Source organism: Pirellulales bacterium (assembly GCA_036267355.1).
In the GTDB taxonomy this organism is placed as follows: Bacteria; Planctomycetota; Planctomycetia; order Pirellulales; family DATAWG01; genus DATAWG01.
Genome location: DATAWG010000003.1, coordinates 1 through 57,671 on the forward strand (window position 1 = coordinate 1; position 57,671 = coordinate 57,671).

44 protein-coding genes (1 of these 44 running past the window's edge) are annotated in these 57,671 nt (G+C 61.6%); 24 read left to right on the top strand and 20 right to left on the bottom strand.

What is annotated here, in order from left to right; translation table 11 throughout:
- Positions 1-447: riboflavin synthase (locus VHX65_00255; GenBank protein HEX3996963.1), on the top strand; the 447-nt coding region annotated here is incomplete at its 5' end.
- Between the two features lie 143 nt (positions 448-590).
- On the opposite strand, the gene VHX65_00260 is transcribed toward VHX65_00255, so the two are convergent.
- Entirely contained in the window at positions 591-1,853 is a 1,263-nt protein-coding gene (locus tag VHX65_00260) for a hypothetical protein (protein ID HEX3996964.1), read from the bottom strand.
- Positions 1,854-2,314: 461 nt separating this feature from the next.
- On the opposite strand from VHX65_00260, the gene VHX65_00265 reads away from it, so the two are divergent.
- A complete protein-coding gene (locus VHX65_00265; protein HEX3996965.1) occupies positions 2,315-2,944 on the top strand; it encodes an RNase H family protein in 630 nt (209 codons plus the stop codon).
- A 411-nt stretch (positions 2,945-3,355) separates the two neighbouring features.
- Positions 3,356-5,380 carry a 1,4-alpha-glucan branching protein GlgB gene (glgB, locus tag VHX65_00270; GenBank protein HEX3996966.1) on the top strand — a complete coding sequence of 675 codons (2,025 nt, stop codon included), beginning with the start codon at positions 3,356-3,358 and terminating at the stop codon, positions 5,378-5,380.
- A gap of 138 nt (positions 5,381-5,518) precedes the next feature.
- On the opposite strand, the gene VHX65_00275 is transcribed toward glgB, so the two are convergent.
- Positions 5,519-8,251, bottom strand: coding sequence for a hypothetical protein (locus VHX65_00275; protein HEX3996967.1), 2,733 nt, complete (start codon positions 8,249-8,251; stop codon positions 5,519-5,521).
- 631 nt (positions 8,252-8,882) lie between these two features.
- Here VHX65_00275 and topA point away from each other — a divergent pair.
- The 6 genes from topA (at position 8,883) to VHX65_00305 (ending at position 16,314) form a co-directional block, all read left to right on the top strand.
- Positions 8,883-11,642, top strand: coding sequence for a type I DNA topoisomerase (gene topA / locus VHX65_00280; GenBank protein HEX3996968.1), 2,760 nt, complete (start codon positions 8,883-8,885; stop codon positions 11,640-11,642).
- A 489-nt stretch (positions 11,643-12,131) separates the two neighbouring features.
- On the top strand, positions 12,132-12,446 hold the full coding sequence (locus VHX65_00285; protein ID HEX3996969.1) for a hypothetical protein: 315 nt from the start codon (positions 12,132-12,134) through the stop codon (positions 12,444-12,446).
- Positions 12,447-12,776: 330 nt separating this feature from the next.
- Entirely contained in the window at positions 12,777-13,112 is a 336-nt protein-coding gene (locus VHX65_00290; GenBank protein HEX3996970.1) for a hypothetical protein, read from the top strand.
- Entirely contained in the window at positions 13,113-13,733 is a 621-nt protein-coding gene (locus tag VHX65_00295; GenBank protein HEX3996971.1) for a hypothetical protein, read from the top strand.
- A 3-nt stretch (positions 13,734-13,736) separates the two neighbouring features.
- Positions 13,737-15,299 (top strand): radical SAM protein, encoded by a 1,563-nt coding sequence (locus VHX65_00300; protein ID HEX3996972.1) that lies wholly within the window; start codon positions 13,737-13,739, stop codon positions 15,297-15,299.
- Positions 15,300-15,669: 370 nt separating this feature from the next.
- Complete coding sequence (locus VHX65_00305; protein HEX3996973.1) at positions 15,670-16,314, top strand: FHA domain-containing protein; 645 nt, start codon at positions 15,670-15,672, stop codon at positions 16,312-16,314.
- 132 nt (positions 16,315-16,446) lie between these two features.
- Here VHX65_00305 and VHX65_00310 read toward each other — a convergent pair whose 3' ends face one another.
- Positions 16,447-18,426, bottom strand: coding sequence for a chloride channel protein (locus VHX65_00310; GenBank protein HEX3996974.1), 1,980 nt, complete (start codon positions 18,424-18,426; stop codon positions 16,447-16,449).
- Between the two features lie 181 nt (positions 18,427-18,607).
- On the opposite strand from VHX65_00310, the gene VHX65_00315 reads away from it, so the two are divergent.
- The 3 genes from VHX65_00315 (at position 18,608) to VHX65_00325 (ending at position 20,678) form a co-directional block, all read left to right on the top strand.
- Positions 18,608-18,844: a hypothetical protein gene (locus tag VHX65_00315; protein ID HEX3996975.1), complete on the top strand. Its 237-nt coding sequence runs from the start codon at positions 18,608-18,610 to the stop codon at positions 18,842-18,844.
- Between the two features lie 168 nt (positions 18,845-19,012).
- Positions 19,013-19,504, top strand: coding sequence for a hypothetical protein (locus VHX65_00320; GenBank protein ID HEX3996976.1), 492 nt, complete (start codon positions 19,013-19,015; stop codon positions 19,502-19,504).
- Positions 19,505-19,664: 160 nt separating this feature from the next.
- Positions 19,665-20,678 (top strand): hypothetical protein, encoded by a 1,014-nt coding sequence (locus tag VHX65_00325; GenBank protein HEX3996977.1) that lies wholly within the window; start codon positions 19,665-19,667, stop codon positions 20,676-20,678.
- Positions 20,679-20,708: 30 nt separating this feature from the next.
- On the opposite strand, the gene VHX65_00330 is transcribed toward VHX65_00325, so the two are convergent.
- Complete coding sequence (locus VHX65_00330; GenBank protein ID HEX3996978.1) at positions 20,709-21,287, bottom strand: sigma-70 family RNA polymerase sigma factor; 579 nt, start codon at positions 21,285-21,287, stop codon at positions 20,709-20,711.
- Positions 21,288-21,551: 264 nt separating this feature from the next.
- Between VHX65_00330 and bcp the strand changes: the two genes are divergently transcribed.
- The 3 genes from bcp (at position 21,552) to VHX65_00345 (ending at position 24,286) form a co-directional block, all read left to right on the top strand.
- A complete protein-coding gene (bcp, locus tag VHX65_00335) occupies positions 21,552-22,028 on the top strand; it encodes a thioredoxin-dependent thiol peroxidase (GenBank protein HEX3996979.1) in 477 nt (158 codons plus the stop codon).
- Between the two features lie 185 nt (positions 22,029-22,213).
- A complete protein-coding gene (locus VHX65_00340) occupies positions 22,214-22,567 on the top strand; it encodes a hypothetical protein (protein ID HEX3996980.1) in 354 nt (117 codons plus the stop codon).
- A gap of 27 nt (positions 22,568-22,594) precedes the next feature.
- On the top strand, positions 22,595-24,286 hold the full coding sequence (locus tag VHX65_00345) for a thiamine pyrophosphate-dependent enzyme (GenBank protein HEX3996981.1): 1,692 nt from the start codon (positions 22,595-22,597) through the stop codon (positions 24,284-24,286).
- Between the two features lie 166 nt (positions 24,287-24,452).
- On the opposite strand, the gene VHX65_00350 is transcribed toward VHX65_00345, so the two are convergent.
- From VHX65_00350 to VHX65_00375, 6 genes are all read right to left on the bottom strand, one after another.
- The gene (locus VHX65_00350; GenBank protein ID HEX3996982.1) at positions 24,453-26,738 is read right to left on the bottom strand and encodes a fused MFS/spermidine synthase; all 2,286 of its coding nucleotides are present in this window, start codon (positions 26,736-26,738) and stop codon (positions 24,453-24,455) included.
- Between the two features lie 143 nt (positions 26,739-26,881).
- The gene (gene carA, locus VHX65_00355; GenBank protein ID HEX3996983.1) at positions 26,882-28,084 is read right to left on the bottom strand and encodes a glutamine-hydrolyzing carbamoyl-phosphate synthase small subunit; all 1,203 of its coding nucleotides are present in this window, start codon (positions 28,082-28,084) and stop codon (positions 26,882-26,884) included.
- 724 nt (positions 28,085-28,808) lie between these two features.
- Entirely contained in the window at positions 28,809-29,657 is an 849-nt protein-coding gene (locus tag VHX65_00360; GenBank protein ID HEX3996984.1) for a serine/threonine-protein kinase, read from the bottom strand.
- A gap of 165 nt (positions 29,658-29,822) precedes the next feature.
- The gene (locus tag VHX65_00365; GenBank protein HEX3996985.1) at positions 29,823-30,689 is read right to left on the bottom strand and encodes a class I SAM-dependent methyltransferase; all 867 of its coding nucleotides are present in this window, start codon (positions 30,687-30,689) and stop codon (positions 29,823-29,825) included.
- A 71-nt stretch (positions 30,690-30,760) separates the two neighbouring features.
- Positions 30,761-32,071 (bottom strand): aminotransferase class I/II-fold pyridoxal phosphate-dependent enzyme, encoded by a 1,311-nt coding sequence (locus VHX65_00370; GenBank protein ID HEX3996986.1) that lies wholly within the window; start codon positions 32,069-32,071, stop codon positions 30,761-30,763.
- Positions 32,072-32,322: 251 nt separating this feature from the next.
- On the bottom strand, positions 32,323-34,296 hold the full coding sequence (locus tag VHX65_00375; protein ID HEX3996987.1) for a peptidylprolyl isomerase: 1,974 nt from the start codon (positions 34,294-34,296) through the stop codon (positions 32,323-32,325).
- A 515-nt stretch (positions 34,297-34,811) separates the two neighbouring features.
- On the opposite strand from VHX65_00375, the gene VHX65_00380 reads away from it, so the two are divergent.
- The 7 genes from VHX65_00380 (at position 34,812) to VHX65_00410 (ending at position 45,131) form a co-directional block, all read left to right on the top strand.
- On the top strand, positions 34,812-39,557 hold the full coding sequence (locus tag VHX65_00380; protein HEX3996988.1) for a DUF4082 domain-containing protein: 4,746 nt from the start codon (positions 34,812-34,814) through the stop codon (positions 39,555-39,557).
- 178 nt (positions 39,558-39,735) lie between these two features.
- Positions 39,736-40,065: a hypothetical protein gene (locus VHX65_00385; protein HEX3996989.1), complete on the top strand. Its 330-nt coding sequence runs from the start codon at positions 39,736-39,738 to the stop codon at positions 40,063-40,065.
- Between the two features lie 122 nt (positions 40,066-40,187).
- The gene (locus tag VHX65_00390) at positions 40,188-41,120 is read left to right on the top strand and encodes a radical SAM protein (GenBank protein HEX3996990.1); all 933 of its coding nucleotides are present in this window, start codon (positions 40,188-40,190) and stop codon (positions 41,118-41,120) included.
- A gap of 147 nt (positions 41,121-41,267) precedes the next feature.
- Positions 41,268-42,503, top strand: coding sequence for an LL-diaminopimelate aminotransferase (locus tag VHX65_00395; protein HEX3996991.1), 1,236 nt, complete (start codon positions 41,268-41,270; stop codon positions 42,501-42,503).
- 147 nt (positions 42,504-42,650) lie between these two features.
- The gene (locus VHX65_00400; GenBank protein HEX3996992.1) at positions 42,651-43,166 is read left to right on the top strand and encodes a VanZ family protein; all 516 of its coding nucleotides are present in this window, start codon (positions 42,651-42,653) and stop codon (positions 43,164-43,166) included.
- A gap of 158 nt (positions 43,167-43,324) precedes the next feature.
- Positions 43,325-43,930: a dTMP kinase gene (gene tmk / locus VHX65_00405; GenBank protein HEX3996993.1), complete on the top strand. Its 606-nt coding sequence runs from the start codon at positions 43,325-43,327 to the stop codon at positions 43,928-43,930.
- A gap of 142 nt (positions 43,931-44,072) precedes the next feature.
- A complete protein-coding gene (locus VHX65_00410; GenBank protein HEX3996994.1) occupies positions 44,073-45,131 on the top strand; it encodes a DNA polymerase III subunit in 1,059 nt (352 codons plus the stop codon).
- A gap of 26 nt (positions 45,132-45,157) precedes the next feature.
- Here the strand turns inward: VHX65_00410 and VHX65_00415 are convergent, their stop codons facing one another.
- Positions 45,158-46,111 carry a hypothetical protein gene (locus VHX65_00415; GenBank protein ID HEX3996995.1) on the bottom strand — a complete coding sequence of 318 codons (954 nt, stop codon included), beginning with the start codon at positions 46,109-46,111 and terminating at the stop codon, positions 45,158-45,160.
- Positions 46,112-46,640: 529 nt separating this feature from the next.
- Here VHX65_00415 and VHX65_00420 point away from each other — a divergent pair.
- Together VHX65_00420 and VHX65_00425 are read left to right on the top strand one after the other, a co-directional pair.
- Positions 46,641-47,957, top strand: coding sequence for a DoxX family protein (locus tag VHX65_00420; GenBank protein ID HEX3996996.1), 1,317 nt, complete (start codon positions 46,641-46,643; stop codon positions 47,955-47,957).
- A gap of 185 nt (positions 47,958-48,142) precedes the next feature.
- Entirely contained in the window at positions 48,143-49,894 is a 1,752-nt protein-coding gene (locus tag VHX65_00425; protein ID HEX3996997.1) for a Gfo/Idh/MocA family oxidoreductase, read from the top strand.
- 130 nt (positions 49,895-50,024) lie between these two features.
- On the opposite strand, the gene VHX65_00430 is transcribed toward VHX65_00425, so the two are convergent.
- The 9 genes from VHX65_00430 to atpB form a co-directional block, all read right to left on the bottom strand.
- Positions 50,025-50,594, bottom strand: coding sequence for an FHA domain-containing protein (locus VHX65_00430; protein ID HEX3996998.1), 570 nt, complete (start codon positions 50,592-50,594; stop codon positions 50,025-50,027).
- A gap of 414 nt (positions 50,595-51,008) precedes the next feature.
- The gene (atpC, locus tag VHX65_00435) at positions 51,009-51,446 is read right to left on the bottom strand and encodes an ATP synthase F1 subunit epsilon (protein HEX3996999.1); all 438 of its coding nucleotides are present in this window, start codon (positions 51,444-51,446) and stop codon (positions 51,009-51,011) included.
- 64 nt (positions 51,447-51,510) lie between these two features.
- Complete coding sequence (gene atpD, locus VHX65_00440) at positions 51,511-52,995, bottom strand: F0F1 ATP synthase subunit beta (GenBank protein ID HEX3997000.1); 1,485 nt, start codon at positions 52,993-52,995, stop codon at positions 51,511-51,513.
- 55 nt (positions 52,996-53,050) lie between these two features.
- On the bottom strand, positions 53,051-54,004 hold the full coding sequence (gene atpG, locus VHX65_00445; protein HEX3997001.1) for an ATP synthase F1 subunit gamma: 954 nt from the start codon (positions 54,002-54,004) through the stop codon (positions 53,051-53,053).
- A gap of 116 nt (positions 54,005-54,120) precedes the next feature.
- Positions 54,121-55,659 carry a F0F1 ATP synthase subunit alpha gene (atpA, locus tag VHX65_00450; GenBank protein ID HEX3997002.1) on the bottom strand — a complete coding sequence of 513 codons (1,539 nt, stop codon included), beginning with the start codon at positions 55,657-55,659 and terminating at the stop codon, positions 54,121-54,123.
- A complete protein-coding gene (gene atpH / locus VHX65_00455; protein HEX3997003.1) occupies positions 55,610-56,275 on the bottom strand; it encodes an ATP synthase F1 subunit delta in 666 nt (221 codons plus the stop codon). The genes atpA and atpH overlap by 50 nt, the downstream gene beginning before the upstream one ends.
- 29 nt (positions 56,276-56,304) lie before the next feature.
- Positions 56,305-56,991 carry a F0F1 ATP synthase subunit B gene (gene atpF, locus VHX65_00460; GenBank protein ID HEX3997004.1) on the bottom strand — a complete coding sequence of 229 codons (687 nt, stop codon included), beginning with the start codon at positions 56,989-56,991 and terminating at the stop codon, positions 56,305-56,307.
- Positions 56,992-57,025: 34 nt separating this feature from the next.
- Positions 57,026-57,334, bottom strand: coding sequence for an ATP synthase F0 subunit C (gene atpE, locus VHX65_00465; GenBank protein ID HEX3997005.1), 309 nt, complete (start codon positions 57,332-57,334; stop codon positions 57,026-57,028).
- Between the two features lie 153 nt (positions 57,335-57,487).
- A protein-coding gene (gene atpB, locus VHX65_00470; GenBank protein ID HEX3997006.1) for a F0F1 ATP synthase subunit A crosses the window boundary here: on the bottom strand, positions 57,488-57,671 show its 3' portion. 752 nt of this gene lie beyond the right edge of the window; only the last 184 of its 936 coding nucleotides appear in the window; its start codon lies off the right edge, out of view — the gene reads right to left on this strand; it ends in the stop codon at positions 57,488-57,490.

Here is a 57,671-nt window from a genome sequence, read left to right on the forward strand (position 1 = left end):
GCCATCCATGTTCAGACACTTTCGTTCCAGGCGGGCGAGGAAACGCTAAGGCGCACCAATCTCGGCCGCCTGCGAGCAGGCAGTCCGGTAAATCTCGAACGGTCGCTTGTGCTTGGCGACCGGCTCGGCGGCCATTTGGTCACCGGCCACATCGACGGCCTCGGCACGCTCACCGAACGCCGCGACGACGGCGATTGGTCGACCTGTTGGTTTCAATCGCCGGCGGATCTAATGCAGCAAATCGCGCCGAAGGGATCGATTGCCATCGACGGTGTGAGCCTGACGGTGGTCGGGGCTCTCGACGATCGCTTCAGCGTAGCGCTGATTCCGCACACGCTCGCCGCCACGACGCTCGGCCAATTGGCAACCGGCGACACCGTGAACCTCGAGACCGATGTGCTGGCAAAATACGTCGAACGTCAGATTGGGGACAGGCTCCCGACTTAGGCCCGGCCGAATAACATCCGCTTTTGAACCCCTCACCCTACCCTCTCCCGCAAGGGGAGAGGGGTCTGTGGAGAAGTTATTGTTCGGCCAAGCCTCAGGCGACAAGACGCGGCAGTTCGCTTGCGGTTTCGCGCGTCGGCCAATCATTGTTCGTCGGAATGGCGATCGGTCGATTCGCCGCGTTGGGTGAGCCACAGCAGAAGCTGAAACATCAAGAACACGCCGAATACGCCGCACATCACCCACGGCCAAGGCCGCAGGATCGCCGCCAGCGCTTGCCAATGATTGGCATTCGCGACGGCGTCCAATAGGGCCAACACGACGATTGCCCCCAAGCCGATCAGCAGCAGTCCGCAGCCGAGCGACGTCATCAGGCCCTTGAAAGTCCCTTGTTCGGTCGGTTGTTCGTGTTGCACTTCGATCGTTCGGCCGCGGACGAGGCTTCGCGGAATCGCGTCGCTCAGCTCGATGTCGCGAATGGCTTCGATCCATTCGGCGGGTTGCTCGCGGTCGTGGATCGCGCGCGTCAATCGCCGAAGGGCGGCTGCTGCTGGGGCAAACACCTCGTCGTTTTCGATCGTCGACGAATCATCCTCGCTGGCCGGCTCGGCCGCGGTAAGCGGCGAATCACCCTCGCCCGGCGGCGACAATTCGAGCCGATCTTTCGTGCCGACGATCCTGAGCCAGCCCCCCTGGAAGTCTTCGGGGGGGAGAATCGACCAACGAATTACGCCCGTTCCTTCGCCCGCCATTTGCACCGTCAGCGTGGCATAAGCGGAATCTGGGCTGGGCGTGGGGGGCCACGCCGGCGAACCGAGCACGCCGACCCGCGTCACGTCGCCCACCAATGCACGAATCAAATCGATATCGCGGGCAAAATGGGCCAACACCGCCCGGCGGCTGCGATCCTTTGCCGTGCGCTCGAAAACGAGCTGCTCGATCTGGCCGATCGGCGATCGCTCCGGATCGCGAAGCAATTGGCGGAGCTGCGCGATCGCCGGCGAAAATCGGGCCGGCAGATACGGCAGCACCATCCCGCCCGATTCGCGGCGAATCATGTCGATTTCATAACAAGCCAACACGGAATTCAGCACCGGATGGGCAACCAGCAGCGGCACCTCTTCCTGAACTAATTTGCGAAGCTGCTCGGTGCGCAATTCTTCGGCATCGCCGTCAGCGGTAGTGCCTTGCCCCGGCGAAGCGACCACGACCGCATCGCACTGCCCACCGGCCAAGAGCGATTCCCATGGCACTTCCTTGATCTTGCGGATTCCAACCGCTTCAAGCCTTGTCCAAGCGCCCTGTGGCAGATCGCAAACGACGGCAATTCGGTGTTGCGGATCGCGGGCAGCCGCCGCAGCGATCGCAAGCGTTTCGTCGTCGAGGCCGAGAAGTGCGAGGATCAAGGGGAGGCGAGAGGTGAGGGGCGAAGTGAGGGGCGAGGCGCGAGGGGCGAGGGGTTAGGGGTTAGGGGTTAGGGGCGAGAACGTCGGCGCGGCTGGTTCGGAGGTTTGATCTACTGCCGCCATTCTAACGGCGAACGAGCCGGCCGCACATTCTCTCCCCTCTCCACTTCGCGGGAGAGGGGCCGGGGGTGAGGGGGCAGTGACTCGAAGGCAAACCATTCCATTTGTTCCGGCGTCAAGCTTGGAATCGGCAGCATTGGCTGCAACCACGAGTGCTTAATTTGACGCATCGAAGCAACTAGGCGGCAGCGTTTGGCATGCTAGTTTAATTTGGTAAAACTGGTGAAGCTGCGTTGGGCGTGCCGATAAGTAAAAGCGGTTGGGCGTCTTGGCCTACATCCTGAGGGCCGCGGCGTCCAGACTTTGGTTTCCTCCCCACCAAACGTCCAAAGGCCTTTGCTATGAGCGCCACTGCGCCTCATTTTCTGTTGTTTTCTGAATCGCGTCGTCGCTCGGCCAGTTCCCCGCCGAGCGACTGGCGGTTCGTCTTGCAATCGCTGGACGGTTCGAGCCGGCTCGAAGCAGCCGACGCCGAACCGGCCCTCGGCGGCGAGCGGCTAGAGCTGCTGGCCGTCGTTCGCGGCCTGGAAGCGCTCGAGCAGCCGTCTCGCGTCACGCTTGTGACTCCCAGCAAGTATGTCGCCCGCGGGTTGAGCTACGGCTTGTCCGATTGGCGCGAAAATGATTGGAACTGGGAACATCATGGCCAAATGGTGCCGATTAAGAACCGCGATCTCTGGCAGCGGTTGGATCGGGCATTGGCATACCACCGGGTGCAATGCCGAGCGACGGTGCCGAACGAACCACCAGCCGCGGCCAATGCCGACGGCCATGCGGTTCGATCGCCGGACCCTCAATCGACCGCGCCGGTCGGCGGAATCGACCAGTCGGCCAGTCGTCCCGACAATTGGGTCGGCGGATGGCTCGATAGGATCGCGGCAGTCTGGGGTCGGACGATTGCATTCTTCCGCCGTTTGAAAGAGTGGTGGACGGAAATGGAAGCGCCCCCCAGTTGGTGGCGAGTTTCCTGATCGCCACGATCGGCCGATCTGCGATTGTGCCATTGCTTTGGCCTGCGGCCGGACGAGAATCGGGCCAGACGGCGACGCGGCGGCGAATGACCGACGCCGCGGAAAAAATCAAAGTTGGAGTTCACGCTTTGGCGTGTCGCCGAAGACACGCTAAAGGCGTGAACACTGACAAGGCCGGCGCGCGAATTGCACCGGCCGGCGAACGAATTTGATAGGAGCACTAACGTGCCAAACCCCATAGAATCCGATAAGCTGGGCGCGCTGGCGGAAGGCCGCTACGAAAATCCGTTCGAAATCCTCGGTCCGCACGAAGTGATCGAAGGGGGGCGGAAAGCCCTTTCGGTTCGCGCGTTCTTGCCGGCGTCGACCAAAGCGTGGGTCGTCGATCAGGCCCATGCTTGGAGCCGGCCGATGCAGAAAATCCATCCTGCCGGTTTCTTCGAAGCGATTTGTCCCTTGATTGACTCCTCACGCCGAGATCTCTACATGTTGCGAATTACCGATGCAAACGGCGAGCAAACCACCACGCACGATCCGTATGCCTTCGAGCCGCTGTTGACCGGCTACGATCTGCACCTGTTGGGCGAAGGACGCCATTGGCGAAGCTACGACCGGATGGGGGCCCAACTGCGAACGGTCGACGGCGTGGCCGGGGTGAATTTCGCCGTCTGGGCGCCGAATGCAAATTCGGTCAGCGTCATCGGCGATTTCAATTCGTGGGATGCCCGGCGGCATCCGATGCGAAAGCATGTCCCGGCCGGCATCTGGGAACTGTTCATTCCGGAGCTGAAAGAAGGAACGATCTACAAATATCGCGTCAAACACGGAGCGTCGGAGGTTGAAAAGTCCGACCCGTATGGTTTTGCCGCCGAGCTTCCGCCTCGCACCGCCTCGAAAGTCGTCGATCTCGACCGCTACCGTTGGGGCGATCAGGGCTGGGTCGCCAACCGGCCGCAATACAATTCGCTCGAAGCGCCGATGTCGATCTACGAGGTGCACCTGGGAAGCTGGCGCCGACCGGGCGACGACCCGAAGCGCTGGTTGCCCTATCGCGAGCTGGCGCATCAACTGGTCGATTACTGCAAGGAAATGGGCTATACGCACCTCGAGCTTTTGCCGGTGAGCGAGCATCCCTTCTCCGGCAGTTGGGGCTATCAAACCGTCGGTTATTATGCCGCCACCAGCCGCTACGGCTCGCCTGAAGATTTCATGTATTTCGTCGACCTATGCCATCAAAACGGCATCGGCGTGCTGATCGATTGGGTGCCGGCGCATTTTCCGCGCGACGGCCACGGGCTGTTTCGCTTCGATGGCACCTGTCTCTACGAGCATTCCGACCCGCGGCAAGGCGAGCATCCCGATTGGGGCACGCTGATCTTCAACTACGGCCGGACCGAGGTGCGCAATTATCTGCTCTCGAACGCCTTGTTCTGGCTCGACAAATATCATATCGACGGCCTGCGGGTCGATGCCGTGGCATCGATGCTCTATCTCGATTACAGCCGCCAAGAGGGGCAATGGATTCCGAACGAATTCGGCGGCCGTGAAAATCTCGAAGCCATTTCGTTCATCAAGGAATTCAACGTTCTGGCGCACGAGCATTTTCCCGGTGTGCTCACCGTCGCCGAGGAATCGACCGCCTGGCCGAGCGTCTCGCGGCCGACGTATGTCGGCGGGCTGGGCTTCAGCCTGAAGTGGAACATGGGCTGGATGAACGACACGCTTCGCTACATGCGCCACGAGTCGATCCACCGCAAATACCATCAAGACGAGCTCACGTTCAGCCTGATCTACGCCTTCCACGAAAATTTCGTGCTGCCGCTCTCGCACGATGAAGTGGTGCATGGCAAGGGCGCGCTGCTGAGCCAGCAACCCGGCGACCTATGGCAGAAGTTCGCCAATCTGCGGCTGCTCTATTCCTACATGTGGACCCATCCGGGCAAGAAGCTGCTCTTCATGGGCGACGACTTCGGCCAATGGAACGAATGGAACTACGAAGAAAGCCTGCAATGGCATCTCTTGCAATGGCCGGCGCACCAGGGCCTGCAGAAATGCGTCGCGGATTTGAACCGCATCTATCGCCGCGAGGCGGCCCTGCACCAAGTGGATTTCGATCCGGCCGGCTTCGAATGGATCGATTGCCACAATTTCAACGACAGCGTGTTGATCTATATTCGCCGGGCGAAGAATGCGAACGACTTTTTGATCGTGGCTTGCAATTTCACGCCAGTGCCGCGCATGGCCTACCGATTCGGAGTGCCGCAAGGGGGCTGGTACGAAGAAATCTTCAACAGCGATTCGACCTTCTACGGCGGCAGCAACCTGGGCAACGGCTCCGGCCTCCGAGCCAGCGAAACAGAGAGCCACTGCCGGCCCTATTCGCTCGAAATCGTGCTCCCGCCGCTTAGCGTCAGCGTGTTGAAACCGCGCGGCTAATAACGCCCTCGCCGATAATGCAGGAATTCGGTAGCCCGCAGCGCAAGCGAGGAATCATCTCACGTTGCCGGAGGGTAGATCGGCGCCCAGGCCAAAAGACAAAACTTCTTTGCTAGCGCTACCGGCTTGAGAACCGGATCATTCATCGCCTTCGTCTTCGGGCGGGGCGGCGGGGCCGCTGCTCGAGCCGGCAAGTTGGGCGGGAGTCGCTACTAGCTTGAGGCCGAGATCCCGTTCGATTGCCCGCAGCTTGGCCTGCCTGGCTTCGTCGGCAAGGGCGCGGGCCGCCGCGCCGGCTTGCCCGGCGTCTCGCTGTTCGAACGCCTCTTGCTGGGCTTTCAGGAACTGTTGACGGAACACGTCTTCCGGCGGGTCGATCGACTGCACCTGCACCACATAGGCAATCGTTTGCGGTTGATTGAAGGCTTCGGTGGTCTTGCCGACGTCGGTCGTAAACACCGCACGCATGAAATCCTCCCCGGCAAGATCCAGGCCGGAAATCTGCGTGATTCCGATCGTCGGCCGCATCGAACTGCCCATGGGCGTGTTGCCGATCGTGAGCCAATGGAAAGGGCCGATCGTCGGCACGGTGACATTCGCCCGATTCAAGAAGATGTCCTTCAGCGATGCGCGGCGGTTATTCGCGTCGTCGGCGTCCTTCTTGGCCTCGGCCAGCGCCAACTTGCGGGCCTCGATCACCTTCCAGGCACGCACCACCTCGGGCTTGGCGTCGGCGAATGTCGGAACATAGGCCGCGGCGTAGTCGGTCCGCCACCAGAGATACGAAGTCTTGCCGTCGGGCGACATTGACTGAGTGGGCACGTACGAAGCCAGGTTCGGATCGAAGGCCGTCTGAGTGAAGTAGGTCACCCGCCTGACAATTTCATTGAATTCCATCGACTTGCCCAATTCGGTTTGCTCCTCGGCTTCTTCGGCCGAGAGCGAGCCGGTCGATTCGAACGTCATACCCGAGCCTTTCGCAGTGGCGGCGAAATCGGGGGCCTCGGGCTCCTCGGCCGGCGGCTTGCCGTCGCCGATCCAGGCCGAGACGGCCCGGCCGTAGTTTTGCACCTGGGTGCGGATTTTTTTCAAATTGTCGTTGATTTCGCGTGCGGCTATTTCATTGGCAAGGGTCGAACGAATTTCCGCACGCAGTTTCGGATCTGACAACGATCGGAATTCATCGGCGTTCGACGATTCGCTGCCAGCTTTGGGCGTTTCAGCTTTTTTTGGCGATTCGACCTTTGCGGGTCCGGTTTTCGCCGGTTCGGTTTTCGCCGGTTCAGCTTTCGCCGGCTCAGCTTTCGCGGGCGTAGCGGGCGGGGTTGTTTTTGCGGGCTCAGGCTTTGCCGGCTCGGTTTTGGCAGCAGTTGCTTTGTCGGCAGCGGCTTTGTCGGCAGCGGCTTTGTCGGCAGCAGCTTTGTCTGCCGTGGCTTTGTCTGCCGTGGCTGTGTTGGCAGCGGCTTTGTCCGCAGCGGCTTTGTCCGCAGCGGCTTTGTCGGCGGTCTTTGCCGGTGAGGTGGGTGCCGGAGGGGTATCGGTTTTTGCCGCGGGTGGCGGCGTGGTTGTGGCCGGACTGGCCGTGTCGGCTAATGCCAGCAACTCATTGTCGGCAAAGGGGTGAATTGCCGGTCGAGAATCCGAGGATTTGTCGGAGGCCGGCTTGTCGGCCGCCGGTTTATCGGTGGTTTTATCGGTCGCCGGCTTGGCGGGCGGCGGGGCGTTCGTCGCCGGTTTGGCCGGTGCCGCGGGGTTGGCCGGCGTCTTGCCGGCATCGGGTGTTTTGGATTTATCGTCATTCTTCGGCGTTGCGGGCTTTGCCGTATCGCCCGCCCTTGGTTTCTCGTCGGCCTTTGGCTTTTCAGTTGCCTTCGACTTCTCGTCCGTCTTTGGCGGCTCCGTGGCCTTCGGCGATACGGTCGCCGGTTTTTCGCTGCTCGGGGTAAGCGACGATTCGTCGAACGTCGATTTGCGATAGCTTTCCTTGTTCTGCTGGTAATAGTCGTCGATTTGTTTGTCGGTGATCTGTGCCTCGTCGGCCTTTGCCAACTTGTCCTGCGGGGCCTTGATGTATTGGAATTTGGCCCGGGCCGGCATCATGAAACCCGGATCGGGAAATTGCGGCTGCGGGAGTCGATCCTTGAACTGGTCGAACAGCTTTTCGAGTTCGTCGTTGCCGGGCGTGGGCACTTGGTCGACGAAATCCTTCACCGCCACCGGCACCACCTGCACGGTCGCCTGCCGGTTCAGCCGGCTGAAATAATCCCATCGCTCCTCGGGCGTGTTGTAATCGACCGAATCGTTGAACAGCAGCGATGTGAAATAGCGGACACGGAGTTCGAATCGCAGGGCGTCGAAAAGTTGGTCCGACAGCATCGACGGCGAACCGCGGCTATCGCCGACGGCCTTCAACAGAATGGCGCTCTTATCTTCCTGACTCAGCGCGTTGCCCGACACGCGGTTGATGAAGTTATTGATCGACGCGTCGCTGACGCTCATTCCCAGCAGCTCGGCCTTCTTGTCCAAAACCATCGATTCGAGGATGCCGCCTTGCGACTCCGGCTCAAACAGAATGGGCCGAGTGTCGCGGTCCATTTTGCCGATATCGGCGGCCTTTTCGTGCAAGAGGGTCAAGAATTTGTTGATCCGTACGCGCCACGTGAGCTTGCTGCTGACCTCGGCCTGCGTAATATCGCCGTAATTCCATTTGGCGAGCAGGGGGACCTGGCCCGGCCCGCTCCCATTGTTGGCCCGCCCCATCAGCGACGGCCCGACGCACACGAAAGCGAACATCGACAACAGCGTGATAAACGCCAAAGCGATCTTATTGTTCTTGCGGAAGATGGCAAAAGGATTGTACGACTTGGCCATTGCGATGATTCCTTGCTCGTTGCGACCGGATGTCCCGTGATTCGGAGCTGCAGAGGTCCGAAGATGTGGTTACCGGAAGATCTCTATATTGAAAGCGCGGGCTGGCGCGGGCTGTCTGAAAAGGTTGCGCCGCAAACGAGGCCCACGCACCTTCGGCGGCGACCGGCGAAACCGAATACTCCTGCACCCCCCGTTTCGCTTGGCCTCCAGACCGATGCTCGGAAGGCCGCGGGCGATCGGTTCGTGGCCCACCAACGTCTCCGGACGCGCTTGGCATCCGGCGGCCGGTCGGATACATTGCCGAACACCAGTCAGCATATCCGCTTACGGCCGGTGCAAGCTAGGAATTCTACCGGTGGCCGAGCTAAATGCAATCCCAATCGGCGGCGGGAGCGGTGGCCGCATCGCCTGTTGCCGGCAGCAATTGCAGCGATCAGACCGGTTCTGGGGGTACCCGCCGCGACGGATCGCATAGAATGCAGCGGTTGAGCCGAAGCGCCGCAGGGAAAATGAACAATCCCCCGGCCAACGGCGATATTTAGTGACAACATTAGTAGGTCAGGCTTTCTAGCCTGAGCGACGAAAAGACGAATCCATCAGGCTGGAAAGCCTGACCTACGAAAGATTCGGCATGGCAAAGAAAAAGGCCGCTAACGGCTCGACCAAATCCTTGGTGATTGTCGAATCGCCGGCCAAAGCGCGCACGATCAGCAAGTTTCTCGGCCGCGGGTTTACGGTCGAGGCCAGCATCGGGCACGTTCGCGATCTGCCGCAGGGGGCCAGCCAGATTCCCGACGCCTATCGCGATCAGCCTTGGTCGCGGCTCGGCGTAAATGTGGAAGAAGATTTCGAGCCGCTCTACATCGTTCCCCCCGGCAAGGCGGCCCATGTGCGCAAGCTCAAAACGCTCGTAAAGCAGGCCAAGGACCTGTATCTGGCAACGGACGAAGACCGCGAAGGGGAAGCCATTAGCTGGCATTTGAACGAACTTTTGCAGCCGCGGGTGCCGGTGCATCGGCTGGTGTTTCACGAAATTACGAAAGAAGCGATCGAAAACGCGCTGGCCCATCCGCGGCAAATCGATGCCGATCTGGTGCGGGCGCAAGAAGCCCGGCGGATCGTCGATCGGCTCTACGGCTACGAGGTGTCGCCCCTGCTGTGGAAAAAGGTGCGGCCGAAGCTCTCGGCGGGACGGGTGCAAAGCGTCGCCGTGCGGCTGATCGTCGATCGTGAGCGGCAACGCATGGCATTTCACGCGGCCAGCTATTGGGACCTGCTGGCCACGTTTGCCACGGCCGAAGGCGAACAGTTAGAAGCGACGCTCGTCGAAGTCGATGGCCGCGAGATTCCGGCCGGCAAGGATTTCGATCCGGCCACCGGCCGCCTGAAGTCGGGCGAAAAGGCGCCGCTGGTGCTCGACGAACAAGCGGCCAACCAATTGGCCGACCGTTTGAAGCAAGCCCAATTCCGCGTCGCATCGCTCGAGGCCAAGCCCTACACATCGAAACCTTATCCGCCCTTCACGACGAGCACCTTGCAGCAAGAAGCCAACCGCAAGCTCGGCTTCACCGCCCGGCGCACGATGCAAGTGGCCCAAAGTTTGTATGAAAACGGCCATATCACCTACATGCGCACCGACTCGACCACGCTCGCCTCGGTGGCCGTCGAGGCCGCGCGCGAGTTGGTCGCCAAGGAATACGGCCCGGAATTCCTGCCTCCCTCGCCGCGCGTTTATCAAACCAAGGTAAAAAACGCCCAAGAGGCGCACGAGGCAATTCGCCCCGCCGGCCATCCGTTCGACTTTCCCGAGCAATTGCGCGACAAGCTGAGCGCCGAGGAATTCAAGCTCTACGACCTGATCTGGAAGCGCACCGTCGCCAGCCAAATGACCGATGCTCGCGGCACCCGGCTGACGATGCGAATCGCGGGCGAAAGCACTGGCGAAGCCAGTGGCACACGGGCAACTTTTCAGGCCAGCGGCAAGACGATCGAATTCCCCGGCTATTTTCGAGCCTACGTCGAAGGTTCCGATGATCCGCAGGCCGACCTTGCCGAGCGCGACGCCGTGCTGCCGGCGGTCGAACGCGACGAAGCACTGGCCTGCCGCGAACTTCTGCCCAAGGGACACACCACACAGCCCCCCGCCCGCTTCACCGAGGCCACGCTCACCCGCTCGCTGGAAGAAATGGGCATCGGCCGCCCGAGCACCTACGCATCGATCATCGACACGATCCTGGCCCGCGAATATGTCGTCAAGCGCGGAACGGCTCTGGTGCCCACATGGACGGCGTTCGCCGTCTCGCAACTCTTGGAAAATCATTTGCCGAGCTTGGTCGATTACCAGTTCACAGCGCAGATGGAAGACGATCTCGATTCGATCAGCCGCGGCGAAAGCAAGCGGACCGAATATCTGCGGGGCTTTTATTTCGGCGATAGCTCGGGCGTCAACCCGGCCAATGGCTCGCCGGGCCTCAAGCCGCAGCTTGAAAACAAAGTCGAGCAAATCAATGCCCGCGACGTAAGCCGGATCACGATCGGCCAGCCCGAAGGGCAAGAGCCGATTTTCGTTCGCGTCGGCCGCTACGGCCCCTTCGTCGAGCAAGGCGAGCGCAAGGCGAGCCTGCAAGACACGATGGCCCCCGATGAATTGACCGTGCCGGTCGCGCTCGATTTACTCAGCCGGGCGCAGCAGGCGGAAGAGCCGCTGGGCATCTGCCCGGATACGGGCCGGCCGATCTATTTGAAAACCGGGCGATTCGGGCCGTACGTTCAACGAGCCCCGGCCAATGAAGATGAAAAGCCGCAAAACGCATCGCTGCTCAAAGGCATGCGGCCGGAGGAAATCGACGTGGCCGCAGCCGTGAAGCTGCTTTCCTTGCCGCGCGAGCTTGGCCCGCATCCGACCAGCGGCGAAATGGTGGTGGCTCACAATGGCCGTTTCGGGCCGTACGTGAAATGCGGCACGGAAACGCGTTCGCTGCCGGCGGGCATGTCGCCGCTCGACGTGACGTTGCCGCAAGCGCTCGAGCTCTTGGCCCAACCGAAGGCGCAGCGCCGCGGATTCGGCGCGAAGCGCGAGCCGCTCAAGGTGCTCGAAGGCGTATCGCCGGTCACGCAGCAGCCGCTACAGGTGTTCGACGGCCGCTATGGATTGTATGTCACCGACGGCGTGACCAACGCATCGCTGCCGAAAAACAGCACGGCGGAAGAAGTGACGCTCGACGTGGCCCTTCGCCTGCTGGCCGACCGCGCCGCCGCTGGCCCGACGAAATCGCAACTCCGCAAAGCCGCCAAAGCCAAAGCCGCGGCCAAGCCCGCCGCCCCAAAGAAAAAAGCGGCGAAGCCGAAAGGCGCCGCCAAAAAGCGCGCCAAGAAAAAAGCCGCCACCTAAGACCGCGTCGCTTCTCCCCCAAGCCCGGGGAAGGCCCCACGCGTCTTCTAATTGAGCCCGCTTTCATCGGCCTTCCCCGGGTTCGCGAAACCATCTTAGCCGCCGTCAAACCGTCGAAACGGTTGACGCTCTCTTCGCAACGCAACACGCTATGGCGTGTCGCCTGGACGCGAAAACAGTTGACGGCCTGCCTTGCCGCGAAAGACAATGCGCGGAGTTATGCTGTGGAATCGAGCAGGGTTGGCGATGGAGACGCATCAAGCTATTAGTCGGCCAGCGGTTTGCCCCGCATGCGGAGCCGACTTCTCCGGCGCAAGAAGTGGCTGCTGGCTTTGCGGTTGGAAGGCGGACGACCCGCTCGATCCGGCCAACCGAGCCCCGTTCAAATGGACGTTCAGTCTGAATTCGCTGTTTCTTTGGATAGCCCTGCTTGCCGTTTTGATGGGCTTCGCGAAGTTGTCGTTGGAGATCGGAATCGCGCTTGCGATCGTGTTCATCCCCGCGGCAGTGAACACCGCCGGCATGGCCGGCTATCGGCAACGCAAATTGGGGCGAACGATGACGGTGCCGGAGAAGCTAGGTGCGTTTGCCCTGTCGGTCGGTGCTTTTATTTTCATCGCGGCGATCATTGTATGCGCTTCGGTTTGCACGGTGTTCGTGGGCGAGGCAGCATCGCACATGCCTGATGGAACGGCTGGTGTTTGCTGCATACTTTTTGAATTAGCTTTCCTCGCCGGCAGCATTGCCGCGGTGCTCGCCGTGGGCCGACAAGTTCTTCGCGGCCTCTGGAAAGCCCTGTGCTAGCGCGCGATCCACGGCGCAATCAACTACTTGGGGCGCGATATGCCGTCGAATCCACCCAGCGACCAGCGGCGGCCAAACGATCGGCCGGCGACTTGTCCCGAATGCGGAGCGGAGTGGCGGGGCGATGCCGACTCGTGTTGGCTTTGCAAGCGGAAACTGGGTGGCCCAGTCGGTCCCCGCGGGAACCAGAAAATTTCACAGGCGGCGAATCCGTATGCGTCCCCCGCCCCGCCCCGCGGCGAGTTGGGTTGGACGTTCAACCTCAGCACGCTGTTTCTTTGGACTGCGCTGGCGGCGGTGATCGCGGGCGTCGTGCGAATTGCGCCCGGCTTGGGAATCGCGCTGGCGGTTGTAAGTATTCCGGCGGCATTGCATTCCGTCGGTGTCGCGGCGTATCGGAGACGCAAATCGGGAGTCGCGCTCAGTGTTTCAGAAAAAATTCTTGCGTTTGTGGCTTCGTTTGCGCTCTTCCTTGCAATTGCCATCGCAATCTGGATCGCGGCAATTGGGGCCCTTCTTGTAATCTGCCTGTCGTCGGTGGCGCCAAGCGGAAAAGGCGCCGCAGGCACGGAGCTCGTCGTGATCCTCGTGGCAGGAACCGGCGTTGTCTTCATGCTCTCGTTTGCGTTTTTCATTGTTCGTGGCCTCTGGCGTGCGAAACGTTGAATGGACGCGAATCAATCCGCGGATCGGCCCGCCGTGTGTCCTGAATGCGGGGCCGCGTTTTCCGGCGAGGGAACCTACTGCTGGCTCTGCGGTTGGCGGACCGGCGATCCGGTCTCGGCGGACCCGAAGCAACGGGCCAAACCGCGACGTAATCCTCATGTCGCGCTGCCGAATACCGGAAAAAGATTGCAATGGACGTTCAGCCTCAGCACGCTATTCCTGTGGACGGCATTGATCGCCGTGGTGATGGGCGTGGTGCGAATCGCACCGGGCCTGGGCATTCCGCTCGCGGTGCTGAGCCTGCCGGCGGCGTTGCAAACGACGGCGATCGCGCTGAATCGCAGACGTCGATCCGGGATGCCGCTTACGCTCGGAAACAAGATCGCCGATTTTGTAGAATCGATGGCCATGGTGATCGTCTTCGCGGCCGTCAGTGTTTTCACGGCGATTGCGGCCTTTGTTGCGACCTGCACCGCGACCGGGTTTAGCTTCGTCGGCTCCGTGTACCACGGCAACGGGGGAACCTTGTTCACGTGGGTTGCCGCAATCGCTGGCGGCACTATGTTTCTCGGCCTTTTCGCGTTTTTCTTTCATCGCGCGCTCCATCGAACTGGGGATTGATCCATGCGACTTCGCGAGCATCGTTTTTTGGGGATGACGCAGAGCTTGTGCCCGGAATGCCTCGCCGTCGTGCCGGCAAAGATCATCGTCAAGGACGAGTCGCGGGTCTATTTTCGCAAGCGCTGTCCGACGCACGGCGTGCGCGAAGATTTTGTGTGCTCCGATGTGTCGCAATTCGATCGGATGGAGTTCAGCTTGCCGGGCAAGGCGCCGCTGTTCGGCGTCGAACCCGACAAAGGCTGCCCGCTGGATTGCGGGCTGTGTACCGAGCACGAGCAGCACACGTGCGTCGGACTGGTCGAAATCACCGCCGCTTGCAATCTATCGTGTCCGGTCTGTTATGCGGCCAGCGGGCCGGGACAAAAACATCTTTCGATCGAGGAATGCCGGCGGGCCATCGATCGGCTGGTGCAAGTCGAAACGCGGCCGGAAGTGCTCCAGCTTTCCGGCGGCGAGCCGACGATTCATCCCGATTTTTTCGAGATTCTCGAATATGCCTGCGCTCAGCCGATCGATGTCGTGATGATCAATACCAACGGCATCCGGCTGGCCCACGATGCGCCATTCCTCGAACGCCTGGCCCGCTACAAGCATCGGCTCGAATTCTATCTTCAGTTCGACGGCTTTGACGACGCCGTTTATCGAACGTTGCGCGGCGAGCCGCTGGCGGAGATCAAGCGGCGAGCAGTGGAGAATCTCGGGCGACATGGGCTGCGCACGACGCTCGTGACCACGCTGCAAACCGACGTGAACGAGCATGAAGTCGGTGCGATCGTGCGGTTCGGGCTCGCCCGGCCGTGGATCACGGGGATCAGTTTTCAACCGGCGACGTATTCCGGCCGCGTCGTGCTGCCCGAGAGCCTGGAGCGGAGGATTACGTTTCCCGATGTGATCCGCGAGATCGCCCGGCAGACCGACGGCCTATTTCACAAAGACGATTTTCTGCCGCTGCCGTGCGCCCATCCGAATTGCCACAGCCTGGGCTACGCCTATCGGAGCGGCGGCCGCGTCGTTCCTTTGGCGCGATTCATCGATGCCCGGAACCATTTGGAATTGCTGGCCAACGGGATCACGTTCACGCGCGTCCGCGCCCGCGAATTGATCGAGCAGTATTTGGGCAGCCAGAGTTGTTGCGGCGGCAAGTGTGGGCCGGAAAACGGAACTGCGGATGCGAACAATTTGGTTTCGATCGGCGGATTGAACGGCAGCGCGGTTGGCACGCGGCCAGGCGAGATAAGCGATTGTCGAATCGCGAGCCCGGCCGAAGCGGAATCGCTTGCCGAAGAGTTCTTTCGCCGGGCGACGGCCGAGCAGCTAGCGCCCGAAGACGTGTTCCGGATCACGATCACGTCGTTTTTGGACGCCTACAATTTCGACGTGCGGCGGCTGATGAAGTGTTGCATCCACCACGTCTTGCCGAGCGGCCATGTGATCCCGTTCTGTGCCTACAATGTTCTCTACCGCAACGGCCATGTTCCTTTGCCGACGCTGCGAACGCTAACGGCGTTGGCGGCCGGTGATCCGCAAGGCCGGTCGGAGCCGGAGCGAGCCCAGTTTTCGGCATGATTTATCGGTTCCAGGCCGCACAGCTTTACATGCGGCTCGCCGCAGCCTCGACAATTATCGCGCACTTTGCGTGCGTTTTGCGAAAAACACTGATAGAATCGTAACCGGGGGTTAATATTGCCGGACTACACTATTCATCGCACGTTCTGGCAGACGGACCGTTGTTCGCCAGGCCGGCAATTGCCGATGCATTAGAGTCGCGGCGAGTTAGAGAAAGCTTTGCGTCGCATCATGATTCTCTTCGGCGCTCGCTGCGCCGTGCGTGCTTCGTACTGACGATCGTTCGGCGGTTGATTGCCTTTCGATAGATTGCCTGGGCGCATTCGGTTTTTCCGCGCGAGGGATATGAAGTCTGGCGAAGAGGTCTTGAATGGAACTTCGATTAAAAGTGCTCGAAGGAAAACAGGCGGGTCAAGAGATTCGCATTCCGGGCCCGAAATTTCTCATCGGCCGCGGCGAAGAATGTCAGCTCCGGCCCAATAGCGATGCCGTCAGCCGGCAGCACTGCATGCTCCAGGTGGAAGACGGCCGCGCCACGATTTGCGATCTGGGCAGCCGCAACGGCACGCTAGTGAACGACGAGCGCGTCGAAGGCCGCTACGCGCTGAAATCGGGCGATCGGCTTTCGATCGGCCATTTGCGATTCGAGGTGCATCTCACCACCGATTTGAAGGGGCAGAAGCAGCCGATCGTCAAGAACGTGAAAGAAGCCGCGGCGCGAACGCGCGAAGCGGCGTCGGCGCAGGATGTCGATGTCGACGCCTGGCTTCACTCCGAGGAACCGGCGGGCTCGAGCCGCAATGCATCGTCTCGTGACACGCAACAGATAAGCCTCTCCGACACGTCGGCAGGAATCGACTCCGCCTCGGTGCTCGATCGCACGGCGAAAGACACCGCCTCGGCGAGCACGAAAACTTCCGGTTCCAAGCTTGCAAGCATGCGGCCCCCTCCGACCACCGCGGATGGCGGCGCGGCGGCGGCGGAGATTTTGCGGAAATTGGCGAAGTATCGGTGAGGTGCAAGAGCAGTTGGGAGGGCTGCCTGGCGGGGCTGGCCCAGGGAAGGCCGGCGGGGCGGTTTTCGGTGGCGAGGGCGGTGAGGGGCCTTCCCTGGGCTTGGGAGGGCAATGGTGCATGCGCAGGCGCGTTCACGCCGTTTTGCGCGGCGGATCGGTCTTCGGCGTGCCGCGGCGCCGCGAGCCGGAGCGGGCGGAATAAAACCGCTCTCGGCTTTGCTCCTCATCCACGAGCCGAGCCCGCGATTTTAGCACGTCGCTCCGCGTCGCCATCCCGAGGATCCGCGTCGGGTCGGCCGCATCGACGACCACCAGTCGGCCGATTCCGGTTTGCACCATCCGCTCGACCGCCTCGCGGCAAGTTTCTTGCGGAAAAGCCGTAATCGGCGGACTGCTCATCATGTCATACGCGATGATCGGGGCCACGCGCTTTCCCTCGCCCGAGCTCTCCGGCGACAAGCCCTCGGCCCATTCGTCGAGCAGATCGGTTTTCGTAATCACGCCAAGCAAGCTGCCGTCGGTAGCCACCACCGGATAGCCCTGGTGCTGCTTGCTCTTCGGGCCGAGGAAGAATTGCTTGACGAGCTGTTGAATCGGCATCGCCGCGGGAATGGTCACTACGTCGCCCGACATCACCTGCGCGACGCTCAACCGCTCGAGCGGATCGACGCCGTATTCCTGGCTGACATGCAGGCCGCGGCGGGCGACCTTTTCGGTGAGAATCGAGCGCTTCATCGTGAGTACCGTGAAGCCGTAAGAAAGAATCGAACCGAGCACCAGCGGCACCAGTGCTCCGGTATCGTAGGTGAATTCAAGCGCGAAAATGGCGCCGGTGAGCGGAGCACGCATCGTGCCGGAGAGCACCGCTCCCATGCCGATCAGCGCACATAGCTGGACGTCGCCCCCCGGCAAATAGTGGGCTTCGATCGCCCCAAGGATGCCGCCGACGATCAGAAACGGTGCGAACACGCCGCCGGATGTGCCCGATCCAAGCGCGATCGCCCACATCACGGCCTTGGCCACCATCAGGCCGAGCATCACGCCGAGCAGCATCTTGCCCTGCAAGATTTCGAGCACCACGTCGTAGCCGACGCCGAGCGCTCGCGGCTCGAAATAGCCGCCGATGCCGACGACCAGCCCGCCGATCGCCGGCCACCACATCCAGTGGATCGGCAATCGATGAAACGTATCTTCGGCAGCGTAGATTGCCGCCGTCAGTAGAAGCGACAGCACGCCGACGCTCAGCCCGACCACGACGGTTGAAAGCAACAGCGACCAACTCGGCACGAACGCGTGCTGCGGCAGATGCTGCATCATGGGCATCGAATCCAGCCCAAAGAAATACGGCCGCAGCATCGCCGCCAATCCGGCCGAGAGAGCCACCGGAATCAGGCTCCGCGGTTTCCATTCGAACAACATCACTTCGACGGCCAGCAACACGGCGGCCAGCGGCGTGCCGAAAGTGGCGGCCATGCCGCCGGCGGCCCCGGCCACGAGCAACGTCTTTCGCTCCGCCGAAGTCAGATGGAAAATCTGGGCGAAAATCGAACCGCAAACGCCGCCCGTCATGATGATCGGCCCTTCGGCGCCGAACGGCCCGCCCGTGCCGATGGCAATCGCCGACGAAACGGGCTTCAGCACCGCCACCTTGGGCGACATCCGGCTGCCGCCGATCAGGATCGCCTCGAGCGCTTCGGGAATGCCGTCGCCGCGAATCTTTTCCGAGCCGAACCTCGCCATCAACCCGACGATCAATCCCCCCGTCACCGGAACCAGGATTGCCCAAGCGCCCAAGTGATGGTTCGAGGGTTGCACCAAATCGCCGCCGCCGGATAGCGAGAAAAACCTGGCAACGTGGAAATCTTGGAAATAAAACACATTCGTGAAGAATCCGATCAACCGCTGCAGCACCACAGCCACGAGTCCGCAAGCGACTCCGATCGGTATCGCCAGAGCGCAAAGCCAAATCAGCCGCGAATTGGCCGTGAAATCGCCTTGGACCACCGGGGCGGCTTGCGGCTTGGGCTTTCCTGTCCTGATGCGCTCGGTTGATCGATCAGGGGCGGAGCTGGCATCGGAATCGTCGGTGGGTATGGAATCGGCTGGGCTCATGAGTGGGAATTCTCCTCGCATCGGAGATTACCGCGCAAACGGTCCCGGCGGCTAGCGGTAATCCCGCAACCACCGGGTGCAAAAACTCGTCTGGCCCCGATTGGCCGAGCGAGGGTACTCTGCCCCCTGTTCCGCGCACTGGCAAGAATCTGGCCTGCTAGCAGCTATCGAATATATCCAAATGGCGGGCGATTATCTTGATTTGTCGAGCGATCCGCCGCCGCGATCCGAACAAAACGGATCGCGAAAGCAGCGGCCCTATGTCGGCGTGACATTCGCCTGTTGCGGCGTGTATGCCCAGGTTTATCTAAACCGCCAGCAGACGGCTTACCAGGGCTATTGCCCACGCTGCTCCAAGAAGGTCGAGATCAAGATCGATCCTGCGGGAAGCGATTCGCGGTTTTTCACTGCCTATTGAGCGAATCGCTGCTTTCGCATACTATCCGCCCCGAAAATGCGCCGCCGCCCCGCGCAATCTGCCCCAAGCCCAGGGAAGGCGGCGCCAAGCGTCTCCGTTGGTGTTGGCCCAACGCCGCCTTCCCTGGGCTTTGTGCCGCCGCCAACCCTACCCACGCCGCCAAACCGCATGGATTACGACCTCCAACGTTCGACGCGTAAATGCGCGAAGTCGGGCCGCGATTTGGCCTCCGGCGAGGCTTTCTATTCCGTGCTGCTATCCGACGGCCCAAAAATCGTCCGGCACGATTATTCCGCCGAAGCCTGGTCGGGACCACCGGAGAAATCGCTCGGATGGTGGAAATCGCAAACGCCGCCAGCCGAATCGCGAACCAAGAAACCGCAATGGGCGCCAAATGATGTCATGCTCCAGTTGTTCGACGAACTGGCCGAGCAACCCGATCGGGCCGACATGCGCTATGTGCTGGCGCTGTTGCTGTTGCGGCGGCGCGTGCTGCGTTTGGAAGAGACCGACGGCCGCGATTCGCAGCGAGAAACGCTGCTGGTTTATTGTCCGCGGCGACAAGCGGAATACCAGGTGCCGGTGGCCATGCCGGATAAATCGCGGGCCGAGGAGATTCAGCAGGATTTGGCCCGGCTGCTGTTGAGCGAAGCGGCGTGAAATGAGGCTACAGGCCGAAGGCTGTAGGCTACAGGTACGAAGCGAACGAGTGAGGCGGGGTCTTGCGAGTGGCTTTGCGGCCGGTGCATTTTTCGAAGGGAACTCGGTGACGCGATTTTCTCCGCCAGCCTCGGGTCTGCGGCCTCCGGCTTTGCTCTGCATGCTGGTCTTGCTCATGACTGCCAGCGGTGCGACGTGCCCAAGCTGGCGGCATGGCGACGAGGTTTTGCCGACCGCGTTGCCCCCGACGCCGACGCTCCTGCAGATCACCGATTACGTGAACAGCAACTCGGCACTGGTGCGTTCCGACTATTCCGCGGGGCGGCTTGCCGTGCCCGGCGCCCCGTCGATCCCGGTGACCTTGGCCCTTGAAGGGCCGTTGCGGTTCCGCTTGAAAGCCAGCACGGCGATCACGGGATCGGAAGTCGACATCGGCAGCAACGACGAATTGTTTTGGTTTTGGGCGAAGCGGCAGCAACCGCCGGCGCTTTATTTCTGCCGGCACGATCAGTTTTTCGCGAGTTCGGCCCGCTCGATTTTGCCCGTCGAGCCGGAGTGGATCGTTGAAGCGATCGGTTTGCCGCGGATCGATCCGTCGGAGCAGCCGCGCGGACCATTGCCGGTCGGAGCCAATCGGTTGGAAATCCGTTCGGTGCGCCGCGGTCCGGCGGGAGATCTGACGAAGACGACCGTGGTCGATGCGCGCACCGGCGTCGTTTTGGAGCAACATCTCTACGACGCCCGAGGGACGCGAATCGCCTCATCCTTCACGAGCCAACACCATCGTGATCCGATCAGCGGGGCGGTCTTGCCGCGAGAAATCGAAATTCAGTGCCCCACCACGCAGCTCGATCTCCATCTCAGCCTCGATGAAATGCAAGTCAACGTGCTCGGCCCGCAGAGCGCTGGACTGTGGATGAAGCCAGTGTATCCGGGCTACCCGGAAGTGAATTTGGCCCAGGGCGCTCCGCCGCTCGTGGGGCCAACGCAGTTTGCGCCGAGCAGCACAATTCCGCCGCCGAATTACGCGCCGGCGCCGGCCGCAGCGCCGGGGCCTGTTTATGGTCCGGCGGCAAATTACGCCCCGCAGCCTAGCTACGGCGCTGCAGCGCAAAGCTATGTTGCGCCGCCGCAGACCAATCCGCCGCCGGTCGGGTATCGCTCCTATCCTTAGTCGAACGGACGAACGAGCCGAATTGGCGATTTAGCCGAGGGCTGGATCCGCGCCGACGCGGCGCATCTTTTGCCGCGCGCGAGACAGCGTCGGGCCGACGCTGTTTTCAGGAATGCCTACCAGCGAGCTGATTTCCTGGTAGCTCTTTCCTTCGAGATGATACATGCGCACGACTTCGGCTTCCGAGCCGTCGAGTTCATCGAGCATGCGCTGCACTTCGTCGCGGTTTTGCAGCCGCTCGGCCACACCGCCGCCGACGCCATCCAAATGCGGCGGCTCCGGAGCGTCACTCAGTCGGGCTGGAGACTTTTTTTTTAAGAGCTGATGCACCACGACGCGCCGCGTCACGACCGTGAGATAGGTGGCCAGGCTGCTTTCGCCGCGAAAGTGGCGCAACACGGCGAAATCGTCTTTCACCAGCGTGAGGATCACGTCGCCCGCCAGATCTTCGCGGTCTTCGGTGGAAAGGCGAATCGACCGCGCTTGCGCCGAATGGTTGATCACATGGATCACGAGGCCCATGAACCGATCGACGAACTCTTCCCAGGCTTTGGGTTTGCGCGCCAAGCAGCGCGCCAAAAGATTGCGGTCGATCTCAGAAAGTGCCACGGCGAATTTCCCAATTGCCAGACGACAGCCGGCCCCGGCGACGCGAGTCTCCCCGTAGCATCCTGGCAACGAAGGCGGATAGCGCAATGGCCCGCAGCACGCTAGCGCCCCTACAGAGTGGACACGACATTTTACGCCTCCCCGGTCGCCGAAGCAAGCCGCCGTTTCGCAAGATGACAGACGCGGTGGTGGGTGGTACCATTCGCACTCTACGACGACTTTTCCATCAAAAGCGATTTCCCGATACAAGACGCGAGGCAACCGATGGGCGAATGGATCGAAGAAGGGGAAAAGGCCCCCGACTTTACGCTTGAAGACGATCGCGGCACGAAAGTAAAACTTTCCGCCTGCCGCGGCAGGCCCGTCGTGCTCTATTTTTATCCCAAGGACGACACGCCCGGGTGCACGCGCGAGGCATGTGCCTTCCGCGATCGCAGCGCCGAAATCGCGGCTGCGGGCGTCAGAATTTTCGGCATCAGCCCCGACACGGTTGAAAGCCACGGCAAATTCCGCGACAAATTCACGCTGAATTTTCCGCTGCTGGCCGACGTCGGCCACAAAGTTGCCGAGCGGTTTGGCGCGTGGCGCGAAAAGAACATGTACGGCAAGAAAACCATGGGCATCCAGCGATCGACGTATTTGATCGACCGCGATGGCCGGGTGGCGAAAGCCTGGAAAAGCGTGCAGGTCGACGGCCACGACGCCAAGGTTCTCGAAGCAATCGCCGCTCTCCCCACCTAACCGCACGCCGCGCTCCAAGCCCTGGGAAGGCCGTCTACAATCCTTCCCCTGAAATCCGCACGGCCGGCCTTCCCTGGGCCTGCCACCGCCAAACCGGCCCCGCCTTCCAATCGATCTTGCTTCTTCCCCCCGCGCCGATATGGTTAAAGAGGACGAACCTCCCTTCCGCCGCCAGCGATGACCTTATGCCCAGAATCGACGCCAACCGCTTTGATCGCGCCGGTCGAAATGGAGACAGTCCGCCGGACGACGACAGTCCGCCGCAAGGCGATGGTTCACAGCAAAGTCAGCCTCCGCATAATGTTCCGGAGCAATATGATCCGCAGCAGGATGCGGCGACGAAGCGAAAGATCGTGTTTTGGATTGCGCTCGGAATCGTCGCTTGGGGAGTGGTGTTGGCGCTCGGCGATTTTATGGTCAATCGCGATCAGCGCCGCACGCTGATCATCTTGGCCAGCGTGGTCGTGTTTGTCGGTTTTTGGTTTACGATGTTGCGCAGCCGCCGGTCGTTTGACAGGCCCAGGCGTCGTCGCGATTAGAAGGCATCTTGTCAGGATCGAATTCGCATGTCGCAATCGAATCTCGGCACGCTCGATCGCGCCGCTCCGCCGGCGGAAACCGCCTCGACCGCCGGTTTGTCGATCGGCGACTATTTGATTCGCCGGCTGCAAGAATACGGCATCCACGACGTGTTTGGCATTCCGGGCGACTATATCCTGAGCTTCTACAACATGCTCGATTCCAGCCCGATCCACGTCGTCGGCTGCACGCGCGAGGATTGCGCGGGCTTTGCCGCCGATGCCTATGCCCGGGTGCGCGGGATGGGGGCGGTGTGCGTGACGTATTGCGTCGGCGGACTGAGTTTGTGCAATTCGATAGCCGGGGCGTATGCCGAGAAATCGGCGGTCGTGGTGATTGCCGGTTCGCCGGGAATGAACGAACGGATCAACAATCCGCTGTTGCACCACAAGGTGCGCGATTTTCGCACGCAAGCCGAGGTGTTCGAAAAAATCTGCGCTGCAGGCACCGAACTGACCGACCCGGCGATCGCTTTCCGCGAGATCGACCGCGTGCTCGACGCCGCCGCGCGAACCAAGCGGCCGGTGTATATCGAATTGCCGCGCGACATGGTCCACGTCGTGCCGGAGAATCCGCATTCGCTCCGCTCGACCGAGGCGGCGGCAAGCGATCCGGCGGCATTGGCCGAGGCGGTGGCCGAAGCGGTCGCTTGGATCAACAGCAGCCGGAAGGCCGTGATCGTTGCCGGGGTCGAGATTCATCGGTTTGGTTTGCAAGATGAAGTGGTGGCGCTGGCCGAGAACTCGCAAATCGCCATCGCCGCGACGATCATGGGCAAGAGCGTCGTGAGCGAATTGCATCCGCTCTACGTGGGGCTTTATGAAGGAGCGATGGGGCGCGACGAGGTGACGCAATTCGTCGAACAGAGCGATTGTGTCATTCTGCTCGGCACGTTCATGACCGACTTGAACCTGGGCGTGTTTACGGCCCATCTCGATCCGCGATCCTGCATCTATGCCACGAGCGAACAGCTTCGCATTCGGCACCATCATTTCCAGGGCGTGCAGCTGGCCGACTTCATCCGGGCCTTGGCAGCGGCGAAACCGGCGCCGCCCGCGCGCAAGCTCCCCCCGCCGCAGCGGCAAGAGCCCTTCCACCTCGAGCCCGACGCGCCGATCACCGTCACGCGGCTCATGGCGCGGCTCAACGAATCGCTCGACGACGAAACGGCAGTGATTGCCGACGTCGGCGATTCGCTATTTGCCGCGACGGAGCTGATCGTCCACTCGAAGACGCTATTCATCTCGCCGGCGTATTACACTTCGATGGGCTTTGCCGTGCCGGCGGCGCTCGGAGTGCAAGTCGGCCGGCCCGACTTGCGATCGGTCGTGCTCGTGGGCGACGGGGCATTTCAGATGACGGCGATGGAACTTTCGACGATCGTGCGAAACGGTTTTCCGACGATCGTGATCGTGCTCGACAACAAAGGCTACGGCACCGAGCGGTTTCTGCATCCCGGAAAATTCAACGACATCAACCCCTGGCAGTATCAGAAACTGCCGGAAATTCTCAACGGCGGCACCGGCTATGAAGTCCGCACCGAAGGGGAATTCGACGATGCCCTGCGCAAAGCCTGGGCCGACACGAGCGCCATGAGCCTGATCCGAGTGCACATCGGTCTGACCGACCGCAGCCAGGCCCTCAGCCGATTGGCCGACAAGCTAAGCCACCGGATTTGAGCGACCGACGAACCACAAAGCGATTCTTCTGCTTCGTATTTGCGTCATCCGCATCATTCGTGGTTCACACTGCTTCGTATCCGTGTTCATCCGTCTGATCCGTGGTTCCCCGGCTTCATATTCGCGTCGTTCGTGGTTCCCAGCTTCGTAATCCGTGGTTTCTCTTTCACTTCCGCAGCAGCAGTTGAAACAGATTGCTGTAGTGGTCGGTCCACACGACTGCGTGAATCGGCGCGGCGTCGCCGGGCGGCAATTCGGGCGGGGTGGCATTTAGGAACGCCCGGTTGTTCGTCAGCAGCATGTAGTCGGTGTGGTAGATCAAGTTATCATCGTCGTCGACGGTTTTGATCCGGGTCGTGCCGAGATGGTAGAAATCGGCGGCGGCTTGCACGACCGGGGCCAAATCGACGTAGCGATTGGTGATGTGCACCGCGATGATGCCGCCATCGGCCATGTGCCGCTGGTAGATCGCGAACGCTTCGCGCGTCAGCAAGTGGGCGGGCGGGGCATCGCCCGAAAATGCGTCGAGCACCAACACGTCGAATTTTTGGGGCGGTGCGCGGTCGAGCGACAGCCGGGCATCGCCCAACACGACGTCGGCCTGGCCGCCGCAATCTTTCAAGAATGTAAAATACGTGCGGGCGATTTTTTCCACTTCCGGATTGATTTCGTAGAACGTGATCCGCTGGCCCGGCTGCCGGGCGTAAGCGGCGAGCGTGCCCGCACCCAAGCCGACGACGCCGACTCGCAGGTCGGGCTTCGACTGAAAGAAGCGGATCGCCCGGCCCGCCCCGGTGTTTTCGGCATAATAGGTCGTCAATCGCTGCCGCTGCACCAGATCGGGGCTCAAAAATTGCCGGCCGTGGCGGATATGGCCGTTTCGCAATTCGATATAGGGGGCCGTGGCTTTGTCGCCTTTGAACTTGCGAACGCTTACCAGTCCATAAAAATTTCGGGCTCGGTAGATCGTGTTCGCTGCCGGAAGCGAGTCTTTCGTTTGCCATACCGCGACGAAGCACAACCCGGCCGCGAGCAGCGATGCCGCAATCATCCGCCCGATGCCAAAGGGCGCCCGCGCGGCGGAAGAACTGCGAATCGAATAACGGCGCCGACTGCTGGCGATGAACCATACCACCAGCGCCACGCCATAGGACGCCACGAGCCCGAAGTTCCATTCCAAAAAGCTCTTGAATATCCGCGGCGCAATCAGGCTGACGAAAATGCCGCCGATCGCTCCGCCGGCGGCGATCATCAGGTAGAACTCGGTGAGATGCCGCGGCGCCGGTCGTAGTCGGACCAGTTCTCCATGGCACACCATGCAGATAGCCAGCAGGGCGCCGAAATAAAGCGCCAAGTCGCCGGCGAACGTCGTCGATAAATCGAAATTCAAATTGCCGAAGAACCCGAGCGGCAAATCGAATTGCGCTCCGCCCGACGCAAGAAACACGAGGGCCAACGCAGCGACCGACCAGCTTCGGCGGCGGTACCATCGCTCATGGTCGAAACAAATAATGAACGACACCAGATAGAGCGCCAGCGGCACAATCCACAGAAACGGCACCACCGCCACATCCTGACAAACGTGGTTCGTCGTGGCCAACAGCATCAGCGAGCCACACGCGGGAAGAGCCAGCCACAAGAAGCGCAGCCGCAGCCAGGCGAGCCAACCACCGGCCTCCGGTTGAAAGGACGCGCTGGTCGAGCCGGCCTGCAATTCGACGCCAGCCGCCTCACCGTTTGTCGCTGCGATTGTCTCCGCCGTTTTGTGATGTTCGCTGCCGCGATGGCGGGCGATCCAAAACGCCGCCGAGCCGCACAACACGATAAACAAGCCAAATCCGCCGGACCAATACCAGGCTTGCTCGGGCACGGTGAACGCCGGTTCGAACAGAAACGGATACGTCACCAATGCCGCCAGCGAACCGACGTTCGACAACGAATACAGCCGATACGGCGAGCGGCCGGGATACGCACGACTGAACCACGCTTGTCCTAATGGGCCCGTGGCGGAGAGCACGAAATAGGGTAGCCCGACGGTGCAGGTCAGCAGACCGAGAATGCGCCACGTCGGATCGCCGGCGGAATCGGGCTTCCAACTTTCCCGCGGCACGACCGGCAGCATGGCGATCGCCGCGATGAGCAGCAGGCCGTGCAAAATCGCCTGGCGTCGACAGGTCAAAAGACGGTTGAGCAGATGGGCATATGCGTAGCCGAAGAAAAGCAGCGATTGGAAGAACAATAAGCAGGTGGTCCAAACCGCCGGGCTTCCGCCGAACCAAGGCAAAATGAATTTGCTAATCAACGGCTCGACTTGAAACAGCAGAAACGCGCTGACGAGAATCATCAGCGCCAAATTCCAAAAAATCCAGGCCGGAGTCGAACGGGCCGCTCGAACCGCGGCAATCGGAGCGAGCGGCGCGGCGGAAGGGTTCGGCGGCGAAGAGGTTGTCATGGCGCGCGATTCTCGAGGAATCGAGTGTGGGTCAGGGGTGCCCATACCCACGGCCTTGCGTGGGCACGCTTTTTATTCGCGCGCTGCGAATCATGCCCGCGCAGAGCCGCGGGCACGCCACCCCGCGATGCCCGGTCCCCCCACTATACGCCGATGCCGAGCAATTCGCGAAATTTTTGAAAAAGATAGCTGCTGTCGTGCGGCCCGGCCGAGGCTTCCGGATGGTATTGCACGCTGAATGCCGGCAGCCCGCGATGCCGCACGCCTTCGATCGTGTGATCGTTCAAGTTGCGATGGGTCACTTCCAACTCAGGCGGCAGATCTTCTTCGGCGACCGCAAATCCGTGGTTTTGCGAGGTGATTTCAACCCGGCCGGTTGCGATGTTCATCACCGGTTGATTGGCCCCCCGATGGCCAAACTTTAGCTTAAATGTTTTTGCCCCGCAGGCCAGCGAAAGCAATTGATGCCCAAGGCAAATCCCGAACACGGGCGTGCGGCCCAAGATTCCGCGGATGGCGTCGACGGCATACGTAAGCGGTTCGGGATCACCCGGACCATTGGAAAGAAACACGCCGTCGGGCTGGCGAGCCAAAATCTCATCCGCGGTCGCCGTGCCCGGCAAAATCGTCACTCGCCAACCCATCTCGGCCAAATGCCGGGCGATGTTCCACTTCAGGCCATAGTCGAGCGCGACGATGTGCGGAGCCGACGGCTGCTGTGTTTGTGATTGCAGTTCCGCAGATTGCGACGGTGCCGAGTTTACCGGATCTCCGGCCGCACCGAGGATTCCACCGCGGCGATCGCCGATCGGCCGCGACCAAGGGCTCAACTGCTGCTGCCAATCTCGCGGCTGGCTGGGGATCACTTCGCGCACCAAATCTCGACCCACGAGGCCAGGGCTCGCCTTTGCCTTGGCGATCAACCGCTCGTCGTCGAGATCGGCGGAGGAAAGCAAGCCACGCATCGCGCCGCGATTGCGGATGTGCCGCACCAAGGCACGTGTGTCGATCCCCGCAAGGCCCACGACGCCCCAATGGGCCAGATATTCGTCGAGTTCGCCGGTCGAACGGAAATTGCTGGCGCGCCGCGTCCATTGCCGCACGACAAAGCCGGCCAGATGGGGCCGCCCGCTCTCGACATCCTCGGCGTTGATGCCGTAGTTGCCGATTTCCGGATACGTCATCGTGACGATCTGGCCGCGGTAGCTTGGATCGGTGAGGATTTCCTGATAGCCGGTCATTGAGGTGTTGAAGCAAACTTCGCCGTCGACTTCTCCGGCGGCGCCGAATGCAGTGCCGGTCCAGACCGTTCCGTCTTCAAGGGCAAGCTTTGCTGGTTGGGTCATGTGGTTCCGTTCCGTAGGTCAGGCTTTCCAGCCTAACGGTTTTTGCGTGGATTTGGTCGAGTGTGCCACCGGCAAGCGCGGTTTGCCAGTGAGCGTGCCAACTTTTTTTTCCATCGTGTTCGCCGCCGCCACGCGTGCGAATATTCGCGTTGCGCCGCGCCGTCGGATCGCGTCTAAAGTCGTGGCACCATTTGTCCCGATACGCTTTCTACGGCTGTGGGTCTCCGGGCAAACCAACTCGCAAGAGGGACGTTGTTCGGACAGCCAACTGAGAGGGTTCTTGTCCCGGCGAGCAAGAACCCTCTATTTTTTTGCGCCCACGTCCGCGCCGCCGCAATTATAGCCAGCAGCACCGGCTGCGATAAGCGCCCGCGACGGATACGAAGCAGGGGAACCACGGATTACGCGAAAGACGCGAATAGGGGGCAAGGGGAACCACGGATCACACGGATCGCCAGGGATACGCAGCAGAGAGTCGGTGATCGAAGTTTCGAGCCGGGCCATAGGCCGGGGCGCGTGGCCATATGAGCCGGCCGTGCAGACGGCAAACGCGGCTCGCGCGCGCCTCTCCCCTTGCGGGAGAGGGGCCGGGGGTGAGGGGTCGTGCGTTTCAAAAACCACGGTCCACGCCGTGCAACGCGGATACGATGCAGGGAAACCACGAAATACGCGAATGACGCGAACACGACGGACGGAAGGTGCCGCGCAACATCCCGTGCCCATGTCACCCCGTTGGCGTTTTGGAGCCAATTGGGGCGGCGTGTCCTGGGGCGATCGCCCCAGGCTGTCTTATTATGCCCGCTTCGCGGGCGATCCAGGCCATGCCCGCGAAGCGGGCGCAATCGGTTAGCCTGGGGCAACGCCCCAGGTTTGCCGGCCTATTTGAATTCCCCGGCGTCGTATTTTTTCCAGAATTCGCCGGGGACGAGGATGGCCCTGCTGTTACGGGCCGCCCGGTGCCTTCCGAATCGAGCAAAAGGTTGGAGGGATTGATGTCGCGATGCACCACGCCGTGTTTGTGGGCGTAGTCCAGTCCGCGAGCCGCTTGCAGGATATAGTCGAGGGCCCTGTCGATTAGGACCGGACCGCTTTTCTTTACAAGCGCCGCAAGATCGCTGCCCTCGACAAATTGCATGACGAGGAAGTGAAGGCCGTTGGCCTCGTCGGCATCGTAGGCGGCAACGACGTTCGGATGTTCGAGTTTGGCGGCCGCCTTAGCTTCGCGTTGAAAGCGCGCCACTGCTGCCGCATCCGTCGTTATGGTGGCAGGCAACATCTTGATGGCGACGACGCGCTCCATCCGGCGATGCTGGGCTTTGAACACCTGCCCCATGCCGCCCGCGCCGATTTTGTCGAGGATCGTGTAGTTGCCCAGAATCAGCGACTTTGCTCGGCCCAAAAGGATTTCCTGGGCTTGGAACCTGGTGAGATACCGGCTTTGGACAAGCTGCCGTGCGAGTTCCTGCGCGTCTTTGGGCTGGGCCTCGGGCGGGACGAAATTTTCCAACTTGCCCGGCGCGACGACGCCCGAGTCGGCGATCTGCTTGACGAATTGTTCGAGGGGCGCCGGCATATCCATTCCCCGCGTGCGGGCCAGGTGAGACCCATCATAACACGCCCGCGCGAGGCGGGGAATTGTCGGGGCGACGGGCGAGGGGCGACGGGGCGAGGGGCGACGGGGCGAGGGGCGAGTGAAGCCAGGGCGAACGCGATCCTGGTTGACGCTTGCGCTCGCGTGTTAAGCCGTTGCAGATAGGGCCCGGGCGGCGGGGTCGAAATAGTCGGGGGCGAGCGAATCCGGTTTTTCGCGGATGTCGATCTGGCCCGGCTTTCGCCGCAAGATGGCCATCAGGCTTACACCGTGGCGATAGGCTGAGCGGCCGGTTGCAATCGCCCGGCACATTGCCCGGGCCTCGCCGGCAAAGATATTTTCGAGCATCCGATTGACCGGCGCGATCGGAATTGCGAAATCGGTTCCCGACTTGCCGGCGACTCGATCCGGCCCTCGCCAACGGTTCATTGCCCGAACGCCGCGAATCAACGGATAGAGTCGGCTGTTGAAATGCGAGAGCAGAATCGGCTCGATCGGCAAACCTTCCCAAACTTTGGCCAACCGTCGAGCGTCGTAGCGGCGATAGTGGCCGAAGCTTTCGTCGTGGCCGGTCCATAGCCGCAGATCGGCGGGCACGGTGATCAGGAAAAACGCTCCCGGCGGCAATGCCGCGGCCACGCTCGAAAACAGCGAGAAGTCGTCGCCCACGTGCTCGAGCACGTCCATCATCAGCAGCACTCCGGCGTCGTCGATGAGGTGGCCCAAATCGTCGGGAGCCCGGCCTTGGATGAAATGTGTGTTGGGAAACCGCTGCCGCGCAAGGCGGATTGCATCGGCGGACGTGTCGATGCCAACGCAGCGATAATCCTCCGCGAGCGCCGCCAGATTGGCTCCCGTGCCGCAGCCGACATCAATGACCGTGGCCGGCGAAGCGGACAGCGGAGATGGCGGGATGAGTTTGCCGACCAGCGCCTGCAGAATCCGCCGCCGGGCGACGAACCACCAATGTCGCTGTTCGATTTCGGCGTGGAGTTGGAATTGAGCGGAGAGCATCGGGGGAAGGCTGAGAATGAGGGTGAGGGGATAGGGTGAGGGACGCGCGAAGCCGCTCCTACAACCCTACCTTATGAATGGACGCCGGCCGGCGGTCCGGCCGCGTCGTCCCTGGCCCCTGACCCCTGATCCCTGGCCCCTTGCCCCAGGCAGCGGGCGATTTGCCGCACGGCTTGCCGCAAGCGGTTTTCGTTTTCAATCAGGGCCATTCGCAAAAAGCCCTCGCCGGCCGGGCCGAAGCCGCTGCCGGGGCTCACCGCCACGCTCCCCTCCTCCAACAGCTTGGTCGCGAATTCAAGCGAATTCAGCTTTCCATACCAAGGAGCCGGAATCTTGACCCACAAAAACATGCTCGCCCGCGGCGGATTCACCTCCCAGCCGATCCGCCGCAATCCGTCGACCAGCACGTCGCGACGGCGCTGATATTCGGCCGATTGAGCCTCGACATCGGCATCGCCGTGCCGCAGGGCCAGAATCGCGGCAATCTGAATCGGCCGGAACATGCCGTAGTCGTAGTAAGCCTTGATCGTGCTCAGGGCGCGGATCATCTCGGCATTCCCAGCGCAAAACCCGACGCGCCAGCCGGCCATGTTATAGCCCTTGCTCATCGTCGTGAATTCGACTGCCAGCCTTTTAGCTCCCGGAGTGGCCAAGATGCTCGGTACCTGATAACCGTCGTACGTCACGTCGGCATAGGCCAAATCGCTGATGACCATGAATCCATAGCGGCGGGCGAGCTTTACCACCTCGACGTAGAACTCCGGATCCACCGTGACGGTCGAAGGATTATGCGGATAGTTCAGGATCACGATCTTCGGGCGGGGATGCAGATGCTGACAAGTGTAGGCGATGTTCGAAAGCAGCTTTTCGTTGTCGGCCACTTCGAGCGAAATCGCACCGGCCGATGCTAAGGCGACGGCATACATATGGGCCGGATAGGCCGGCGCGGGAACGATCGCCATATCGCCCGGCCCCAACAGCGCGAGGCACATGTGGCTAAAGCCCTCTTTCGAGCCGAGCGTAGCGATCACTTCGCTTTCGGGATCGAGCCGCACGCCGTATTTCTTGAGATACTTTGCCGCCGCTTCGCGACGCAAGTTGGTGATCCCCAGCGCCGGGCTGTAGCCATGATTCTTGGGGTCGCGGGCGGCTTCGCAGAGCTTTTCAATCACGGTTTGCGAGGGCGGATCGGTCGGATTGCCCATGCTCATGTCGATCACGTCGTCGCCGGCCCGCCGTTTTTCGTAGGTGAGCTTATTGATGCGCGCGAACAGATAGCCGGGGAGCCGCTTGATGCGTTCGGCGACTTCGATTTGAAACGGCTTTCCGTCGTCGGCCGGTTCGTCGGTGCAAAACTGATCGTTCATGGCAATCGGCCGCATGGGGGCGAAATGGCGGGATTCTTCGATGCACGCTTCCATTAAACATACTCGGCCGGCCGAAGCAAGGAAACGGCAAGCAGGGTAGTGGTACGGTTTGCCGTAGGTCAGCCTTTCTAGGCTGACGAAAGGCGAGGAATGTCGGGCTGGAAAGCCTGACCTACCTGAAAACGTACGACCATCCCGCAACGCCGTGGCGAGCGATCAGCCTTGGATGCCTTGAAAGAGCCCCGAACTCTTCCCCGCGCGGCGAACTACTTCGCTGGAGCGATCGGCTGGTTGGCAGAGGCGGGCAAGACGTGGTCGTAGACGCCCGCCGGAGATGATTGCCCATCCGGCCCGGCGGTGCCGTTGCCCGCGGGGACTCGTTTGGGCGATTGCGTGGTTTGGGCCAGATAATTGTCGATCTGGGCGGCGTCCTTAAGATGGTTGAACGCCTCGGCCATGGCGATCCGTTCTTTCTTTTCGTGGATGTCGTCGTACAGTTCGCGATGGATCGTTGGATCGGAGATGCTCACTTTTTCCACGGGCGTATAGCCTTCGCAGTAGAGAATCACGTAGCTATCGCCGACCTGGACGATGCCCGACATTTGGCCGGCTTGTAGCGAGAAGGCCTGGTCTTCGAGGGCTTTGACGCCGCCCCATTTCTGAATCGGCGGCACGCGGCCGCCCACCGCACGGCTCGGATCGATCGAGTATTGCTCGGCGAGCTGGCCGAAGTGCTCGCTCCCACGGTCGGGATGTCGGTTCAATTCCTGCTGCGCGATCGAAAACACCTCTTGGGCCTTGCGCAGGTTGGCGAGCACGATGACGCGGCAGCGCACTCGCGGACCGTAATTCGCATCGAAGCCGCGGTGCATGTCTTCGTCGGTCACCCTGATATCGCCGCAGAGTCTTTTCAGTGCGACCGATGGCCAGACGGCATCGCGGACGTAAAGATCGTAGCCGATGTGCTGTTCCTTGGTGACCAGATCAATCCAAGCTTTGACGTCGGCTTTGCCGCTGGCGGTGGTTTTGCCCATCGCAATCGCCGCGCGAGCGATTTCGGCATCGATGTCGCCTTGGGTGATGACGATGTTTTTGGTTTTCAGGGCTTGTTCCAGCAAATGGCGGTTGATCGTCCCTTCGAGCACTTCGATGCCGTGGCGCTTGATACACTCTTCTTCAAGCTCGCGGATCGTGAGTTGGCGATTGTTGATGATCGCCGCGATGCCCGGCATTTCGCGGCTTTTTTCCGGGTCGCCGTAGATCTTTTGCACGACGGCCTGCTGCTGCAAAGCTTTGAAGGTGTCGGCCCCGACTTTGCGGAGCTTGCTGTCGCGCACCAGTTCGGCCAAGCGATCCTTTTCCAGACTGATGTCGGCCTGGACGGCCGGCATGCGTCCTTCGCATTTGAAGATCAGATATTGGCTTCCGACTTTCACGATCGGCGAAATCTCCCCTTCGCGCAAGCCGAACACGGTTTGCTCCACTTGCGGATCGCCGACATGATGATGGATCGGCTGGATCATTCCATCGGCGCTGCCGCTGGGGTCGATCGATTTGCGCCGTGCCAGGGCGCCGAATCCTGCCGGATTGGCCTTCGCCATGGCGAGGATTTTGACGGCGTCTTCTTCGGTGGTCGCCACGATCAACCGCGTTTTCACCGCTTCGCCGAATTTCATTTCGAAGGCATTTTCGATTTCCTGCGGCGTGGGCTGGATCTGGTCGGCCGCGATCTTCTTCAACGCCAACATCGGCCAGACGATGTCGTCGGCATATTGCTCGGGCGAAATGTGCCGCTCGTCGGCGATCATCTTCAGCCATTGATCGGTCGAGATGCCGAATTTCTTTGCCAGCCGATCGATCTCGTGGTTGACTTCCTTGCGAGTGACGATGATTTGCCGCTGCCGGCAATACTCGTCGATCAGATATTTGTTGAGCATCGCGTCCAAGACTTCGCTGCCGTAGTGGGCGAGGCATTCTTGGGCGAGTTCTTGCCGTCCGATCGTGTCGCGATTCACCTGCGCGACGATCTCCAAAAGCTGCCGCGGCGGAGCGGCGGGCTTGGCGCTCGATGGCGCGGTCGAATCGGCAGCCGGCGTCTTGGCGGCGGCCGGCGCGGTTCCACGCAGCGACCGCACCAGCAGGCAAACGGCCACCACCGTCGCCGCTCCCACGGCCACGCCCAGCCGGCGTTTCCAGCGGCCCCAGCGCGAAATCTCTTTTGCAGCATCCATGCTCGACATCGCGGTTTCTCCGTAAACCGATCGCAATTATTGGACACACAGCCCTGGGCAGCAGGCACACTCCGTATGCCGTAGCCGATATAGCACCTTCGCATAGTGCGCCGGCGCTGAATCGCGAACGGCACGTGGAGCGTGCCTGCTGCTCTTGCAGCGCATCATAGCAACACGGGGCGGGAACTATAGGTGGCGCTATCCGGCCGGTCAAGAGGAGATAGGAAAGCGGCGCGGCTTCGCGGCGGCCCGTCGGGATTCAATTACATCTTTTAAATCATTGCCGCCGGCGCATCGTCGAATTATCATCAAAAGCTTGGAGCGACCGGCGATCTTTCGCCGTCTTTCGGCGGGAAACGGGGCCAAGAACAGACATCTATCGCTGCACTGCTTGCAGCACCATCATCATGCGAAAACCCTTGCGCAAGCTTTTGGACCGAGTTTCGGAGCGTCATGCATCGAAGCCGGCATCGCGTTCTCAACGTGGGCGGTTGCCGCGGTTCGAGTGCCTCGAAAATCGGAACATGCTGTCGGCCGGGCCGGTGCTAGCGGCGATTCCAAATCAGACGCTTCAGGCCGGCGCGCCGCTGGAAATCCCGATCAATGCCACCAACCCAAGCGGCGATACACTCAGCTACTCGGTCACCAGTTCCAACCCGGCCATTATCGCCGATCTGCAGACCGGCAATCCGATTCTGGAACTCGACATCACGCACACCTCTAGCGGCCAGGCCGGCGACACCTCGTTTTCCGGCGTCATCGAAATCGAGCTATTTCCCACCGCCGCCCCGGACACCGTCCAGCAGATCGAAAACCTGGTCAATTCGGGCGCTTATGACGGGATCGATTTCTATCGCATCGTGCCGGGGTTCGTCGCCCAAGCGGGGCTGGATGGCGCGACCCCGCCCGTCAACGCGGATGTTCAAACATTGGACGACGAATACGACCCGGTCCTTCCCGTGGCCGATCCCGCTCAACCGTTGCAATACACAAGCGCCGGCGTGGTGGGCTTGGCGCGGACCGCGGCCGACGACAGCGGCAGCACCGAATTCTTCATCACCACCACCGCCACTTCGTCGAATCTCGACTACCAATACACGGTGTTCGGGCAGGTCGTGTCGGGCATGAACATTCTTACCGACATCGGCAATGTGCCGAACAACGTTGCGGACAACAATTTGCCCTACAGTCCGGTGACAATCACCGAGGCGACCATCACGGCCGACAACAACAATTTCGCGCTCGGCATTTCGGCGCCGGTCGGCACCACCGGCACCGGTTCGATCACGGTCACCGCCAACGACGGCAACGGCGACACGACTTCGCAAACGTTTCAGGTGACCGTCGAGGCAGACCCGAACGATCCCGGGCCGATCCTCAAGACGATTGCGGCGCAAACCACGACGGTGAACACTCCGGTCAGCTTCCAACTGCCGGCCTTCGATCTTGAAGGCGACGCGGTGACCTATTACGACCAAGCCGGTTTGGAATCGTCGCCGTTCAACTTGAGTCCGACTCAGCCGATCGGTTCGAATCTGGATGTCAGCATCGATTCGTCGACCGGCATGGTCACGGTCAGCGACAGCCTGGTTGGTGTGCAGCCGATGTTTTTTGGCGTCGCAAGTTCGGCGACGACGGGTTATGCGCCGAACACGCAAATGGTTCCGCTGTTTGTCGATCCGGCCGCGCCCACCGGGATCACGCTCGAGCCTTCGTCCGACACCGGCGCGAACAGCAGCGACGATATTACATCGCTTGACAATTCCAGCGCGGGCACGGAACTGCAGTTTGTCGTCAGCGGCGTGACACCCGGCGACGAAGTGATGTTGTTCGACGGCACGCAGCAAATCGGCGAAGCGCTCGCGTCGACCACCAGCGTCGTGGTCACGACCGATGGCTCGACGACGCTGGCCGATGGCATCGATCAAATCACGGCTGAACAAGCGTTGGAAAATCAGCAATATACGGTCGGCAATGCGACAGGAACGACAACCCTGGCCAGTGCCGCCTCAACTGCCCTGCCCTTGACGGTTGACGCCGCCGGACCGACGTTCAGCTCCAGCCCGAGCCTCACGGCCACGCTCGAATCTCCCTACAGCTACACCGCCGCGGCCAGCGATTCCGTATCGACCGGATTCACCTATGCCGTGGTTTCCGGACCGGCCGGGTTCAGTATCAACGCATCCAGTGGTGTCGTGAGTTGGACGCCGACGCTGGCCGAAGTCGGCAATAATCCGGTGCAGATCAGCGTCACCGATTTGGCCGGCAACGCCGTCGATCAATCGTTTACGGTCGTGGCGTCGTATGGTCCGCTGGCGGTTACGTCGATCACGCCTAGCGATGGAAGCACGAGCGTTCTCGCGAACTCCGCGATTCTCGTGCAGTTCAACAACCCGATGAACGCCGCGAGTTTGACGAGCGCGACGCTCGTGCTCCAGGATTCCAACGGAGACCCGGTCGCCACCACGATCAGCTACGATGCCACGAGCGGAATCGCCACAATCACGCCCAATCTTCCGCTGGCCAATTCGGCCACCTACACGCTCGACGTCGTCAGCGGCGGCGACGGCGTGGCCGATTCCAATGGCGATACGCTATCGAGCGATGTTTCCGCGTCGTTTACGACCGAGGCGCCGCTGTCGGTTGTGTCGATAACGCCCGCCGACGGAGCGACGGGCGCCGCGATCAACTCTTCGATCACCGTGCAATTCGACAACGCGATGAACACCGCCACGCTCGATTCCACCACGCTCGTGTTGCAAGATTCCGAAGGCAACACGATTGCCTCAAGCGTCAGTTACAATGCGGCCACCGACACGGCCACGATTACTCCCTCGGCCGCGCTCGCCAATTCGGCAGCGTACACGCTCACCGTGGAGAGCGGCGTCGATGGCGTCGCCGACACCGGCGGCGATACACTGGCCGGCAATTTCACGGCCTCGTTTATTACGTCCGCGATTCCCGCGGTCGTTTCGGTCGTGCCGGTCGATAATGCCACCAGCGTTGCGGCGGGCACCGCCGTCGAAGTGACGTTCAGCGAGGCAATGAACGCCGACACGATCACGCCCGCCGATTTGCGAATCGAAGATCTCGCGGGCAATGTCGTAGGCGCCACGGTCAGCTACGATTCGACCAGCGACATTGCCACGATAACGCCGACCGCGCCGCTGGCGGCCGGCTCGACATATTTGATCGACGTCGCGGGGGGCTCGTCCGGCGTTGCCGATACCAGCGGCGACACGATGGCCGACGATTTCGCCTCCTCGTTTACCGTTGCGACGGGCGTCGCCGCTCCGCAACCGAGCGCCGGGCAGTCGACGCTTTGGAGCAACTCGACCGTGCCGGCGTACAGTGACAACCCCGACCCGCTCTCGGTCGAGTTGGGCGTTCAGTTTGAGACCAGCACTGCCGGCTACATCCTTGGCATCCGCTTCTACAAAGGGGCCAGCAGCAGCGGCACCAACATCGGTAATCTTTGGTCGAGCGATGGAACACTCCTGGCCACGGCCACGTTCTCGAACGAGACGGCTTCGGGCTGGGAACAGGTCGATTTTTCGCAGCCGGTCGCTGTCCAGGCCAACACGACGTATATCGCCTCGTATTTCGCGCCGACCGGCAACTATGCCGACGGCCTGGGCTTCTTCGCCAGCGGCAGTTACACCAATGGCCCTCTCACGGCATCGAACAGCGTCTATACCTATAGCGCCGAAAGCGCGTTCCCCACGACGACGTTCGACAACAGCAACTACTATGTCGATGTCGTGTTCTCGCAAATGGTCGGGGCGGTTTCCGCGGGCCCCGGGGCCAGCGGCATTGCCGCCAATGCGCCGCTGACGATCCAATTTCTCGAGACGATGAACTCCAGCACCATCAATCCTTCCACACTGCAACTGGAAGACGGTTCCGGCAATGCCGTTGCCGCCACGGTCAGCTTCGATTCGGCAACCGACACCGCTACACTGACGCCGGCCGCTGCGCTCGCGGCCGGCGCCCAATACACCGTCGTAATCAGCGGCGGCTCGGGCGGCGTGGCCGATGCCGGCGGCACGACGCTTTCGAGCAACATCACCTGGTCGTTCACAACCGCGCCAGCCGCTCCGGCCGTCCTCTCCGTTACGCCGGCTTCCTCCGCCACCGGCTTCGACGCGGATGGATCGATTCAGATCCAGTTCAACGAAGCCGTGAACGCTGCCACGCTCACCGGCGGCACGCTGCTCTTGCAGGATTCGTCGGGCAACGACGTGGCAACGACCATCAGCTACGATGCGAACACGCAGACGGCGACGCTCGTGCCCGAGACGGCATTGAACACCTCTGCGACCTATACCGTCGTGGTCGATGGGGGCGTCGATGGCGTGGTCGACACGAATGGCAACACGATGTCGGGCAATTTCACGTCGTCGTTCACCACCGCCCCGCCGCTGAACGCCGGGACATACACCTTGTGGTCGGGCACCACGGCGCCGGCATGGGTCGATAACCCCGATCCGCGGAGCGTCGAATTGGGTCTCGAGTTCAAATCCAGCAGCAGCGGCGAAATCACCGGCATCAGCTTTTATCAAAGCTCGGGAAACACCGGTTCGCATACCGTCAATCTTTGGACAAGCGCCGGCACGCTCTTGGCCACGGCCACGTCGACGAGCACCACGGGCCCTGGTTGGGTCACGATCGATTTCGCACAGCCCGTCTATATCCAGGCCAACACGACCTACGTGGCCTCTTATTTCACGGCGGTGGGCAATTATTCCGACAACATCGGATTCTTCAGTAGCGGCAGCTTCACCAACGGACCGCTGACGGCAGTCGCCGGGGTGTATAACTACGGCTCGCAAAGCGCTTTCCCGACCGAAGTCTATAACGGCAGCAACTACTGGGTCGACGTGGTAATGACGGTTCCGCAGACCACGCAGCCGGCCGCGACTCCGGCAGCAATCGTGGCAGGTCCGGCACTGGCTTCTGCCGCAACAATTTCGCCGAGTCCGGCCGCGCCCGAAGTGTCGGCCCCGGCGACAATCGCTTCCTCGGCCGAAACGATCGCTATCCCACAGCCAGCGGTCAGCATTTCGCCAAGCCCAACCGACAGCAACGCCAACGCAGCTGCCGAAACGTCAACATCGCAATCCGGTTCTGAAACGTCGGCTGCCAGCGCAAACACGGATTCGACGCTAACCTCGGTCGACTCAACGCAGCCGGCGCAAACCACAACGCCCGGCGATTCACAGATGTCGCCCGATCAAACCACCGACGCGGATTCGCCGATCGTCCAATAGGAATTTGCGGCCGGCGACCAAAGCCGCGCCGCATTGCCGCAATTCGACGACAACTGCTTGCCGTCGGGGGAAAGAGCGACCGCAACGTTGGTCGGCAGCGGTCTTGTCAACGCTCCGGAATCGGCGACAATAGCACGCGATCGAGGCATAAGGAGCCCACACGGAGCCGATGTCCGCCATGAGCAACAAGATCGCCGTTACTGACGCGGCCAGCACGAACACCAATGCCACCAGCGCCGCCAACCGGGACTCGTCTTTTCTGTTTTCGCACTTGAAGGCCGGCGATCGCGTCGAGGTCGACCACGTCGTCACGATCGGCTCTAGCGATCGATGGTCGACCCGCACCATCGGCACCGTGGTGCGCACCGAGCGCCGCCGCCACGGCCTGCACTTCCATCGCAATCCCGACGACAAAGTCTACAGCGACGTGCTGATTCTCCGTCGCGACGACGGCGAATTGACCACCCTCACCATGGATGAATTCACGCAATTGCGGCGGGCAAAGTAAACCGGCCGTGTGGCCCTGGCAAGCGCAGTCTGCCAGTGGCGGGTCTCGCGGAGCGCTTGCACTGGCCGACTGCGCTGGCCAGTGGCACACCGTCATTTATGCGGACAGCGTATAATTGAGCCATGAATCCTGGTGCCCAGAATCCTGTTTCGCCGCATGTGCCGCTGGCGCTGCATGCGCTTCACGAACGCTCGTTCGCGGACAATCGGTTCGTATATCCGGTGCTGAGCCGGCGCAGCGGCGGGCTGTCGATCGGCGTGAACCTCAATCCCGACAAGGTGTGCAATTTCGATTGCATTTATTGCCAAGTCGATCGCCGCGAGCAGAGCGAAACGCGATTCGTGGCAATGCCGGCGCTCTTGGCCGAGCTCGATGCCATGCTCGGTCTGGTGGCCGGGGGGCGGATTTACGAGACCGAAAAATTCCGCGCTACGCCCGAGCCGCTCCGCCGCCTGAACGACATCGCATTCTCCGGCGACGGCGAACCGACGACCTATCGCAATTTCGACGAGATCATCGCCGCCTGCGCCGAGTTGAAGCGGCGGCACGGCCTTGATGCCGTAAAGATGGTGTTGATCAGCAACGCCAGCATGTTTCACCGCCCGCACGTCCGCCGCGGTCTCGAGATTCTCGACGCCAATCAGGGGGAAATTTGGGCCAAGCTCGAATGGGGCACCGAGGCCTATTATCAGCTTGTCGAGCGGACCCCGATTCCCATGCGCCGGATTTTGGATAATATCACGGCGGCGGCGCGAGTGCGGCCGCTTGTGATCCAATCGTTGTTCATGCGGATTCAAGGCGAGCCGCCACCGGCGGAGGAGCAAGCGGCATATTGCGAGCGATTGCAGGAAATCGTCGCCGCCGGAGGGCACATCAAGCTCGTGCAGATTTACACGGTGGCCCGCCGCCCCGCCGAGGATTTCGTTGCCCCCCTCACCGACAATGAAGTCGATGCCCTGGTCGCCCTGGTCCGCGAGCGAACCCAACTGCCCACCGCCGCCTTCTACGGCCAAGAGGAAGGGGCGACGGGCGAGTCAGGAAGGGGCGAGGGGTGAGGGGCGAGGGGCCAGTGAAATGGATTCAACCGCATAGAAAACGCCCACCCGGCCTGTTGCCCTTCACCAGATTTCCCGCGCCTTACGACGCCCGTTCCGAACCACGAACCCCCTCGCCCCTCGCCCCTAACCCTCGCCCCTTCGCCCATGCCCGACCCCTACTTTCAAACCCGTTTCGCGGATCGCATCGGCGGCGCCAATTACGGCAAGGGAACCGAGATCTATAAGTTCGAGAAGATCAAACGGGCCAAGCGGAAGGCGCTGGCCGATCATCCGGAGCGGCAACTAGTGGATTTCGGTATCGGCGAAAACGACGAAATGGCCCCCGAGAGCATCCGGGCCGTCATGTCCCGCGAGATCAATCGCCCGGAGAATCGCGGCTACGCCGACAACGGGATCGCCGCCTACAAGGAGGCCGCGGCCCGATTCATGCATCGCGAATTGGGCGTCGAACTCGATCCGGTCACGGAAGTGAACCATTGCATCGGCTCGAAGCCGGCGCTGGCGATGATCCCGGCCGCGTTTATCAACCCCGGCGATGTGACGCTGATGACCGTGCCCGGCTATCCCGTCGCCGGCACGCACACGCGCTACTACGGCGGCGAAGTGCATCGATTGCCGCTGTTGGCCAAGAACGATTTCTTTCCCGATCTGGAATCGATCCCCGCCGACGTGCTGCGGCGCGCGAAACTCTTGGTGCTCAACTATCCGAATAGCCCGACCGGCCGGGTGGCCACGCGCGAATTTTACGAGCGCGTCGTTCAGTTCGCCCTGCGGAATCAAATCGTGGTCGTGCAAGACGCGGCCCACATCATGCTTACCTATGAAGGCAAGCCGGTCAGCTTTCTATCCGTGCCGGGGGCAAAAGAAGTCGGCGTCGAAGTGCATTCCATGTCGAAGGGTTTTCACATGATCGGCTGGCGATTGGGCTGGGTGAGTGGGCACGAGCGGATCGTGCGGGCCTTTGCCGACGTGAAAGACAACAGCGACTCGGGCCAATTCATCGCCATCCAAAAAGCCGCCGCCGCGGCGCTCGACGACACGACGATCCCGCCGCAGGTACGGCAGAAATATCGCCGGCGATTGGAAAAACTCGTGGCCACGCTGTCGCGCTGCGGCTTCACCTGCCGCATGCCGGGCGGTACATACTTTCTTTACACGCCCAGCCCTCGTGGCATCGTCGGCGGGCCACGGTTCGAGTCGGCCGAGGCTGTCAGCCAATATTTGATCACCGAGCATTCGATTTGCACGGTCCCCTGGGACGACGCCGGTTCGTTCCTGCGATTCTCCGTCACTTATGAAGCGCCCGACGAAGCGGCGGAAGATCGGTTGATGGCCGAAACCGAAGTGCGGCTGAAGCAAATCCGCCCCGAGTTCGGTTAGGCCGCTCGATGCGCGTTGCTCCGCCGGCGTAAAGTGGCAGGCATACTCCGTATGCCGTCTGCGCACCTGGGAGCGTTGCACACGGAGCAAGGCGGATGGCACACGGAGTGTGCCTGCTACATTAACTTCTGCCAACGGCGACAAAAGATGTTCCCACCGATCGAGCCCGACTTGCCGCCGCGAAGGCACGTCGAACCGCCGCGAATCATTATCGTTCCCGACCCGCCGCGCAGCCGGTTCCGCCGCTATTTTCCAGTTGCGCTGGTGGGACTGTGGATGGTCGTGATTTTCATGGCATCGACCGGCCTCGGCCGGCCGGAGAATAGCGCACGAATCCTCGATCCGATTCTGCAGTTCTTCAACGTCAAAAATGTCGGCGCCGTCCAGATTGTGTTTCGCAAGTTGGGGCACGTCACCGAGTATTCGATTTTCGCTTTGCTGCTTTCCTATTTATTGCTCAGCCGTCGGGCGCTGCGGCAATGGTGGTTCGCGATCGCGCTGGCTTGCATTTTCCTGTATGCCTGCTCGGATGAATTTCATCAGATCTTCGTGCCGGAGCGGCACGCATCGATGCACGACGTGATGATCGACACGACCAGCGGTTTCGTGGTATTGTCGCTCGTCGCAGGCCTCCGCCGCCTATTCCGGCAACGCGAGATCTAATTGGCTAAAACATCCACGTTGCTACAGCGTCGAATTCCCGCGATCAGTGCCGCAGCGTCGCGCGGTCGGCCTCCGCGACGGAGCCGCGGTCTACGTAGCCCGCCGCTCCGCGGCGGATTGTCTTCCTCGTCCCTCGTCCCTCGCCCCTCGCCCCTACCATGTTCTACTCCTTCGACGGCATCGATGGCGGCGGCAAATCGACACAGTTGAAGCTGTTTTGCGATTGGCTCACGGAGCGCGGCGAGCAAGTCGTCGCTTGCCGCGATCCGGGAAGCACGCCGCTCGGCGAGGCGGTGCGCAATCTGCTTTTGAACCGCGCCGATCTGGCGATCCATCGGCGCAGCGAGATGCTGCTGTATATGGCGGCCCGGGCGCAATTGGTCGAAGAGGTGATTCGCCCAGCACTGGCCGCGGGCAGGACCGTCGTCAGCGACCGATTTCTGTTGGCCAATGTGGTATATCAGGGACACGCCGGCGGCCTTGATGTCGAGCAGTTGTGGCGGATCGGCGAAGCGACCACGGCGGGCATCCGGCCCGATCTGACGTTTTTATTGGACATGGATCCGCAAGCCGCAACCAATCGCATCCGCCGCGCGCCCGATCGGATGGAATCGCAGGGCGAAGAGTTCCGCCGCCGGCTGCGAGGTGGTTTTTTGGCGGAAGCCGCGCGCCAGCCGGAACGAATCCGGCGAATCGACGCGAATCGGTCGATCGACGAAGTGCAAGCCGAGATTCGCCGCGCGACGGAAGAAAACATGCGTTGAAAGCCCGGCGACGGGGCCTCCTCGCTAACGCTTCGGGCTAGTGTGCCGCAAGTCGCAATGTCACACTAGCCCGAAGCGTTAGCGAGGACGGCGAACCAGAGCGGCAGCAATACTCTTAGAACCACCAAGGCAAGATCGCCTGATGAACTGGCATGGCATTGTAGGACACGACGATGTGGTCGAGCGGTTTCGCGGCATGCTTGCGCGCGGCCGGCTGGCGAGCACGTTTTTATTCGTCGGGCCGAGCGGCGTCGGCAAGCGGAAGTTTGCCATGAAGCTCGCTCAAGCCTTGCTTTGCCAGTCTCGGCCGGCCGAATTGTTGGACCCGTGCGAGCGCTGTCCGAGCTGTTTGCAGGTGTTGGCCGGCACGCATCCGGATTTGGATGTCGTCAGCAAGCCGGCCGACAAAAGCGCTATACCCGTGGCACTGCTGATCGGCGACAAAGAGCATCGCATGCATGAAGGCTTGTGCCACAAGATCGGATTGAAGCCGTTTGCCGGGGGGCGGAAGATCGCGATCATCGACGACGCCGACGATTTGAATCAAGAAGGAGCCAACGCGCTGCTGAAAACACTCGAAGAGCCGCCGCCGCGATCCGTGCTGATCTTGATCGGCACCAGCGCCGACCGGCAATTGCCCACGATCCGCTCGCGAGCCCAACTGATTCGCTTCCGCCCGCTCGACGACGCGACCGTGGCCCGATTGCTGGTTGAAAATGGCGTTGTCGGCGATCCGCGCGAGGCGGCCCGACTGGCGATCCATAGCGGTGGGAGCGTGGCGCGGGCCGCGGAATTGGCCGATGCGGCGCTGTGGGAATTCCGCGGGCAATTGCTCGGCGTGCTCGCGGGCTTGCCGGCCGACAGCGTCGCGGCAGCCAAGCATGTGATCGAATTTGTCGATTCGGCCGGCAAAGAAGCAGGTCCGCGCCGAGCCCGCAGCCGGCTTTTGGCGGGCTTCGCCATCGAATTCTTCCGGCTGCTGCTGCGGCAGCTCAATGGCATGCCGCCCTCGGGCGACGCCGAATTGGCCGCGCTCGTCGAGCGGGCCGAGCGAAACGGTTGGACTGAGGAAGCCGCCACCGCGGCCCTCGATCGCTGCCTGGAAACGCTCAGCCACATCGACCGCAACGCCAATCAAACCACGATGATCGAATGCTGGATCGACGATCTGGCCGAGACGGCAAGCGATGCGAGGCTTTGAGGCTTGAGACTTTGAGGCACGACGGCTCAGCCCGCTGTCTTCGCTCCCGCAGCGGCTGGCGCCGGCGAAGCCGATGACGTTGCCGGCGACGCTGCCGACTTCTGATCGGCGGGCGTTGCCGCCGGGCGAGCGTCGGCCATCTTGATCGCCTTGTCGGTGAGGGCCATCGCGGCGCGGATTTGGTCCTGCGAGAAGACCGGCCGCGTGAAGCCGGTGTGCGGGAAGTGCTTCATGTCGGCCAATTTGTCCCAGCTCAAGTGGTTCGCCAAATGCCATGCCGCGGCCTGGGCGGTTTGTTGATCGACCTTGCCCGTGCCGAGTAAACGGCAAATCTCTTGCACCTCGGGGCTGCTGGTGTATTTTTCGACCGGCACGATCGTGTACGGCACATGAGAATTCGGCTCAGCCTTGCCGTATTCAAGACACACTGTCGGCAGCTTGAGCTTTACGACGCGTTCGGGTGGAATGCTGAACGCCGCGCCGCCGGCGCCACCACCCGCCTGGGCATTGCCTTGCGCCGCGGCCTGCGCGTTCGCCACTGCGCCGCCGAAGCCGCCCTGCCGCTGCTGATTGTTGTTCGTGCCGGTCCCCACGGATTGGTTCTTGTTGTTATTGTTGTTGTTGTTAGTGCCGGTGGTGCGATTGTTGCCGCCGGCGTTATTGGCGCCTTGAAACTGCGCCAAGACCGGCATCGCCGCGAATGCGTCGGGCAAATGCACGTTGAGCGGCTTGTCGGTGTTGTTGGTGAGGATCAGCGTCGCTTCGCGCGAGTTTTTCGGAATGAACTGCACGCCGAGATCGCCATCGCGCATCAAGTCGAACAGATTGACGTCGGAAGCCGACGACGATGTCGCGGGCGCATTTTCGGAGCCGGGGTTGCCGGGCGCGGGATCGGCGGCAGACAATCGCGTTGCCCCGGCCGCGAGGGCGAGTGCCAATGTAATTCCGGACAGCCAACGAAAGCGGAAAGCAGTAGCCATGACGAGAACCTCCGTTCCACAGAGATGAGAAAAGTGCTCACGGTGGTTCGCCAAGGCTGGCTCGAATTCGGTCGCATCATCCGACCGATCGTCGACGCCAAACCTACCCTCTGCCACCGCAATTAACCCTAGAATAGTCGCTTCGCGCCGCGAAACCAAGAGAATTTCCGCGCCGCGCTTAGAATTCACCAGCCCGCATTCGATGCGCTCTCGACCGCCTCAAGCCCAGGGAAGGCCGCCGCCGGTCGAGCCATTGCCAGTGCATTCCTGGGCCTTCCCTGGGAGCGGCGGGAAAACGATTTCCTTCCGCACCGCCGTCGGGCCCAGGAATTTTCCCGCCGCCCGGTTGGCAAGTGCCGCATCGGTAGCAATAATCAAAAGATCGATCGCCCCAGTCGTTCTTCCCACCCCGGCAGCCGCCGGTTATCCCACCCCAATTCGCTAGACAATCGCCCCGCGCGCCGGGGGCGGGAGGTGCTCTCTGATTAGCCGACGTTACGAATACGCGACCGCAACGATCGTTCTCTTGGTGCTTTTGCGACTCGCGATCGGCTGGCATTTCTTCAAGGAAGGGATGTCGCATCATGTCGATAAGACATGGTCGAGCGAGGGTTTCTTGCGGCAAGCGAAGGGGCCGCTGGCGGATGCGTATCATTCCGTGCTGCCGGACCTTCACGGCTGGAATCGGCTGATGCTCGCCCCGCTGAGCGACAAGAGCCCCGCCGACGCGACCGACAATGCCGCGGAAGCCAAGGAACCGGCGGCCACCAAAGAAGCAGCGCCGAAGGAGGAAGCAGCGCCGAAGGATGCCGCCGAGCCGAAAGCGGCGAATGCGGCGAAAGCAAAGTTGGCGGTTGTAGCGGTCGCGGATCATGGGGTGGCTGATGGAGCGACCGAGAAGTCGCCCGACAAAAAAACCGCGGCAAAAAAGGGCGGTGAATCCGCCGACAAAACAGCCGCTGACGAAGGCAAAGTCACAGCGGGCAAGACTTCCGATGCCGCCTCCGCCGCGAAAAAAGCGGCCAGTTCTTCCTCGGCGATCTACGATGCGTGGCTCAAATCCGCAGTCAGCGATTGGAAGGCCGACATCACGAAAGACGCCGAAGCCTACCACTTTACCGACGATCAAAAATCCAAGGCCGACGCGATCCTCGCCGATACCAAGCGGCGGATGAAAGACGATCTGGAAGACTATGAGCCCGACATGCGGATGTATCGCGAGCTCGTAGCCCGCGCCCAAGCGATGCCGCTGGCGCCTGGCGGCGAAGTGATTCCGAATGAAGTCGCCCGCAGCGCGGCGGCCCAGCAAAACCCGCTCGGCGAACGGGGCCTCAACGGGCAATCGTCGCCGCTGGCGACCACCCCCGCCGCATGGCAGTCCGACGCTCAAGCGGTCGACCAATACTTTCACGACCAACTGCGCGGCCTGTTGACGCCCGAACAGCGTGAAATGGCCGCGCCGCCAAGCGCTGCCAGCCGTCTGCACGACATCGACCTCGCCATCGGCTGGACACTGATGATCGTCGGCGGATTGCTGATCGTCGGCTTGTTCACTCGCGTGGCGGCCGTGGTGGGCGCGTTGTTTTTGCTGTCGATTATTTTTGCCCAACCCCCTTGGCTGGCAACCTCGGTGCAAACCTATACGTATAATCAGACGGTCGAGATGTTGGCTCTGTTGGCTTTGGCCACCACGCCCGTTGGCCGATGGGGTGGTCTGGATTATTTCCTCGGCCTGTGTTGCAGCGGATGCTGCCGGAGCCGGGCGAAAACCGTCGTCGAGCCGCCGAAAGCAACCCTCCCGCCCGGCGTGAACATGCCGCCGAACATGAAGAAGCGTTTGTCCTGATACAGCCTCGCTCAGGCATCGAGCCGGTGTCTGGGCTCCGCCCCTACGAGCCCGAAGCGTTAGCGAGGGCGCCTATCGGTGGATTTACCATTCACGAATTTCCCGTCCTGGGAAAGCCCGTCGAGCCCTCCAATTCAATCTGCAAGCCGCTATTGCGAGCGAAAAACGGCCACAAGGAACCCGCTATGAATCTGACGCCCGAAGAACGTGCGATCGGTAAAGAAAATTTTCAAGCCGCCATTGGCAGCGAATACACGCGCCGCGATTTCCTCAAAGGAACGCTTGCTGCCACCGTGGCCGGCGCCGGGTTGGGAGCGATGTACTTCGGGTATGCCGAAGGGGGGCCGCCGAAAAACCCGCTACGCGTCGGCTATATCGGCGTCGGCGACGAAGGGGAAGTGTTGCTCGGTGCGTTGCATTCCGAGAACACGCGAAAATACATCCAAGTGGTCGCGATTTCCGATATCCGGCCGTTCAGCGTCCACCGCGCGTTTCACGGCGACCACTCGAGCCCCGACGCCCTCGGCCGGCGCCCCGGCTTGATGTCGATGTACGGCTGGAAGACGGAAGACGAAGCCCGCAAGCACATCAAGGTGTACGATAAAGACTACATGGATCTGCTGAACGATCCGAATGTCGAAGCCGTCGTGATCGCGTTGCCGCTGCATTTGCACAGCGTGGCCTCGATCAAGGCCATGCGCAAGGGAAAGCACGTCATCACCGAAAAGCTGATGGGCCATAGTGTCCACGAATGCAAGGAGATGGGCCGCGTCGCCAAGGAAACGAACAAAATCCTCGCCGTCGGCCATCAGCGGAACTACAGCGTACTGTACGACAACGCCAAATGGCTCATCCGCCACGGACTGCTGGGCGATCTGCACTACATCCGCGCCCAATGGCATCGCGGCAATTTGCCCGGCCACGATAGTTGGCAAATGCCGATGCCGGGCGACGAAAAGCTCGTCAGGCAAGTGCTGCACTTGGAAAAAATCATCGCCTCGAAAAGCGCCAAGCCGGCCGATATCGACGAGGCCGAAAAGTTGCTGGCCCAGGTGAAAGCACAACAGGCCGACGCAAAGGTGAACGCCGCGGCCTACGGCTACGAATCGCTCACCCTGCCCGACGGAAAGCAGCGCAGCGCGCTCGAGGAACTGATCCGCTGGCGGCTATGGAACCGCACCGGCGCCGGCTTGATGGCCGAGCTCGGCAGCCATCAGCTCGACGCCGCCGGCATCTTGATCGGCGCCGCGCTCGAACGGGCCCACGGCACCGAGCACGAGCATGGCCTGCCGCTGAATGTCACCGGGTTGGGGGGCAGGTATATCTTCCCCATGGATCGCGATTGCGAAGACCATGTCTATTGCATGTACGAATTCCCCGGTCCCGAGTATCACAAAGATCCGAACAAGAAAATCGCGCTCACCTATTCGTCGATCAACGGCAACGGTTTTGGCGACTACGGCGAAGTGGTGATGGGCACCGAGGGAACGCTGGTGCTGGAAAAGGAACAGGAGGCGATGCTCTTCAAATCGGCCTCGACCGGCACGCACATCAAGGTGTCGGAAGACAAGGGCGGGCCAGTGCTCGACACCGCCGAGAGCGGCGGGCATGCCGTCGCCGTGGGCGCCGCAGCGCTCGACGCGAGCCCGATCAGCCGCGGCTACACCGAAGAACTCGAACATTGGGCATGGTGCATCCAGAATCCGGCCCCGGATCACAAGCCCCGCGTCGGCCCGGCCGTCGCCTTGGCCGATGCCGTGATTGCGCTGGTCAGCAGCATGGCGATCCGCGATCCGAAGGAAAAGGCGCGGATCGAATTCAACAAGGCATGGTTCGATCTTTCGAGCGACGAAACGCCCGAGGGAATCAAGCCCGACTTGAATCGCGACGAATACAAGCCGTCGTCGTCGAGCAAAAGCAATCCAAGCTCCGTGTAGCCCCGAGCAGTTGCGCGGAGCCCGCAGCGCAAGCAAGGACGGCTGAGGCCGTTTGCGACTCGGGCGAATTTGCGCAGCGCAATTTCGCGCACTCCCGATATTCGCGGCAACGAGCGACGTCCGCTGCCGCCTATGCGGTTTTGACGAGAACGTTGCACCCAACTGCCACACGACGATCTTCCAGGCCGAAGGCCCGCCGGATGTCGCCCAGCAGGCTGTCGATTTCACGATCGGCGGCGGTGTCCTGCGGGCCGGAGGATTTGCCGCGCGGGGATTCGTTCTTCGGGTTCCGCGCGTCGTGCTCGGCGTCGGTTGGATGCGAGAGCCGCAGCACCGTGTCGCCGCGGCGGATGCGGATGCGGAATTCATAGGGCCCAGTCTTCAGCAAATCGCCGTCGTGCAGCTCCGCTTTTTCCACGGGCCGGTCGTTCACCAGCACCTCGGGCGCGAAGCCGAGCCAACGCAAGCCGACCCCATCGGGATTCAAAAGCAGATAGCAATGCGCGGCGGGAAACTGCTCGGCCCCCAACATTAAATCCGAATCGGTCGCGCTGCCGATCAGAAATGCCGGCCGCACGATCGGCCGAATCCGCTGCCGCGCTCGGCCGCGGATGATCTCGAGCGTCGCCTGCGGAAGGCTCGACCTCGAATGCGGACCGGAAGGATCTTGTGAATTGTGCAACCGGTAGTTCCTCGACATGTCGGCTCCCGAAGATCGCTCGATCGCGGGCGGTTCTTCACGCCCGCCGCCGGAGCATCGCTTGCACTGGTTTCGGCAAGCGGCCGACGTAGCGGCCACTACGAATCGCCGACCGGCAGCGGAATTCCGCCCGCGGAGTAGCGATCGGGTGAATTGGCCGAACTTTGAGCATTGACCGGATTAGAAGGGACGAAGCGGGTGGGGCACTGGCACCAGCCGTGTGCCACTGGCAAGCGACGTCTGCCAGTGCGAGCACCGCACAGGCCCGAATTGCAAGAAAGCAACGCCGGTCGAGGGCGCCATACCACTAGGGGGCCGCTCGTATGGCAAGCCAACTCGCGGTTCTCACGGGCAGACTGCGCTTGCCAGTGGCACACAGTCTCAAATGGCCATCGCATGTAGATGGCGCGCTCGCTAGTGCGAGGGCTGTTTGCCGAGGCGGTCGGCGATATGGATTTGGGCCCGGGCTTGCAGTTCTTCCCGGTCGCGGATCGCCATCATCTCGGGCGAATGGGCCACGCGGGCCCTGGCAGCCTCGAGCTGCTCGCGGGCCTTGTTCGCGTCGAGCTTGTCGGCCGGGATCGCCCGATTCGTGAGCACCGAGACGAGATTATCGGCCACCTGCACGAACCCGCCGTCGAGGTAGTAGTGCTCCGTTTTCGAATCTTCGACGACGCGCAATTCGCCGTAGCCCAGCCGTCCAATGAATGGACTATGATCGGGGCCGACGCCGATTTCCCCGTCGAATAGCGGCAGCGCGACGAAGCGGGCGCTGGCGTCGAGCAGCGTCGCCTCGGGCGTTACCACGCTGCAATGCAATTCCTTGCCGGCGGTTTTTCCGTGATCGGGCATGGGCTGGGCTGGGAAGGGCGAGGGTGAGGGTGAGGGTGAGGGGACCGTGGGCGTGGCCAGGCGCTTACTTCTTTGCCGCTTCGGCTTGCTTCTTGGCTTGTTCTTCCGCTTGCTCGATCGGGCCGACGTACATGAAGGCGGTTTCGGGGAGGTGGTCCCACTTGCCGTCGGCGATTTCCTCGAAGCTGCGGATCGTGTCGGCGAGGCTGGTGATTTCGCCCGGCTTGCCCGTGAACACCTCGGCCACCAAGAAGGGTTGCGACAAAAATCGCTCCATGCGGCGAGCGCGATGCACGACCAACTTGTCTTCTTCGCTCAATTCGTCGACGCCGAGGATCGCAATGATGTCTTTCAACTCGCGGTAGCGCTGCAAGGTCCGCTGCACGCGCCGGGCAATTGCGTAATGGCGTTCGCCGACGTATTGCGGGTCCAAAATCCGGCTCGAGGAGGCCAGCGGATCGACGGCCGGATAGATGCCCTGTTCGGAAATCGATCGCTCCAAATAAAGGAACGCGTCGAGATTGCCGAAGGCCGTCGCGGGGGCCGGGTCGGTGGGGTCGTCGGCCGGAACATAGACGGCTTGCACCGAGGTGATGGCCCCCTTCGAGGTCGAGGCGATCCGTTCCTGCAGGGCTCCCATCTCCGTGCCCAACGTCGGCTGGTAACCGACGGCGCTCGGCATGCGGCCCAACAGAGCCGACACTTCGCTGCCGGCTTGCGAAAAACGGAAGATGTTGTCGACGAACAAGAGCGTGTCGGCACCGGTCGAATCGCGGAAATACTCGGCCATCGTGAGGGCCGAAAGGGCGACCCGCAATCGCGCGCCCGGCGGTTCGTTCATCTGGCCGAAGACCATCGTCGTTTGCTCGATGACGCTGCGGCCGGTGTCGCCGATCTTCGCTTCTTGCATTTCCAACCACAAATCGTTCCCCTCGCGGGTTCGCTCGCCGACGCCCGCGAACACGGAATAGCCGCCGTGAGCGCTGGCGATGCGGGCGATCAATTCCGTGAGAATAACCGTCTTGCCCAATCCGGCCCCGCCGAACAGCCCTGCCTTGCCGCCGCGGACGAACGGCGTCAGTAGGTCGATCACCTTGATGCCCGTCTCGAACAACTCGGTCTTGGTCGATAGGTCGGTCAGCGGGGGCGAATCGCGATGGATGGGCCAGTAGTCGTCGGCGGCGACCGGACCACGGCCGTCGATCGGTTCGCCGATCAGATTGAACACCCGGCCGAGCGTGGCCTTGCCGACCGGCACCTTGACCGGAGCGCCGGTGTCGGCGCATTCCTGGCCGCGGACCATGCCATCGGTGCTGCCGAGCGCGACGCACCGCACGCGGCTGCCGCCGAGATGCTGCTGCACTTCGCCGACGAGATTCAGCTTCACGCCCTTGTTGTCGGAGACAATTTTGACGGCGTTGTAGATTGCCGGCAGGTGGTCTTCCGGAAATTCGGCGTCAAACGTCGAACCGATCACTTGCGTGACGTGTCCGACGGCGGTCTTGGCGGTCGAATGCGAAGCGGGAGATGCGTGTGTTGCAGTTGCCATTAGTGCTTGCGGGTGAGTGTGTGATCGACGCTGGGTTGATGATGTAAGTTTGTTTTTATCCTTTGAGTGCTTCCACGCCGCCGAGGACTTCCATGATCTCGCCGGTGATCTGGCTTTGCCGGGCTCGATTATAGGCCCGGCCGAGGTTCTTGATCATGGCGTCGGCATTTTCCGTGGCTGCTTTCATGGCGACCATGCGCGCGATTTGCTCGCTCACCGCCGCGTCGAGAAAGCATTTGAACAACTTTACTTTGAAACTGGTCGGTACGACTTCTTCCAGGATGCTCTCGGCCGACGGCAAGAATTCATACTGCGACTGGCCGGCGCCTGTTTGCGCGGAAGCGTGTTCCCCTTTATGGTCGGCCTTGTGATCTGTCGGCTTCGCGCCGTTCTTCGACTTGGCGGCATCGTCGGCAGCCGCCATTAGCGAACCGAGGGGCAATAGCGTTTCCACGACCGCGGCTTGCTTGCTGATGCTCGTAAACTGCATGTAGGCCACGTCGAGCCGATCCAGCTTGCCGGTGACATATTCTTCCAAATACCGATTCGCCAACACCTCGACTTCGGCGAACGTCACCCGGTCTTCGAAGTGCGTGTATTTTTCGACCGGCGTCAGTCCGCGATAGCGAAACGCCGAAATTCCGCGTTTGCCCGATATTTCGAGTTGCACCTTCGGCACCGCGGCGGTCAGCTCTTGCCAACGGGCCACCGCGGTGCGAACGACGTTGCCGTTGTATCCGCCGCACAGGCCTCGATTGGCGGTGAGCACCAGCAGGATCGCCCGCTCGGTCTTCTCGCGCCCCTTCAACAGCGGATGGCTGACTTCCAAGCCGCTGTTGGCCAGATCGGAAACGAGCTGCGTGATGCGCCGGGTGTAGGCCGTGGCGGCATGGGCGCGATCCATGGCTTTCTTGAAACGCGCAGTGGCGATCAGCTCCATCGTCCGCGTGATCTTGCGGATGTTGCGGATCGACTTGCGTCGTTTATCAAGCGCTCGTGCCTTGGCCATGCGGAAGAAGGGTGAGGGTTAGGGTGAGGGGTCAGGACGCGCAAGCGGACGGCATCGATCCGTTCTCCTATTTATCTTTCTCGTCTCCGCTGCCTTTGCGTGAGAATGCTTCGTTCTCACGCCTTCGCCGTTTCTGCCGTCTTTTGTTTACCCGCGAATTGGGCCTTGAATTCGCCAATGGCTTTCACCAGCTCGGCCATCGTGGCGTCGTCGAGATCTTTGGTTTCGATGATTTTCTTCCGAATCTCGGCGTGCTGGTCGTGGATAAACGTCAAGAAATCTTGTTCCCATTCGGCCACCTTCGGCCGGGGCACGTCGTCGAGATAGCCGCGCGTGCCGGCGAAAATGATCAATACCTGATCGACCGTTTCCATCGGCTTGTATTGCCCCTGCTTGAGCAACTCGACCATTCGATAACCGCGGTCGAGCCGCAATTGCGTGGCCGCGTCGAGTTCGGTCCCGAGCTGGGCGAACGCTTCCAACTCGCGGAACGACGCCAAGTCGAGGCGCAAACCGCCAGCCACCTTCTTCATCGCTTTGATCTGGGCGGCGCCACCGACGCGGGAGACCGAAATACCGACGTTCATGGCAGGCCGCTGGCCGCGGAAGAACAAGTCGGGCTGCAGATAAATCTGGCCATCGGTGATCGAAATCACGTTTGTCGGAATATAGGCCGACACTTCGCCTTCCAACGTTTCGATGATCGGCAGCGAAGTGAGCGAGCCGCTGCCGAGCTCTTTGCTTAATTTTGCCGATCGTTCGAGCAGCCGGCTATGGGCATAGAACACATCGCCCGGATAGGCCTCGCGCCCCGGCGGGCGCCGCATCAGGAGCGACAACTGGCGATAGGCCTGGGCCTGGCGGGAAAGATCGTCGTAGACGATCAGGGCATGCCCGCCGTTGTACATGAAGTGCTCGGCCATCGCGGTGCCGGCATACGGAGCGACATATTGCAGCGGAGCCGGATCGCTGGCCCCGGCCACGACGACCGTGGTGAAATCCATCGCCCCGTGGTTGCGCAGAGCTTCGATTACCGTGGCCACGGTCGATTCTTTCTGCCCGATGGCGACGTAGAAGCACTTTACGCCCGAGTTCTTTTGATTGATGATCGCGTCGACGCCGATGGCCGTCTTGCCGGTTTTGCGGTCGCCGATGATCAGTTCGCGCTGGCCACGGCCGATGGGCGTCATCGAGTCGATCGCCTTGATGCCGGTTTGCAGCGGCTCGCGGACCGGTTGCCGCTGGGAAATGCTTGGGGCGTTGAATTCGACGGCCCGGCGCTGGCTGGTGACGATCGGGCCTTTGCCATCGAGCGGATTGCCGAGCGGATCGACCACCCGGCCGACGACCGCATCGCCGACCGGCACGCTCAGCAGCCGCCCGGTGCTCTTGACTTGCTCCCCTTCGGCGATCTGCAGATAGTCGCCGAGGATGATCACGCCGACGGAGCTTTCTTCGAGATTGAACGCCAAGCCGGTGGTGCCATTGGCGAATTCGACCATTTCGCCAGACATTACGCCCGACAGGCCGTAGACGCGCGCAATCCCGTCGCCGACCTCCAAGACCTGCCCGACCTCGCGGACATCGATCTGGGAATCGTAGTGCTCAATTTCCTGTTGGAGAACTGAAGCGATCTCGTCGGCTTTGAATTTCATGGACGCTCCTGTCGATCATCTGCTGGCGAAATTGTTCGAGGCGGGTGGCGATCGAGCCGTCGTACACCGTGTCGCCGACGCGCATCATGATGCCGCCGATCAACTCGGGCCGCACTTGCACTTCCAAAATCGGCGTTCGGCCGAACATCGTGCGCACCGATTCGGCGATGCGGCTCTGCAGCTCGTCGCTCAACGGGCTGGCCGTGGCCACTTCGACCCGCACCACCCGCCGCTCGTCATCCAAGAGATCTTGAGCGACGTGGTGAATCGAGCGAAGGATGCCGAGCCGGCCGTGGACGGCAAGCGTTTTGAGAAAATTCAACAGCGTCGGGCTGGTCCGGCCTTTCAACAGCCGATCCACCAGATCGGCTTTCTTTTCGTCGGGCACCAGGGCCGAGGTAAACAGCTCTTCCAAATGCGGCAGCTTGTCGAGCACTTCGGTGACGAAGCTATCCAACTCCGACAGGGTCGCTTCCACCTTGCCGTCCGACGCTGCCGTGCCCTTGGCGCCGGTGGCATCGAGCAGGGCCTGCGCGTAAAGCGTGGCCAACTGCTGGTTGGCAACGTCGACCGCTTGGCGTGCGCCGAGCTTCGTGCTGGAGGCGGATTGGAACACGGAGGAAGGGTGGGGGTGAGGGTGCGGGATCAGTTAGCGCTGGGGCCGTTGCGGGTGAATTGGCTTACGGCTTCTTGCACCAGCCGGGCGTGGTCGGATGGCTTGAGTTGGGCTTGCACGATTTTGCCGGCCAACCCGACCGCCATGTTCGTGCTCCGCTCGGACAATTCTTTGAGGGCTTGGTCCATCGCGGTGCGCACTTCGCGCTGGCCACGCTGTTGCTCGAGGTGGGCCGCTTCCTTGGCCTCGGCGATGATTTCCTGCTTGGTGGCTTCGGCATCGCGGCGGGCTTCTTCGAGCATCGCCCGCACTTCGTTGGCCGCATTGGCCAGCTTCTTTTCATACTCGGCCAGATACTGCTTCGCTTCGTCGTAGGATCGCTGGGCGGCGGCGATATTGTCGGCGATGCCTTGCTCGCGCTTCTGCAACCCGGCAACGATCGGCCCCCAGGCGAATTTCGTCAAAATCAACAGCAGCACGATAAAGACGACGAACGTCCAAATCGCCATGTCGGTGCGGAACTCTTCCGGACCGGGCGTGGTCTTCGGCTCGACAGCTCCTTCGGCATCCTCCATCTTGCCGTCTTGCGCGGAAGCAGCGCCGGCCGGCTCGGCGGCGGCATGGGCCACGGGCGCACTCCAAGCGGTCGCGACGCCGACGAAAATGGCGGCGCAAACGGCAATCAGCCCAAACCGAAAATGATTGGCAGCAAACACGGTCGCTCCCGGCAAATGGTGCGAAAGAAGCTGGTTATTTCCACGGGTTCTGCGTCATGCAGATGTAGAGCGCGAAAAACGTATAACCTTCGATCAACGCCGCCGCGATCAGCAAACCGGTGAAGATATTGCCCGCCACCTCCGGCTGCCGAGCCATGCTTTCCAAACCGCTGCCGGCAAGCTTTCCGATGCCGATTCCGGAGCCGATCGCGACAAGCCCAGCGCCGATGGCGCCGGTGAATACATACGAGGTGGTGTTTCCGCCGGGGCCCTGGGCCATCACTGGCGAAACAATCAACAGCAGGCCGAACGCGATCAGCAGAATCTGAATGCACTTGGTCACGGGAATGCTCTCCTTTTCAAAAACCGGTTTCAACTGTGGGCTTTTCGATAAATATGGGCGGCTCGGAAATTCGAACCCAGGGAAGGCCGCCGGCACACGCTCAAACAGCTCGTGGGCGGCCTTCCCTGGGCTTGGGGCCGCCGAAAAAAGTCGCTAATGCTTGTGAATCGATGCGCCGATAAACAATGCCGACAAAAACACGAACACATACGCCTGCAAGAACGCCACGAATAGCTCAAGGCAGCTCAACAACACCGATCCAATGATCGCAATCACGGTGACCGTGCCCCACTGAAACGAACTGGCCGCAGCGCCCGCGGCGATCAAGCCAAGAATC

Excerpts from the sequence above, each read along its gene's own strand:
- VHX65_00265 (HEX3996965.1), top strand. The coding sequence starts at position 2,315 with ATGAGCGCCACTGCGCCTCATTTTCTGTTGTTTTCTGAATCGCGTCGT.
- glgB (HEX3996966.1), top strand. The coding sequence starts at position 3,356 with ATGCAGAAAATCCATCCTGCCGGTTTCTTCGAAGCGATTTGTCCCTTG.
- VHX65_00275 (HEX3996967.1), bottom strand. The coding sequence starts at position 8,251 with ATGGCCAAGTCGTACAATCCTTTTGCCATCTTCCGCAAGAACAATAAG.
- topA (HEX3996968.1), top strand. The coding sequence starts at position 8,883 with ATGGCAAAGAAAAAGGCCGCTAACGGCTCGACCAAATCCTTGGTGATT.
- VHX65_00295 (HEX3996971.1), top strand. The coding sequence starts at position 13,113 with ATGGACGCGAATCAATCCGCGGATCGGCCCGCCGTGTGTCCTGAATGC.
- VHX65_00300 (HEX3996972.1), top strand. The coding sequence starts at position 13,737 with ATGCGACTTCGCGAGCATCGTTTTTTGGGGATGACGCAGAGCTTGTGC.
- VHX65_00305 (HEX3996973.1), top strand. The coding sequence starts at position 15,670 with ATGGAACTTCGATTAAAAGTGCTCGAAGGAAAACAGGCGGGTCAAGAG.
- VHX65_00310 (HEX3996974.1), bottom strand. The coding sequence starts at position 18,426 with ATGAGCCCAGCCGATTCCATACCCACCGACGATTCCGATGCCAGCTCC.
- VHX65_00315 (HEX3996975.1), top strand. The coding sequence starts at position 18,608 with ATGGCGGGCGATTATCTTGATTTGTCGAGCGATCCGCCGCCGCGATCC.
- VHX65_00320 (HEX3996976.1), top strand. The coding sequence starts at position 19,013 with ATGGATTACGACCTCCAACGTTCGACGCGTAAATGCGCGAAGTCGGGC.
- VHX65_00325 (HEX3996977.1), top strand. The coding sequence starts at position 19,665 with ATGCTGGTCTTGCTCATGACTGCCAGCGGTGCGACGTGCCCAAGCTGG.
- bcp (HEX3996979.1), top strand. The coding sequence starts at position 21,552 with ATGGGCGAATGGATCGAAGAAGGGGAAAAGGCCCCCGACTTTACGCTT.
- VHX65_00340 (HEX3996980.1), top strand. The coding sequence starts at position 22,214 with ATGCCCAGAATCGACGCCAACCGCTTTGATCGCGCCGGTCGAAATGGA.
- VHX65_00345 (HEX3996981.1), top strand. The coding sequence starts at position 22,595 with ATGTCGCAATCGAATCTCGGCACGCTCGATCGCGCCGCTCCGCCGGCG.
- VHX65_00350 (HEX3996982.1), bottom strand. The coding sequence starts at position 26,738 with ATGACAACCTCTTCGCCGCCGAACCCTTCCGCCGCGCCGCTCGCTCCG.
- carA (HEX3996983.1), bottom strand. The coding sequence starts at position 28,084 with ATGACCCAACCAGCAAAGCTTGCCCTTGAAGACGGAACGGTCTGGACC.
- VHX65_00360 (HEX3996984.1), bottom strand. The coding sequence starts at position 29,657 with ATGCCGGCGCCCCTCGAACAATTCGTCAAGCAGATCGCCGACTCGGGC.
- VHX65_00365 (HEX3996985.1), bottom strand. The coding sequence starts at position 30,689 with ATGCTCTCCGCTCAATTCCAACTCCACGCCGAAATCGAACAGCGACAT.
- VHX65_00370 (HEX3996986.1), bottom strand. The coding sequence starts at position 32,071 with ATGCGGCCGATTGCCATGAACGATCAGTTTTGCACCGACGAACCGGCC.
- VHX65_00375 (HEX3996987.1), bottom strand. The coding sequence starts at position 34,296 with ATGTCGAGCATGGATGCTGCAAAAGAGATTTCGCGCTGGGGCCGCTGG.
- VHX65_00380 (HEX3996988.1), top strand. The coding sequence starts at position 34,812 with ATGCTGTCGGCCGGGCCGGTGCTAGCGGCGATTCCAAATCAGACGCTT.
- VHX65_00385 (HEX3996989.1), top strand. The coding sequence starts at position 39,736 with ATGAGCAACAAGATCGCCGTTACTGACGCGGCCAGCACGAACACCAAT.
- VHX65_00390 (HEX3996990.1), top strand. The coding sequence starts at position 40,188 with ATGAATCCTGGTGCCCAGAATCCTGTTTCGCCGCATGTGCCGCTGGCG.
- VHX65_00395 (HEX3996991.1), top strand. The coding sequence starts at position 41,268 with ATGCCCGACCCCTACTTTCAAACCCGTTTCGCGGATCGCATCGGCGGC.
- VHX65_00400 (HEX3996992.1), top strand. The coding sequence starts at position 42,651 with ATGTTCCCACCGATCGAGCCCGACTTGCCGCCGCGAAGGCACGTCGAA.
- tmk (HEX3996993.1), top strand. The coding sequence starts at position 43,325 with ATGTTCTACTCCTTCGACGGCATCGATGGCGGCGGCAAATCGACACAG.
- VHX65_00410 (HEX3996994.1), top strand. The coding sequence starts at position 44,073 with ATGAACTGGCATGGCATTGTAGGACACGACGATGTGGTCGAGCGGTTT.
- VHX65_00415 (HEX3996995.1), bottom strand. The coding sequence starts at position 46,111 with ATGGCTACTGCTTTCCGCTTTCGTTGGCTGTCCGGAATTACATTGGCA.
- VHX65_00425 (HEX3996997.1), top strand. The coding sequence starts at position 48,143 with ATGAATCTGACGCCCGAAGAACGTGCGATCGGTAAAGAAAATTTTCAA.
- VHX65_00430 (HEX3996998.1), bottom strand. The coding sequence starts at position 50,594 with ATGTCGAGGAACTACCGGTTGCACAATTCACAAGATCCTTCCGGTCCG.
- atpC (HEX3996999.1), bottom strand. The coding sequence starts at position 51,446 with ATGCCCGATCACGGAAAAACCGCCGGCAAGGAATTGCATTGCAGCGTG.
- atpD (HEX3997000.1), bottom strand. The coding sequence starts at position 52,995 with ATGGCAACTGCAACACACGCATCTCCCGCTTCGCATTCGACCGCCAAG.
- atpG (HEX3997001.1), bottom strand. The coding sequence starts at position 54,004 with ATGGCCAAGGCACGAGCGCTTGATAAACGACGCAAGTCGATCCGCAAC.
- atpA (HEX3997002.1), bottom strand. The coding sequence starts at position 55,659 with ATGAAATTCAAAGCCGACGAGATCGCTTCAGTTCTCCAACAGGAAATT.